Raw genomic sequence first — 57671 nt, forward strand, 5'->3', positions numbered from 1 at the left:
CCGCGGCGCGGCGGCGGCGCGGCGGCTGGGCCGGTCGGCGGCGCGGGAAGCGGTGCGGGTCCCGGCAGTCGAGGCGGTCGCGCGCGGAGCGGTCTCGGTCCCGGGTCGGACACCTTCCGCCACCAGGCGCGGGGTCACCGCCACGAGCTGGGCGCGCAACTCGTCGCGGAACGAGTCCGACATGGCGGGGAGTCGGACGGTCGACCGCCCGGCGCCGACCGCTTCGAGTGCGGCGACGACCTTGCGTTCGACGGGGCCGTCGAGGCGGCGCGCGGGGAACATCACGAGCGCTCACCTACCTCGGCCGGGGGACGTGCGGTCACCCGTCCGGACGTGGCGGGCGACCACTCCAACGACCCCACCGGCCGAAGGGATGCGGTACCGGGGGTTCCAATTCTGGGGGAACCCACAACGACACCGCCGGTCGTCACAACGAGTCCCCGACGAGCGTCGCCAACTTGCGGACTGCGCGGTGCTGCAACGCCTTGATGGCGCCGTCGTTCTTGCCCATGATCGCCGCGGTCTCGGAGACCGAGAAGCCCTGCACGAACCGCAGCAGCACGCACTCCCGCTGTTCGAGGTTGAGGGCGTCGACCGCTTCCATGAGGGCCGCCGACGTCAACGAGTCGAGGACGAGCACCTCGGGGGTGGGCGGGCGGACCGTGCTGGACGCGTGGTCGCCGACCAGGCCGATCTCGTCGGTCGTGCTCTCCAGCCGCGACCGCGCCGACTTCACGTGGTCGAGGATGAGGTTGCGGGCGATGGTCACGAGCCACGCGCCGATGTCACGGCCCTGGTAGGTGAACGAGCCGATCCGCCGCAGGGCCCGCAGGAAGGTCTCGCTGGTGAGGTCCTCGGCGAGGCCGCGGTCGCCGACCCGGTAGAAGACGTACCGGTAGACGACGTCGGCGTAGCGGTCGTAGATCAGCCCGAACGCCTCGCCGTCGCCGTCGCGAGCCCGTTCGACCAGCTGCCAGACCTCGCGGTGGTCGTCCTCGACCTCGGGCTCCTCCGGTTCCACGGCCTTGCGGCCGGGAACTCCCACCGCCCGCAGGTGACGACCGCCGCGGCGCGGCTCGTCCGGCTCGAGGGCGTGGGCCGAGCTCTCGGCGTCGAGGACGCCGCGCACGGCGTCGCGCAACGCCGCCAGCGCCGTGACGGAGGGTGGGAGCAGCGCCCACACGGAGGGGACCGGGTCCGCTCGCCGTGGGTGGCCGTACGCGCTGCTCGCGTCGGACAACGCCCGTCCTCTCCGCCTGACGTCACGCCGACCTCAGGTGAAACGAGAATCTACAAGCCGCATCGGACATCCGGCCACCGGAAAGAGGTCGCGTGCCCGGAATGTCCACCCCGCTCCCGCTCTCTCGCAGACGAGAATCTGTCGCGTCAGACAGTTCGGTCCGTGTCCGGCTGGAGCGGCCCTCCCGACGCCAGTAGCGTGCGGCTCCATGGACGTCGCGGTCGCCTGCCCCGGCGACCTGCTGCGCCGTGCGGCAGCGGACCACGGCGACCGGGTCGCGTTCGTCGCCGACGACGCCACGGTCACCTGGGCCGAGCTCGAGGCCCGGGTCAGTGCGGCGGCTGCCGCGCTCGTCGCCGCGGGCCTGACCCCGGGTGACCGGGTCGTCCTCGTCCGGCCGACCTCGGTGGCCCTGGTCGTCGAACACCTCGCCGCCCTGCGGGCCGGCCTGGTGTCCTGCCCGGTCAACCCCGCGCTCACCGCACCCGAGCTGACCCACGTGCTCACCGACTCCGGCGCCCGCGCCGTCGTCGGCCCGACGACGCCCGCGGGACTGCCCGAGGGGGTCGAGGTCCTCGACCTCACCGGGCCTCCCGCCGCGGACGACCCGCACCTGGACCGCACCGGCGAGGACCTGGCCGTCCTGCTCTACACGAGCGGGACCAGCGGCCGCCCGCGGGGCGCGATGCTCTCGGCCCGGGCGATGGTCGCCAACGTCGCGCAGGTCGCCGCCATCGAGCCCGCGCTCGTCACCCCTGACGACGTCGTCCTGCTGCCGTTGCCGCTGTTCCACGTCTTCGGGCTCGGCGCGGCGCTCGGGGTCGTGCTGTGGAACGCCACGACCACCGTGCTCGCGGCCCACTTCGACCCGGTGGCGTGTGCCGCGGCCGTCGCCGCACACGGTGTCACCGTCGTGGTCGGGGCACCGCCGATGTACGCGGCGTGGTCGGCCCGGGTCCCGGTCCGCGAGGCGTTCGCCGGGGTGCGGTTGGCGCTCTCGGGGGCGTCGGCCCTGCCCGCCGCGCTCGTGCGCGAGTACGCGTCAGACGGGGTCGCGTTGTTCGAGGGCTACGGCATGACCGAGACGGCACCGGTCCTCACCTGTAACGCCATCGGCGCGCGGCCCGGCGTCCGCGCCGACCCGACGCCCGGCTCGATCGGCCGGCCCCTGCCGGGGATCGAGGTCCGCCTGCTCGACGTCGGCGGTGACGAGGTCGACGACGGCGACCCGGGGCAGCTGACCGTCCGTGGCGACAACCTGTTCTCCGGGTACTGGCCGGACGGCCGCGACGGCCCGGTCGACGGGTGGTTCGCCACCGGCGACATCGCCGTGCGTGACGACGACGGCAACCTCTGGCTGGTCGGTCGCACCACCGACCTCGTCATCGTCAACGGCTTCAACGTCTACCCGGCCGAGGTCGAGTCGGTGATCGGCCAGCTGCCCGGCGTCGCCGAGGTCGCGGTGGTCGGGGTGCCCGACGACCGCACCGGTGAGGCCGTCGTCGCCTACGTGGTCGGGTTGCCCGACGCGACACCGGACGCCGAGGCGGTGCGCGAGGCCGCGCGCTCCTCGCTGGCCCGCTACAAGGTCCCCGCACGGGTGGAGATCGTCGGGTCGCTGCCCCACACCGTCACGGGCAAGGTGCAGAAGTGGCGGCTCGCGGACGCGGCCGTCCCCGCGTCGTGAGCCGCTGGCTCCCGCGTCGCCGCCAACCGGTCGCGCCGCCCGCCGAGCACGAGGTGACCGTGGTGACCCGTGAGGGGTGCCACCTCTGCGAGACCGCCGAGGCCGACGTCCGTGTTCTCGCCGCCGAGCTCGGGTTCCGCGTCGCGGTGCGTGACCTCGACGCCGACGTCGCCGCGGACGACCGCGCGCGGTGGGCCGACCTGGTGCCGGTGCTGCTCGTCGACGGCGTCGAACACGGCTACTGGCGGGTCGAACCGGACCGGTTGCGGGCGGCCGTCGGGGCCCGCTGAGCGCGGCTTGACTTCACCGGCTCCAGACCCCTGCAGGCCAGGGTTCATCGGGGGTGGTGACCCGGTTCACGGATTTGTGAACGCGTTCACAAGCGCGTAACCTCGCCGGAGTGCCGCTCGCCCTACCACACCTGGTGACGCGCGCCGCAGCCTCCTCCGCCCGGGTCCACGCGTGAGCCCCGACGCCCCGGCCGACGGCGCCACCACGCCCGTCGCCACGCCGGACCGCGCCGTCCCGGAAGCCACGGTCGCCCGGTTGTCGGTGTACCTGCGCGCGCTCTCGGCCCTCGCCGACGGCGGGACCGCGACCGTCTCCTCCGACGCCCTGGCCACCCTCGCCGGCGTCAACGCCGGTCTGCTCCGCAAGGACCTGTCCTACCTCGGCTCGTACGGGGTGCGCGGCGTCGGCTACCACGTCGACACCCTCGCCGAGCAGGTCTCGCGGGTGCTCGGGCTGACCGAGGACCGCGTCGTCGCGTTGATCGGCGTCGGCAACCTCGGCCAGGCGCTCGCGGGCTACGGCGGCTTCGGCAGCCGCGGGTTCCGCATCGCCGCGCTGCTCGACGTCGAGCCGGGCCGGGTCGGCACGGTCGTGCACGGCCTCACGGTCCAGCACCTGGACCACCTCGCCGAACTGGTCGAGCGCGAGCACATCTCGATCGGCGTCCTCGCCACCCCCGCCGCGGCGGCCCAGGAGGTCTGCGACCGGCTGGTGGCCTGCGGCGTGCGCTCGATCCTCAACTTCGCACCGGTCGTGTTGTCGGTGCCCGCCGACGTCGACGTCCGCAAGGTCGACCTCGCGGGCGAGCTGCAGATCCTGTCGTTCCACGAGCGTCGCAAGGCGGCCGCCCCCGCGGGCGTCGCCCACCTCGCGCGAGGTGGTCACGCATGAGCGTGCTGGTCATCGGGCTGTCGCACCTGACCGCCCCGCTGGACGTCCTGGAGTCGGTGACGCTCTCGGGCGACGACGTCGCCAAGACCCTCGACGAGCTCACCGGGGCCCCGTGCATCGACGAGGCGCTGGTCCTCGCGACCTGCAACCGGGTCGAGGTCTACGCCGACGTCACGATGTTCCACCCGGCCGTCGCCGAGATCAGTTCGGTGCTGGCCCGCCGCGCCGGCACCTCGGTCGCCGAACTCGGTCGCCACCTCTACGTCCACTACGCCGCCCCGGCCGTGCAGCACATCTTCCGGGTGTCGGCGGGGTTGGACTCCATGGTCGTCGGGGAGTCGCAGATCCTCGGTCAGGTGCGCGACGCCTACGCCGCCGCGGTCGCGAACGGCGCCGTCGGCACCGTCCTGCACGACCTCGCCCAGCGGTCGCTGCACGTCGGCAAGCGGGTGCACTCCGAGACCGCCATCGACCACGCCGGTGCCTCGGTCGTCTCCGTCGCGCTCGACCGCGCCGGATCGTTGCAGCAGTCATCGGTCGCCGTCGTGGGTGCCGGGGCGATGGGCGCCCTCGCCGCGACCACCGCCATGCGTCGCGGTGCGGGCTCGATCACGGTGGCCAACCGGGGCGCCGCTCGCGCCGAGCGACTCGCCGCCGCCGTCGGCGGACTCCCCGCCGGCCTCGAGGACCTCGCGGCCGTCGTCGCCGACGCCGACGTGCTCGTGAGCTCGACCGGAGCGGTCGGCACCGTGATCGACGCCGACCTCGTCGGCGACCGCTCCGCGCGGCCCCTGTTGGTCCTCGACCTCGCCGTGCCCCGCGACATCGACCCGGCCGTCGGCGCGCTCCCGGGCGTCACCCTGCTCGACCTGGCGTCGCTGCGGGTCATCGACGGCGCGGTCGTCGACGACTCCGACGTCGCCGCGGCCGACGCCATCGTCACCGGCGAGCTGGACCACTACCTGGCCGCGCAGCGGCAGCACGCCGTCACCCCGACCGTCACCGCGTTGCGGCAGCGGGCGGGCGAGGTCGTGGCCGCCGAGGTGGCCCGGCTCGAGGGTCGACTGCCCGGCATGGACGACCGCACCCGGACCGAGGTCGAGTCAGCCGTGCGCCGCGCGGTCGAGAAACTGTTGCACGTACCAACGGTGCGGGTGAAGGAACTGGCCGCGGCTCCCGACGGCGCCGACTACACGGCCGCGTTGCGTGCCCTGTTCGACCTCGACCCGGCCTCGGCCGAGTCGGTCGCGGCGGTCCGTGACGACACCACCGGGTCGCGCGCGGTCGGCGGCGCGTCCGCGACCCGGCCGACCGTGCCGGAGTGGTCGTCGTGACCGCCGTCCGCACGCTGCGGGTCGGGACCCGCAACAGCGCGCTCGCCCGCACCCAGACCGACCTGGTGGTGCGATCGTTGCAGGCCGCAACGGATGAGCCGATCGCGGTCGAGATCGTCCCCATCGTCACCGAGGGTGACGTGTCGAAGGCCGCCTTGGCGCAGATCGGCGGCACGGGGGTGTTCGTGACCTCGTTGCGGACCGCCCTGCTCGAGCACCGCATCGACCTCGCGATCCACAGCTACAAGGACCTGCCGACCGCACCCGCACCCGGTCTCGCGATCGGTGCCGTGCCGGTCCGGGAGGACCCGCGCGACGTCCTCGTCGCCCGTGACCGTCTGACCCTCGGCGAACTGCCCGAGGGCTCGGTCCTCGGAACCGGCTCGCCGCGCCGCGCGGCCCAGTTGCTCGCGCTCGGACTCGGTTTGGTCGTGGAGCCGATCCGTGGGAACGTCGACACCCGGTTGGCCGCGGTGACGTCCGGTCGGGTCGACGGTGTCGTCCTCGCGGCGGCCGGGTTGCGCCGGCTCGGTCGTCAGGACGAGGTGACCGAGGTGCTCGACCCGACCCAGCTGCTGCCGGCTCCGGCCCAGGGCGCGCTCGCGGTCGAGGTCCGCGCGGACGACGACGTCGTCGCCGCGTGGGTCGCAGTGCTCGACGATCCGGCCACGCGGGCCGCGGTCGTCGCCGAACGTGCCGTCCTCGAAGCACTCGAGGCGGGGTGCAGTGCGCCGGTCGGGGCGCTCGCCGACATCGCCCTCGGGGACCCCGGGGACGACGGCGAACCCGACGAGTTGTACCTGCGGGCGTCGGTCACGGCGGTCGACGGCAGCGATGCCGTCCGGCTGTCCGCGACCGGTCCGCTCACCGATGCCGAGGGAATCGGCCGGCGGCTCGCCGCCGAGCTGATCGATCTCGGTGCTGACACCATGATGGGGAGTTCCACATGACCCGAGTGCGCAAGCCGACGGGCCGCATCTCGTTCCTCGGAGCCGGGGCGGGTGACGTCGACCTGCTCAGTGCGCGGGCGGGCGCCGCCCTCGCCGAGTCCCAACTGGTCCTCTGCGACCCCGGTGTGCCGGAGACCCTGCGCGACGCCGCCGGGACCGCCTCCGGCGCGGAGGTGCGGGTGGTCGACGCCGCCGGCGCCGACACCTCGAAGGTCGCGCTGACCGAGGCGCGCGGCGGGGCCACCGTGGTCCGCCTGGTCGCGGGTGACGTCATGGCCAACGACGCCGTGGTCAAGGAGATCGCGGCCGTCGCCAAGACCGTCGTGCCCTACGAGGTCATCCCCGGTGTCGACACCGCCCGCGGTGCCGCCGCGTACGCCGGTATCGCCACGGGCGCGGTCACCACGTCGGTCACCTTGTTGCCTGGTGCAACGATCGACTGGGACACCGTCGCCGCCGTCGCGGGCACCGTGCAGGTCACCACCGACGCCGCCGAGCTCGAGCGGGTCACCCGCGAGCTGGTCTCCGCCGGCAAGAAGCCCGACACCCCGGCCGCGGTCACCGCCGACGCCACCGGCTCCGGCGAGCACACCGTCGTCGGCACCCTGGGCGAGCTCGAACTGCTCGGCGCGGGCGTGACCGGCACGGTCGTCGTCACCGTCGGCAAGGCCGTCGCCTCGGCCGAGAAGCTCGGCTGGTGGGAGAGCCGCCCGCTGTTCGGGTGGCGCGTCCTGGTGCCGCGCACCAAGGAGCAGGCGGGCACCATGAGCGCCCGGCTGCGCCAGTACGGCGCGGTGCCGGTCGAGGTCCCGACCATCGCCGTCGAGCCGCCGCGCACGCCCACGCAGATGGAGCGCGCGATCAAGGGTCTGGTGACCGGCCGCTTCGAGTGGATCGTGTTCACCTCGACCAACGCGGTCAAGGCCGTCCGCGAGAAGTTCGCGGAGTTCGGTCTGGACGCCCGCGCCTTCGCCGGCGTCAAGATCGCCTGTGTCGGCACGGCCACCGCCGACGCCGTCCGCGCCTTCGGCATCGAGCCGGAGCTGCTGCCCTCGGGCGAGCAGAGCTCGGAGGGTCTGCTCGCGGACTTCCCGGACTACGACGAGGTGCTCGACCCCATCAACCGGGTCCTGCTGCCCCGCGCCGACATCGCCACCGAGACCCTCGCCGCCGGCCTGCGCGAGCGCGGCTGGGAGATCGACGACGTCACCGCCTACCGGACCGTCCGCGCCGCGCCGCCGGCCGCGCCGATCCGCGACGCGATCAAGTCCGGCGGCTTCCAGGCCGTCTGCTTCACCTCGAGTTCCACGGTCCGGAACCTGGTCGGCATCGCCGGCAAGCCCCACGCCCGCACCGTGGTCGCGGCCATCGGCCCGCAGACGGCCGCCACCGCGACCGAGTTCGGTCTGCGCGTCGACGTGCAGCCGGACGAGGCCAACGTCGAGGCCCTGGTCGACGCCCTGGCCGAGTTCGCGGTCGCCCGCGCCGCCGAGCAGGGTGCCGCCGCCGCCACGGCGGCCGAGGCCCCGAAGCGGTCGCGCTCGCGTCGCTGAGTCGTCCCGGTCCGTCCCGCGAGCCCCGGTGGTCCACGTGACCGCCGGGGCTCGCGGCGTTCCACCAGGTCGGGCGGATACCGTTCCGAGGGTGCCGAGCCACTCGAGTCCCGACGACGACCTCACCGATCTCATCGCGACGCTCGAGGACCAGGAACGCGAGCTCGTGTTCACCCGGTTCGACCACGACGACGCGTGGGCGCTGGGGACCCGCCTGGTCGACCTGGCCCGTGAGCGGGGCCTCGGGGTGACGATCGACATCCGCCGCCACGGCCAGCAGCTGTTCCACGCCGCGCTGGCCGGCACCACGCCGGACAACGACGTGTGGGTCGAGCGCAAGGTGCGCACCGTCGACCGGTTCGGGGCGAGCTCGTTCCTGGTCGGACGGCGGATGGCCGCCGCGGGCAAGGTCTTCGACGCCGACTCCGGGCTCGACCCCGTGCGCTACGCCGCCCACGGCGGCTGCTTCCCGATCCGCATCGCCGGGGCGGGTCCGATCGGCACCGTCACGGTCTCCGGCCTGCCGCAGGCCGACGACCACGCCCTGGTCGTCGAGGCGCTCCGCGCCCACCTGGCCGCCGTACCCTCGGAGGCGTGAGTCCGCTTCCCGATCTGCCCGCGTTCCCCGCCTTCCGGCCGCGCCGGATGCGCGCCACCCCGGCCCTGCGTCGGCTCGCGGCCGACGTCGACGTCCGGCCGCAGAACCTGGTCCTCCCGGTGTTCGTCCGGGAGGGGATCGACGAGCCGGTGGCCATCACCTCGATGCCCGGGGCGGTGCAGCACACGCTCGACTCGCTCGTGAAGGCGGCGGTCGAGGCCACCCAGGCCGGGGTCGGCGGGATCATGGTCTACGGCGTTCCGTTGCACAAGGATGCGATCGGCTCGGGCGCCGACGACCCCGACGCCATCCTCAACGTCGCCATGCAGCGGCTGCGCGCGGAACTCGGCGACGACACCGTGCTCATGGCCGACCTCTGCCTCGACGAGTTCACCGACCACGGCCACTGCGGCGTCCTCGACGAGAACGGTGCAGTGGACAACGACGCCACCCTCGAGCGGTACGCCGCGATGGGCGTGGCGCAGGCCGCCGCCGGCAGCCACATGGTCGGCACCAGCGGGATGATGGACGGCCAGGTCGGCGTCGTCCGGGCCGCGCTCGACGCCGCCGGGCACCAGGACGTCGGGATCCTCGCCTACGCCGCCAAGTACGCCTCCGGCTTCTACGGCCCGTTCCGGGAGGCGGTCGGGTCGTCGTTGCGCGGCGACCGCAAGACCTACCAGCAGGACCACGCCCGAGGCGAGCGCGAGGCGTTGGCCGAGGCGTCGCTCGACGTCGCCGAGGGCGCCGACGCGATCATGGTCAAGCCGGCGCTGCCGTACCTCGACATCCTGCGCACCATCGCCGACGCCAGCCCGGTTCCCGTGGCGGCCTACCAGGTCAGCGGGGAGTACGCGATGGTCGAAGCCGCCGCGGCGAACGGGTGGCTCGACCGCGACCGTGTGATCCCCGAGACGCTCACGGCCATCCGCCGGGCGGGCGCGTCGATGATCCTCACCTACTGGGCGACCGAGTTCGCCCAGCGGTTCGCCTAGGCCGGGCGCGCGTGCGCCCCACGCCCGGGGTCGAGATCTACCGCGAGCACCCCCGGTCCTACCGCAGCACCGTCGCGCTGGGCGTGGCCATCGCCGCCGGCGCGATCGCCGACTACGTCCTGGGCGGCGGCGGGGCGCACTTCTGGGCGTGGCTCGCGGCCTTCGTGCTCATCTGCGGGTTCGACGCCCTCGCCGTGGCGGCTTCGCAGCGGCTGCGGTCCATCGCGATCACGAGGGACCAGCTCGTGGTCGGCGAACACTCCTTCGACCGCGCGCAGATCGACGGCGTCGACGTCCCCGCCGACGTCGGGGTCGCGGCCATCGCGCCGTCGCCGCGCGGGTCGACGTTGGTCGGCGTGCGGGTGAAGGGCGGTGGGGTCCTCGGCGTCCCGACCCGCAAGCCCGAGCAACTCGCGGGCGCGCTGGGCTTCCGGGCCACCCCGGTGCTGCTCGAGGTGCGACCGGCCGAGCCCGCCGATCTGGGCGGTCTGCCCGAGCTGGAAACCCGTTCCGACACGGTGTTCTCGGTCGCGGGCTTCCCGCCGTTGCCGCCGGCCGCGGACGTCGCGACGTACGCGGCGTCGGCGGCGTTGTTCGTCGCCGGCCGCCCGCCGGTCGGGTTGGCGCGGGTCGAACTGGTCGACGGCACCCCGCACCTCGAACAGCTCTCGGTGCTGCCGAGCCACATGCGGCGCGGGGTCGGCACGGCGCTGTTGGACCGGGTCGTCACCTGGGCGGCGGAGAACGGCCACTCCGCGGTGACGCTGTGCACCTTCGGCGACGTCGCCTGGAACGGCCCCTTCTACGCCCGCCACGGTTTCGTCGAGGTGCCGTCGGAGCAGTGGACCCCGGGTCTGGTCGCGTTGCGCGCCGAGGAGAACGAGCACGGGATGGACGTCATGGGGCGCCGGGTGGTCATGCGCCGCGCGCTCACGCCCTCGGAGTAGGGCGTCCGGCCTCGGTGTAGGGCGTCCGGCCTCGGTGTAGGGCGTCCGTCCTCGGCGAGTGGTCACGAAACCCCGTGAGTGGGCGGGAATCTGTGACCATTCACGGGAGGAAGTGACCACTCGCTTCACCGGGCGGAGGTCGCGGCGCCCGTCACGAGGTCGGGCGACGGGTGCGACGCGGCGCCGCCTGGACGGCGAGTTCGCCGAGAGGGACGGCGTGCCCCTCGTCGCAGGTGACGGTGAGGTGGATGTCGGCGCCGCAGCCGTCGTGCCGCATGCGCAGCGGGCCGCGGCCGTCGGCCGAGAGGTGACGCGAGCCCCACTCGAACAGGGCGAGCACGGCGGGGACGAGGTCGCGGCCGGACTCGGTCAGCACGTACTCGTACCGGGTGCGGGCGCCGTCCTCGCGGTACGGCACCTTCTCGAACAGACCCGCCGCGGTCAGCTCGCGCAGGCGTGCCGCGGCCACGGCGTCGGAGATGCGGACGCGCGCGGCGAAGTCGTCGAACCGGGTGGTGCCGTAGAAGGCCTCGCGCAGCAGCAGGATCGCCGACCGGGTGCCGACGATGTCGAGTGTGCCGCGGACCGGGCACTGCTCGTCGGTCCACGCGTCGCGGTCGGCCAGAGGGCCCTCGAGGACGGCGGTGTCATGAGCCACGGGAGGAGTCTAGCTTGTGTTCGTCATAGTCAGCTCGGTACCGTGCTGGCTGTGCCGAACCAGAGTCAGCGCCCTTCGCTCGTCCTCGCCGTGCTGTCGCTCGCGGCGTTCATGGCGAGCCTCGACGTCTTCATTGTCAACGTCGCCTTCGACGACATCGGCGCCGACTTCTCCGGCACGACGCTCTCGCAGTTGTCGTGGGTGCTCAACGCGTACGCGATCGTCTACGCCGCCCTGCTCGTACCGGCCGGCCGAATCGCCGACCGTTACGGCCGCAAGGGCGGTTTCCTCGTCGGGCTCGGCGTCTTCACCCTGGCGAGCGTCGCGTGCGCGGCGGCGGACGGCGTCTGGTGGCTCGTGGCGTTCCGCGCCGTGCAAGCCGTCGGCGCCGCGCTGCTGACCCCCGCGAGCCTCGGCCTGGTCGTGGCCTCGATGCCGCCGGAACGACGCGCGGGGGCCGTGCGGATCTGGGCCGCCACCGGTGCGCTCGCGGCCGCGCTCGGCCCGGCGGTCGGTGGGCTGCTGGTCGAGGCCTCGTGGCGCTGGGTGTTCCTGGTCAACCTGCCTATCGGGGTCGTCGCGCTGGTGGCCGCGGCGCGGCTCGTGCCGCGTTCGCGCGACGAGTCGGTCACCGCGCTGCCCGACGTCCGCGGCGCCGTCCTGCTGGCGGTCTCGATCGGCGCCCTGACCCTCGGCTTGGTCGAGGGCCCGGACTGGGGGTGGGCGAGCGGGCGCACCGTGGCGGCGTGGGTCGTCACCGTCGTCGCGTTCGGGGCCTTCACGCTGAGCTCCCGGCGCCACCCGGTTCCGGTCGTTGAACCGGCGCTGTTGCGGGTGCGGGCCTTCGCCTGGGCGAACGCGACCGCGCTCCTGTTCGCGGTGCCCTTCGCCGCGGCGCTGTTGACCAACATCCTCTGGATGCAGCAGGTCTGGGACTACTCGCCGATCAAGACGGGGTTCGCGATCGCGCCCGGACCGCTCATGGTCCCGATCTTCGCGGCCGTCGCGCACCGCCTGGCCCACCGCATCCCGGTGGGGTACCTGGTCGCCGTCGGCTGCGTGCTGGTCGGCGTGGGTGGCGTGCTCACCTCGCTGCTCGTCGGTCCGACACCCGACTACGCCGGCAGCGTGCTGCCCGGCTGGCTGATCGGGGGTGTCGGGGTCGGTCTGGCGCTGCCGTCGATCCTGTCGTCGGCCACGGCCGACCTGCCGCCGGCCCGCGCGGCCACCGGGAGCGCCGTCGTCAACATGAACCGGCAGATCGGCACCGCCCTCGGCGTGAGCCTGGTCGTCGCGGTGCTCGGGGTGCCGGTCGGGTACGCCGCCGCCCACGCCGCGTTCCAGCACACCTGGTGGGCGTTCGCCGCCGTGGCCGCGCTCGCCGCCCTCGCCGCGCCGGGGATGACCCCGCGCCGGGCACCGGCGGTCGCCGTCGAGCCGGTGTCCGAGCCGGTCTGAGCCCGTGATCAGTGATCGGTTCCTCGCGCCATGTCGCAAGGAACCGATCACTGATCCGCAGGTGATTCCAGCGGCGTCCGGCACGCGGCCGGATCTCCGTCAGGCGGTGAGCACCCGCCGGGCGACGACGACGCCGGGGCTGACGGTCTCGAGCGCGGTCTGCAGCGCGTCGGCGGCCGCGACCGTGCCGTCGACCCCGAGGGGGTCCAGGCCGTCGAGGACGAAGAACGCGCGGGTCGTGGCGGTCGTCAGCCGGGTGCGGGTGCACTGGCGCCAGTTCCAGCGTCGGCAGGTCACGCCGGTGTCGTCGCGCCAGACCACCTCGCCGGCCTCGGGGTGTTCGACGACGTCCGCGCCCTCCTTCGTCGTGTCGAAGTCCTCGGTGCCGTCGGCGCGGGTCAGGCGCGCGGGACCCACGTACGCGTCGAGGTCCTCGCCGCCGAGCGGGACGGCGTGGGAGATCGAGACGGCGTTGTACGCGTCGGTGATGCGGTCGATGCGGGGGAGTCCGTCGCCGACCCGGCGCAGCAGCGCGTCGACGCTGGGTCGGGTGCGTTGCGGCTTCGCGCCGAAGGCCCGGTAGGCCTCGCGCCAGGACTCGACGTGCGGCGGCGTGCCGTCGAACTCTCGGGTGCGCGCCTCGGCAGAGGTCAGCAACGCCTCGCTGGCGCTGTCGCTCGGACCGCCGGTGACGTTCTCGGCGACGAGGACGACGGCGACGTAGTCCGGGCGGAGCTCGTGGACGGCGGGGTCGATGGTCACGGCGGCCAGCCACGCCTGGGGATCGGTCACGGAACGTGACCCTGTCACACCGCACTCCCGCCGTTACGGTGGCCGCGTGTACCTCGAGAACATCGTGTTCGACGCCGTCGACCCGGGCCGGGTCGGCCGCTTCTGGGAGGCGGCGCTGGGCACCGAGCCACTGACCGACGAGCCCGCCGGGTACGAGACCCGCCTCGACGCCGGTGGCGGTTGCGTGCTCGACCTCTGCTTCCAGACCGTCGACCGCGCCCCGACCTCGCTGCTGCGGCTGCACCTCGACCTGCTCGGGGGCGCCGAGCAGAGCGCCGTGGTCGAGCGGCTGCTCGCGCTCGGCGCGACCCACCTCGACATCGGCCAGGGCGACGTGCCGTGGGTCGTGCTCGCCGACCCGGCCGGCAACCCCTTCTGCGTCATGGAGGAACGTTCCGCCTACACCGACACCGGCCCGTTGGCCGCGCTGCCGCTCGACGTCGCCGATCCCGACCGCGACGCGGCCTTCTGGTCGTGGCTCACCGGCTGGACCCACGTCGACGGGGTCGCGCCGCGGTCGCTGCGCCACCCGTCGCGTCGCGGTCCGCTGCTCGAGCTGTGCCCGGAACCCGCCGCGAAGGGCGACGGCAAGAACCGCGTCCACCTCGACATCCGGCTGGAAGCGGGCGACGACGACGCCGACGCCGTGACCGCGGCGATCGTCGAGCGGGGCGGCGTCCGGCTCGACCACGGGTGGGGCGACCTGCCGTGGCGCGTGTACACCGACCCGTCCGGCAACGAGTTCTGCGTCCTGCCCGCCCGGGCCGAGTGAGGTGGTCGAACACACCGACGACGGCCGCTACATCGTGGTCGACGGACGCCGGTGGCGCGCGACCGATCCGGACATCCCAGAGGACCGTGCCGCCGAACTGCGCTCGGTCCTGATGGCCTGGCGCCGCGCGGTGAAGACCGCCCGCGGCACCGACGACGAACCCCGCGTCCGCGCCGGGGTCCAGGCCGCCAAGGTGGCGCTCGGTGAACGCGGCACGCCGTGGTGGGAGCAGACCGACGCCGAGCGCCGCGCCCGCTGGGAAGCCGACGTCCCCCGCCCATCCTGACGCCGATGTGCCCGTCAGCGGGCACATCGGGCGGCGATGTGCCCGCTACCAGGCACATCGCCCGAGGAGGTGGGTGGCATTGCCCACCAACGGGCTCGGGGAGGGTGCTGACGCCCGCCTTCGCAGTCCTACGTCCAGGGCAGGCCAGGGTCAGAGTCGTTGGATGGCATCGACGACACGCCGAGAGGCGCGTTCACGTGAACGCGGTCGCGGCGTTCGCGGCGGCGCCGCCGGGTCGCGGCGGAGCGCGGAGGCGGCCCAGACCGACAGGGTCAGTGCGGCCGGAGCGAGCAGGACCGGCAACCACACGCCCGGACCGGGGGCGTCCCAGCCGGTGGCGTCGACGTTGCGCCAGGCCGGGACGAGGTCGGGGACGAAGACCGGCACGGTGACGGCCACCGACACCGCGAAGAGCAGGCCGCCCAGCCACACGTTCGGCGCCCGGCGTCCGAGTCGGGCGAGCAGGACGGCCGCCGCGAACAGCACCGCGGTCACCACGAGGAGGATCGACACGGGCGTGACGCCGCCCGAACCGTACGGGAAGTCGGCCTCCTGGACCCGGAACGGCCGCGAGGGCGAGCGCCACCGGTACGCCTCGGCGAGCGCCGTGCCGGCGCAGACCAGCGGCACGGACATCGTCGCGGCCGACAACAGATGGGCCCGCAGGCTTGCGGCCCTCGACCACGAGGCAGCCCGCCACGTCACGTAGACCGCGCCGGCCACGAGCACCGGACCGAGGGCGGTGTAGACGCCGTCGTTCGCCTGGCCGGCCGGCAGGGTCGGGGCCAGGAAGAACAGGAACGCGACCGGGGTGAGCAGGCTCCAGGTCACGGTCTTCCAGGTCGTCAGCCGGACCTCACCGTTGTTCCACCAGCGGCGGCCGGCCGTCAGCACTCCGAGCGCGGCGACCACCAGGCCGACGACGCCGAGGCGGCGGATGAAGTGCGCGCGGTCGTCGCGCCAGAGCGAGCAGCTGCCCCGGAGTTCGGGGCGCACGGTGTCGACGGCGGCGAGTGACGGGCAGCTCTGGATGTCGTCGGGCATGCCGCCGGTGCCGTACAGGCTGACCGCCGCGGCGATCATGAGGAACCCGGCCAACACGACCGCGACGGCGGTGTCGTTGTCGGCCCACGGTCGGCGGCCAGGGCGCAGCACCGGCCTCTCGGGCGCGTGGGACGGCCCCAACACGTACGGGCCTGTGCTCATCACGCCTCCTCGGCGGGCAACCTAGCGCCACAATGCTGAGATGGCCCGGCTGATCCTGCTCAACGGCGCACCGGGGGTCGGGAAGTCGACGGTGGCGCGGGAGCTCGCCGACGCCCGGTCGTTGTCCCTGATGCTCGACCTCGACGTCGTGCGGTCGCTCCTCGGCGACACCGACGGCGACGTGACGGCCTCGTACCTCGCCACCCGTCGCCTCGCGCTGGCCATGGCCGAGCGGCACCTGCGCGACGGGCACGACGTCGTCGTGCCGCAGTACCTCGGCCGGGTCGACTTCATCGAACAGCTGGGATCGTTGTGCACTGCAACGGATTCGGAATTCGTCGAGGTCGCGCTGGTCACCGACGCGGCGGTGGGGCAGGAGCGGTTCACCGCTCGCGGTGACGTGCCGCAGCTGGTCGGGGCGGACGAGAGTTGGCCGGCGATGCACGCCCGGTTCACCGACCTGCTGGCCGGACGACGCCACGTCCACCTCGTCGACGCCAGCGCCGACGTCGGCGTCACCGTCGAGCGGGTCGAGCAGGCGTTGCGTGCCGGAGCCGACGGATCGGGGTAGGTAGGGGGCGTGCCGAAGACTGCCACCGCCGACCGCGTCGACCGCGACGCGTTGCTCGAGTTCATCCGCCCGCGCCACCACGGGATCGTCGTCACCACCCGCCGCGACGGCCGGCCGCAGCTGTCGCCGGTCGCCTGCGGCATCGACCCCGAGGGCCGCATCCTGATCTCGACGTACCCCGAACGCGCCAAGACGGCCAACGTCCGGCGCGACCCGCGGGTGTCGATGCTGTTCCTGTCCGACGACTTCGACGACGCCTGGGTGCAGGTCGACGGCAGTGGCGAGGTGCTGGACATGCCCGAGGCAGTCGAGGACTTCGTGACCTACTTCCGCTCCATCAGCGGCGAGCACCCCGACTGGGACGAGTACCGCGAGGCCATGCAGCGGCAGGGCAAGAGCCTGCTGCGCATCACGATCGAGCGGTGGGGCCCGATCGCCACCGGCGGCTTCCCGGCCCGGCTCACCCAGACCGGCTGAGTTTCCGGGCGCCTGATCCCCAGGGCGGCTGATCCCCTGGGTGGTTAGGCAGCCCTCAGGCGGCTGGAGCAGCCTTCAGCGGCGCACCCACGACGCCACGCCGTCGTCGAGGCGCAGCTCGGCGTCGCAGGCGGCGGCGCCGTCGGGATCGTGGGTGGCGAACACGACGGCCGCGCCACGCTCGGCCTCGGCCCGCAACAGGGCCACGACCCGTTCGCGGTTGCCGGCGTCGAGCTCGCTGGTGGGTTCGTCGGCCAGCACGACCTTCCCGCGCTGGGCCAGGCCGCGGGCCACGGCGAGGCGTTGCTGCTGACCACCCGACAACTCCTCGACCAGTTGCCCCGCCGCGCCGTCGAGACCCACTGCGGCCAACGCGGCCGCCACGACGTCGTCCACGTCGTCCCGACGTCCGAGCACCGCGACGGCCACGTTCTCGGCCGCGGTGAGCACCCGCACCAGACCGTTGCCCTGGGGAACGATCACCACGCCGTGCTCGACGGCGTCGTCGTGGTCGCGCAGTGGTGCACCACCCACGTGCACCTCACCCGCGGCCGGCGGCCGCAACCCGGCCAGCGCCGCCAGCAGGGACGACTTGCCGGCGCCGGACGGCCCGGTCACCGCGACCACTTGCCCGGCCTCGACCGCGAGGTCGACCCCCGCCACGGCGGTGACCTCGCCGTAGCGGACCACCACCCCACTGGCGGCGATCGCAGGCGTGGTCACGACGGTTCCTCCGATGGGGTGTCGACGGTCGACTCCAGCACGATCTCGCCGCCGGGCAGCCGTCGGACCCGCAGCAGCGATCCCGGCGGGAACTCGGAGGCGATGTCCGGCGGGAGCTGCACGGTGCCGTCGCCGCCGACCACGGCGAGCTCGGCGGCACCCAGGCCCTCGGCCCCGATGCGGCCGTCGCGGATCGTCACCTGGCGCGGGAGCCGGTTGGCCACCTCGAGGTCGTGGGTCACGAGCAGGACCGTGGTCCCGACCGCCTCGTTGACGGCCTTGATCGCAGCGAGCACGTCGTCGCGGTGGGCGTGGTCGAGTTGGCTGGTCGGTTCGTCGGCGAGCAGCAGGCCGGGCAGCGCCGAGGTCGCGACCGCCACGGCCACGACCTGCACCAGGCCCGGGGGCAGCGTCGCGAGCCGGGCGTCGGCGAGATCAGCCACCCCGACCAGGTCGAGCATCTCGTGCGGTGACGGCAGCGACCGGCCCAGGCGGCGCGCGACCGCCTGGGCGCGCTCGACGTTCTGCACCGGTGTTGCATAGGGCAACAGATTGCGGCCGGCGCCCTGCAGCAGCACCCCGACCTCGGTGGCCCGCAACCGGTCACGCGCGGCTTCGTCCGCCCGGGCGAGGTCGACGTCGCCGACCACCAGCGCGCCAGCACTCGGTCGGTGCAGACCCGCGAGCAGCGTCAGCAACGTCGACTTGCCCGAACCCGACGGCCCCAGCAGGGCCACCACCTGACCGGGTGCGACCTCCAGGTCGACGCTGGTGAGCGCGACGACGTCGTTGCCCTCGACCCGGTAGATGTGCACGAGGCGGCGCGCCGACACCGCCAGGCCACGGGCCCGGACCGGGGACGGGTCGACCGCAGCGTGCGTCACCGGTCGTCCCCCGACACGCGCGCGGGGCGAGCGCCCGCGACCAACCTGCGGGTCAGCACCACCACGGTCGGCACCAGCAGGACGACGCCGAGGGCGACCGCGCCGACCAGCCAGCCCCACTGCAACGGGTGCACCACCGGGATCGGCACCGGCGGGTCCGCGACGAAGATCGGCACCGACGGCAGCGCCACCCGGACCCCGATCAGCCCCGCGACCACCCCGCCCACCATGCCGACCGCGACCAGCACACCGAGCTCCCACAACGACGACCGTTGCAGGGTGCGACGGTCGATGCCGACGAGCCGGAGGCCGGCGAGATCCCGCTGCCGGACGGCGCGTCCGGTCAACACGACCAGCGCCACCAGCAGCACCGCGAGCAGTTCCGCGATCGCGCCGGCGACGAGTGCCAGTTGGTTGGACCAACCGGGCGCGGTCTGCGCGTAGCCCGTCACCGCCGCCGCGGTCGTCGACCTGGACACCACGTCCACGTCGTGGTCGCGGAGTGTCGCGGTCAGCGCCGCCTCCCGTGCTGGGTCGTCGACCGCGAGCCAGACCGCGGGACTGGCCGTGACGTCGAACTCCGGTGCGGTCGCGCTCGCGAGATCGATGTCCTCGAGCAGGGCGGGGCTCCCGATCTGCGGGATGAACGGCAGCGACCCCACGATCCGCACGCGTCCGGTCCCTCCGGCGAACGTCGCGGCCGTGACTGCTCCGGTGTCGTCCGTGGCGGTGGGGGGCGGGCCGGCCGCGAGGACCGGCAGCGCCAGCGGCACGTCGAGGTGCTGGGCGATCGCGTTGCCGCCCACGTCGACCGCCTGGACCCGGATCCCCGGCGACGGGACGGGCAGGTCGGTGACCTCGATCGACGCCGCGGTGGTCGTACCCGGGACGGGGGTGTCGGGCGTGAGCGACGCCCAGGCCGATCCCGGACCGATGTCGACGGCCGCACCGTCGCCCGTGGTCAGCGACGCGAGGCCGAGGTCGAGGGTGAGCGGGGTGTCGTCGAGGACCGGGCGGGTGATGCCCATCGACGCCAGACGGCAGCCGTCGGTGCACGACACCGCGGCCCGCAGCTCCACCCCGGACGAGGACGTCCGGGCCGGCAACGGTCCGAACGACGCGGTCGTGGACCGCCCGTCGCCGTGCTGGAACGTCAGGGTCAACGACGGGCTGGGGGCGACGACCGGACCCGGGTCCTCGATCGCCCCGGCCAGGCGCGACCACGTGGACGACACGCGCAGGGTGAGCGCGGAGGTGGTCACCGTGACCGGCCGGACCGTCGTCGTCGGTGTGAGCGACACCAGCGTCCGCGCCGAGGGTTCCAGCTCCGGGCGGCCCCAGGTCGCGACCGTCCCGAACCCCGACGGGTCGACCGCGACCACCGGTTCGCTGCCGACCCCCGGCGGCCGGACCACGACGACCGGGGTGGCGAAGCGCCCGTCCGGATCGGCGGCCCGCACCGCCTGCCGGAGGGCCGGGGCGTTCGCGGCGCTCACCTGCAGCACGACCGGCGCACCGACGACCGCCGCCGCCCGCTCGGCCCTCGCGGCGGACGCGACACCGTCCTGCTGGGCGGCGAACACCACCAGGGCGGTCGCGACGGTGAGGATCACGACGGTGAGCCGGGCCCCGGTGCGCCGCGCGATGGCCAGCAGCCCGAGCCCCCGGGCCAGGGCGGCCCGGGCCAACTGGCGGCCGCCGGACCGCCGGGCGACGAACTCCACGAGCCGGCTGAGGACGATCCCGACCAGGACGGCCACGCACGTCGGGGTGAGCAGCGCCAACGGCGAGCCCGTGCCGTCGCCGGTGCCACCGACTCCCACCGACGCGGTGACCAGACCCGCGACGGCCACGACCGCGACCGCCACCTCGCCGAGCCCGATCCCCCGCCGACCGGTGTCGCCGACCTGGCGCAGCAGCGCGGAGATCGGGGCGCGCACGGTCCGCCAGGCGGTGGCGAACACGATGACCAGGCCCGCGACGGCGGCGACCACCGCGGCGAGCACGACCGGCAGCCGAGCTTCGGGGTGGACCCCGTGGCCGAGCCAGGTCGCGGCCGCGGCGAACGTGACCAGCCAGGCGACCGCGACGCCGGGGACCACGGCGAGCGCGACCAGCAGACCGAGTTCGCGGGTGAGGGCGAGCGCGGTCCGGGAACGTCCGAGCCCGCGGAGCCGGAGCAGCGCGAGTTCGGGGCGGCGCTGGTCGGCGGCGGCCGCGACGACGACCCCGAGGGCGATCGCCGCCAGGGCGGCGAGCTGCACCGCGAGCACGAGGACGACGGTGCGAGCATCGTTGCGCTGTGCATCGATGGCGTCGAGGTCGTCGGACAGTCCGGTCACGACCGACACCCGCGGCGTCCTGGTGCTCGACACCAGCCCGGCGATGACGCCCCGCAGGACCCCGACGTCGTCCACGCTGACGTCATCCGCCCGCAGCGCGAGGTCGACGGTCCGGCGCGGGAGGGTGCCGGGCAGGTCGGTCTGCAGTTGGTCCGCGAGTGCCGTCACCTGGCCCTCGGTGCCGAAGAAGGCGTCGGCGTGCAGGCCGTCGTCGGACTCGGTCAACCCGGTCGACGAGCTGTAGGGATGACCGAACCAGTAGGCGTCGTCGGAGGAGAACGGCTGGTACAGCCCGACCACCCGGATCCGGACCTCGGTCGAGGTGTCACCGGTCAGGGTCGGGACCCGCACCGCCAGGGTCGAACCGACCTGCAGCCCCAGCGCGGTCGCGGTCGACGTGCTGGTGACGACCTCACCCTCGGCGGTCGGGCACCGCCCGGTGGTGAACGTCAGCTCCTCGCACTGTCGGTCGCGGTGCGTGAGGGTCGTCTGCAGGCGCGGGTACCTGCCCGTGCGGAACTGCGCGGGGACGTCGGTGCCCACCACCGGCGGGTCGAACAGCTCACGGGCCCGCCCGGTCGGCTGGACGCTCGCCGCATCGCCCGCGGCGTCGACGCTGACCTCGAGACCCCGGCTGACGACCCCCTGCCCGTCGAGCACGGCGCGCACCGCGGCCTGCTCGACCGCCCGTTCGTAGAGGGGGCCCGTGGCCGCGGCGGCCACGAGCAGGGCCGCGAGCACCAGCAGCAGCGCGGCCTCGCCGCGGCGGTGGGCGAGGCGGGCCCGCACCAGCCGGGGGACCCGACGGCGGACCGGCGACGGCTCACCGTGCCGCTCTGCTCCCCTGGGCACCCACCGGACGTTAATGCACGAATCGCCCGCTCAGCCGTGACCCCCGGCGAAGTGGAACTCCCGCAGCGGCTCCCACGGGCCGCCGACGTAGCGCCAGGCGGCGAGGCCGAGCGCCGTCACCTCGTACGGCGCGAAACCGGCCCGCAACCGTTGCACCGTGCTCCGTGCCTGTTCGGGCGTCACCTTGTTCTGGACGGTCACGTGCGCCCGGAGGCCCTGCTGGTCCTGCTTGGTGAGCGTGTCCCGCCACGACCGTTGCAGGGTGCGGTGCACCGCCTCCAGTTCGGACGACTCGAGGCAGAACGCCGCGCCCCGCCCGAGCGGGACCACCTCGGAGACGCGCAGTGGGAAGGGCCCGCGGCGGGCGCACCGCTCGAGATCCGCCTCGACGGTCGGCCACTGCTCGCCCGGTACCGCGTGGAAGAGGGTGAGGTGGGCGCCGACTGCCGTCCGTCCGGCCGGGAACAGCTCCGAGCGAAGCTCGTCGAACCGCGCGGTCGCGTCGGGGTCGAGCACGAGGGTCACGACGAGCGGGTCCACGACCAGACGTTACCCGCGAGTAACCCCTGGCGTCCGCGGTCGTTGATCAGACATCCGTACCGCCCGCCACGGCCGTCCAGGAGGTGCATCGACACCCTCTCGGGGCGTTCACGCGCGTCGCGCTCGCCGCGAACCGGCTGCCCGATCACCCTCGACGATCCCGGACCTGACGGGGTCGCGGGCAGCCGGCTCGACCGGCGTCGACCTGACGCCTCCCCGCCCGGGAGGCGCTGGGACACTGGAGGCGTGACGTCTGACGCCCGCTCGGCCGCCCTGTTCGCCCGCGCGCAGGAACTGGTCCCCGGCGGCGTCAACTCGCCGGTCCGGGCGTTCCGGGCCGTGGGTGGCACCCCGCGGTTCATGGCGTCCGGGCGCGGCGCGTACCTCACCGACGTCGACGGCAACGAGTACGTCGACTGCGTCGCCTCGTGGGGGCCGATGATCCTGGGCCACGCCCACCCGGCCGTCGTCGAGGCCGTCACCGCCGCGGTCGCGCGCGGGACGTCGTTCGGCACGCCCACCGAGGGTGAGGTCGCGCTCGCCGAGGCCATCACCGGCAAGCTCGACGCCGCGGCCGACCTCCACGGCGTCACCTCCCCGGTCGAGCAGGTGCGGCTGGTCAACTCCGGCACCGAGGCCACCATGTCGGCGATCCGGCTCGCGCGGGGGGTCACCGGCCGACGCAAGGTCGTGAAGTTCGCCGGCTGCTACCACGGTCACGTCGACGCTCTCCTGGCCGCGGGCGGATCGGGCCTGGTCACGCTCGCGCTGCCGGACACCCCCGGTGTCACCGGCGCCGAGGTCGCCGAGACCATCGTTGCTCCGTACAACGATCTCGTTGCGGTCGAGCAGGCGTTCGACGAGTACGGCGACGACATCGCCTGCATCATCACCGAGGCGGCGGCGGGCAACATGGGCGCGGTACCGCCCCAGCCGGGCTTCAACGCCGGCCTCCGCGAGATCGCCACCCGGTACGGCGCGTTGCTCATCAGCGACGAGGTCATGACGGGCTTCCGGGTCTCGCCCGCCGGCTGGTACGGCCTCGATCCCGTCCCCGCCGACATCACCACGTTCGGCAAGGTCATGGGCGGCGGCCTGCCGGCCGCCGCGTTCGGCGGTCCGCGGGAGATCATGAGCCGGCTGGCGCCGAGCGGGCCGGTCTACCAGGCCGGGACGCTCTCGGGGAACCCGGTCGCGGTGGCTGCGGGCCTCACGACCCTGCGCCACTGCACCGACGAGGTGTACGCGAAGCTCGGGGCCGCGGCCGAGGTCGTGGGGCGCCTCACCGGGGAGGCGTTGACCGCTGCCGGGGTCGAGCACGTCGTGCAGTTCGCCGGGAACATGTTCTCGGTCTTCTTCGGCCCGGACCCGGTGCACGACTTCGCCGGTGCGCAGGCGGCCCAGGGTCCGAACCTCGATCGTTACAAGGGTTTCTTCCACGCCATGCTCGACCAGGGCGTGTACCTGCCACCGAGCGCGTACGAGTCCTGGTTCCTCACCGCCGCCCACGACGACGCCGCGATCGACCGCATCGCGGCCGCGTTGCCGCTCGCGGCGAAGGCCGCGGCCGAGGCGGTCGCGTGACCACCGTCCACCTGCTGCGGCACGGTGAGGTCTTCAACCCGGACAAGATCCTCTACGGACGCCTGCCCGACTTCCACCTGTCCGAACGCGGTCGCGGCCAGGCCGTCGTCGCCGCCGACTCGTTGACCGAGCACGTCGGCGAACGGATCGTGCACCTGCGCTGCTCACCGTTGGAGCGCGCCCGCGAGACCATCGCACCGCTCGCCGAGCGCACCGGTGTCGACGTCGTGGTCGACGACCGCCTCATCGAGGCGGGCAACAAGCTGGAGGGTCAGCAGGTCCTCGGCCCGCGCGACCTGGCCAAGGTGGCGATCCGGCCGCGCAACCTGCCGTTGTTCCTCAACCCGGCCCGGCCCTCGTGGGGCGAGCCGTACCGGCAGATCGCTGAACGCGTGTACGCGGCGCTGCTCTCGGCCCGCGCCGTGGCGGCCGAGCACGGCGGTGACGCCGTCTGCGTCTCGCACCAGTTGCCCATCTACGTGACCCGGCTGTTCCTCTCGGGTCGGCCGTTGCCGCACAGCCCGCGCAGCCGCGAGTGCGCCCTCGCGAGCGTCACCTCGTTCACCGTCACCGGGCCGGCCGCGAGCCCGGTCGTGACCGCCGTGAGCTACGCCGAACCGGTCGGCGCCGACGCCCCGGGTGAGGTCCCCGGCGCTTGAGCTGGCGCGCCTGAGAGATGTCTCAGGAACCTGGCACTCGATGGTTGAGAGTGCCAGTTCGGCGGGGTAGAACCGTGTGCGTCGGTGCCCGTCAGGGTGCCGGGCACCTCGAACCGAGAGGTGGTTGCCATGCTGCGTTTCGACCCGTTCCGTGACATCGACCGCCTGGCCGAGCAGCTGGTCGCCCAGCCCGGCCAGAACCGTGTCCCGCGGTTCATGCCGATGGACCTGTTCAAGGCCGACGGCCACCACGTCCTGCACGCGGACCTGCCGGGTGTCGACCCGGGGTCGATCAGCGTCGACGTGGAGAACGACGTCCTCACCGTGACCGCCCAGCGCAGCGCCAGCGGTGGCGACGACGCGGTGCAGTGGCTGGCGAACGAGCGGTTCGCCGGCACCTACCAGCGCCGCATCTCCCTGGGCGACGGCGTCGACACCGCCGCGATCACCGCGACCTACGACAACGGCGTGCTCACGCTGACCATCCCGGTTGCCGAGCGGGCCAAGCCCCGCCGCATCGCGGTGCAGACCTCCACCGAGGGCCCGCGCACGATCGAGTCCGTGCCGACCGCGAGCTGACCTGCGCCGTCCCATCAGGGGTTGCGCGTCGAGACCCCCGGTGCCAGGGTCACTGGTACCGGGGGTAACGCACAAGTTCCTGGCCCGCCTCCGGTTCCCGACGGAGGTCGACGATGACCCGGTTCCGCACGATCACCGCCGCGCTCGCCGCGGCCGCGCTCGCGTCCGTGACGGCGGTGGCCCTCGCGCCCGCCGCGTCCGCCGAGGTCTCCGGCGGGGTGACCATCCCCGCGTTCTACGACCCGCCCACCCGGCTGCCGAGCGCCGACGGCGCGATCATCCGCAGCCGACCGACCACCCTCGCGGTGTCGCTGCAACTGCCGGGCATGTCCGGTCCGCTGCCGGCCCGGGCCACGCTGCTGATGTACAAGTCGACCGACTCGACGGGCCACGCGGTGGCCGTCACGGGCACGTACCTCGAGCCGACCGTGCCGTGGGCCGCGGGCGGCGCCCGGCCGCTGGTCAGCGTCGCCGAGGGCACGCAGGGCCAGGGGGACCAGTGCTCGCCCTCGTACGGCCTCACCCACCCGGTCACGATCACGCCGAGCACCGTGCAGGTCAGCTACGAGATCCCCTCGATCTACGCGCTGCTCAGCCGCGGGGTGGCCGTCGTCGTCACCGACTACGTGGGCCTCGGCACCACCGACCGGCTCCACACCTACGTCAACCGGGTCGACGAGGGTCGCGCGGTCCTCGACGCCGCCCGGGCCGCACGGAACCTCCCCGGGACGTCGCTCACCGCGGCGAGCAAGGTCGCCACGTACGGCTACTCCCAGGGCGGCGGTGCGTCGGCCGCGGCCGCCGAACTGCAGCGCTCGTACGCGCCCGAACTCCCGCTGGTCGGCAGCTACGCCGGCGCCCCGCCCGCGGACTTGTCCGTCGTGCTGAAGGGCATCGACGGGACGGCGCTGGTCGGCGCCATCGGCTGGGCCGTCAACGGGTTCGCCCAGGCGTACCCGCGGCTGCGCCCGGTCCTCGCCGCCAACGTGTCGGCCGCCGGCCGAGCCGTGCTCACCGACCTGCAGCAGGCGTGCACGCCCGACGCGATCCTGCGGTACGCCTTCCACTCGACCTCGGAGTGGACGACCTCGGGGCAGTCGCTCTCCCAGGTCATCGCGGCCAACCCGGTGGCGAAGGCCGTGGTCGACGCCCAGCGCATCGGACGCATCGCCCCGGCCGTCCCGGTCCGGGTGTCGACCGGGACGCTCGACGACTTCGTGTCGCACGCGCAGGGCAAGCAGTTGGCCGCCGACTGGTGCTCGCGCGGCGCCGACGTCACGTACGCGCCGATCCGGCAGTACGTCCCGACGTTCGGTACCGGCGTGAACCACCTCGCGCCGGCGCTGAGCGACGCGCCGGCCGCGCAGCAGTGGGTGGTGGACCGCCTGCTCGGCCGGCCCATCACGTCGAACTGCGCGGCGGTGCCGAGCCTGCCCTGACACCCCGCGCATCACGTCGCGCCGGGCCGCTGCCCAGCGCCCGCACAGCAGCACGGGCGGGGGGTGCGTGGCCCACGCCACGGTGCACACTGGACGGGATGAACACGTTCGGAACCCGGGCGCGCGCCGGTCTCGCCGCGGCGCTGGGCGCGGTGCTGCTCGTGGGCACCGGCTGCTCCGCGAGCAAGGACGCGGTCGACCCGATCCCGAACACCGAGTACCGCTTCAACAACGCCACCTCCAAGGGTGAGGTGATCCCGGAGTCGGACCGCAAGAAGCCCGGTGCGGTCACCGGCGAACTGCTCGACGGGAAGGGCACCTACTCGCTCGCGAACGACGCCGGCAAGGTCGTGGTCGTGAACCTCTGGGGTTCGTGGTGCGGGCCGTGCAAGGTCGAGACGCCCCAGTACCAGCAGGTCTACCTCGACTCCAAGGCGCAGGGCGTGCAGTTCGTCGGGTTCGACGTGAAGGACAACCGCTCGGACGCCCAGGCGTTCGTCGAGGACAACCAGATCACCTACCCGAACGTGTACGACCAGGCGGCCAAGGTCGCGCTGCAGCTGGGCGGACTACGGGTGGCGGGCCTGCCCAACACCGTCCTCATCGACAAGCAGGGCCGGGTCGCGGCGGCCTACGTCGGCATCGTCCAGCCCTCGCAGCTCAAGCCCGCGATCGCCACCCTGGTCGCCGAGAGCTGATCGTGACCTCCGCGGCCGCTGACTTCGGTGGTGTCGTCCAGGACGGCCCCCTGCTGCTGGCCGTCGGGGTCAGCGTCCTCGTGGGGATCGTCGGGTTCCTGTCGCCGTGTGTGCTGCCGCTCGTCCCGGGCTACCTGTCCTACGTCACGTCGTTGTCCGGGGAGAACCGCCCGCAGACCACGACGACCTCGGGTGGCACGGCCGTGCTCACCGAGACGCGGGTGCCGCTGCGGCGGATGGCCGCCGGGGCCGGGCTGTTCGTGCTGGGGTTCACGGTCGTCTTCGTCGCCCTGGGGGCGTTGTTCGGTCAGCTCGGCAGCCTGATCCTCGAGCACCAGCTGATGCTGCAGCGCATCGCGGGCGTCATCACGATCGTGCTGGGCCTGGTCTTCCTCGGTGCGTTCCGACCGTTGCAGCGTGAACTGAAGATCCACCGCCTTCCGCGGGCGGGACTGCTCGGCGCACCGTTGCTGGGTGCAACGTTCGGGTTGGGGTGGACGCCGTGCCTGACCCCGACCCTCACCGTCGTCGTCAGCCTGTCGGTCAGTGAGTCGAGCGCCGGTCGTGGGGCGATCCTCGCCGCGGCGTACTGCATCGGTCTCGGCGTGCCGTTCCTGCTCATCGCCCTCGGCGTCGGGTGGGCGGCCGGCGCCGTCGCGTTCCTGCGCCGCCACGTCGGGGTCGTGTCGCGGATCGGCGGTGGGCTGCTCGTGGTGATCGGCGTCCTGCTCGTCACCGGCGCGTGGGACTCGATGGTGCGCTGGCTGCAGGGCGAGTTCGGTACCGACGGGATCGCCCTGTGAACATCCCGTACCCGGTCCGGCGGCTCACCTTCTGGACCCGCAAGGGCTGGCGCAAGCTGATCAGCATGCGCACCGCCCTGGTGCTGCTGTTCCTGCTCGCCATCGCCTCGGTCCCGGGCTCGCTGCTGCCGCAGCGCCCGCTGAACCCGGGCAACGTCGACAGCTACCTCGCCAGCCACGGTGGTTGGGGCCGGTTCCTCGACACCCTCGGTTTCTTCGACGTCTTCGGGTCGGTCTGGTTCGCCGCGATCTACCTGCTGCTGTTCGTCTCGCTCATCGGCTGCCTCGTCCCGCGCATCCGGGTGCACGTCAAGGCCCTGCGCACCAAGCCCTTGCCCGCGCCCAAGCACCTCGGCCGGCTGCCGGAGCACGCGTCGTTCCCCGCCGCGGGCACCGACACCACCGCGGTCGCCGCGCTGGCCCGCAAGTCGCTCGGCCGCCGGTGGCGCGCGGTCGTACGCGAGGAGAAGGGCGGCGTCGTCGCGGTCAGTGCGGAGAAGGGCTACAGCCGCGAGTCGGGCAACATCGTCTTCCACGTCGCGTTGCTCGTGGCGTTGGTGCTCATCGCGGTCGGTCGGCTGTTCCACTACGAGGGGTCGATCCTGGTCACCGAGGGCGACTCCTTCTGCAACAGCGCCACCGTGTTCGACAACTGGCGCCCCGGTCGGATCGCCGCGGACGGCGGGATCGCGCCGGCGCCGTTCTGCGTGCAGGTCGACGACTTCACGGCCAAGTACCTCGACACCGGCGAGCCCACCGACTTCGCCTCGAGGATCACCTACAACTCGGTCGAGGCCGACGGCTCCGACGGGCCGTCGCGCCAGGACACCCTGCGGGTCAACCACCCGTTGCGGCTCGGCGGTGACCGGCTCTACCTGATCTCGCACGGCTACACCCCGGTGGTCACCGTGACCCTGCCGAGCGGGCGCACGTACCAGGACCAGCCGTCGCCGTTCATCCCGCAGGACAACGCGACCTACCTGTCCGAGGGGGTGTTCGCGCTCGCCGACAAGCACGACATCGGCAGCAGCGCCCCGCGCACGGACATCGGCATCCAGGGGCTGTTCGCACCGACGCCGGTGGAGAGCTCGCCCGGCGTCTACACCTCGGTGGCGCCGCAGGCGCAGGACCCGGTACTCGGCATCTTCGTGTTCCAGGGCGACCTCGGCGGCCGCGACGGTCAGGCCCGGTCGGTGTACTCGATCGACACGACGGACATGAAGAAGATCGGCGCGGCCAACCTGCGCGTCGGGCAGACGTCGTCGTTGCCGAACGGCGTGACCGTGCGCTTCGACGGCTACAAGCAGTGGGTCGCCCTGCAGGTCTCCCACGACCCGACCCAGGGCTGGCTGCTGGTCGCGGCCGTCGCCATGGTCGTCGGGCTCATCGGGTCGCTCGCGGTGCGGCGACGCCGGGTCTGGGTGCGTGTGGCGCCGAGCGCGGACGGACCTACCCTGGTGACCGTGGGCGGTCTCGCCCGCAGCGACTCGGGCAACTTCGGCGAGGAGTTCCAGCACCTCGTCGAGACGCTCCGGACCGACCTCGGTCCCCCCGGAGACGACGCTGGCCCCGAACGCGACGACGATCTCGTCGACGCCACGAGCGGTAGGAGTTGAGCACCCGATGGCGGTGAGCGAGACCCTCGCGCACGTCTCCGACGACCTGTTCAAGGCGACGACGGCGACCTACGCACTGACGATGGTGGCCTTCACGGCCGAGTACGCCTTCGGGCGTCGCGGTCGGGTCGCCCGGACGGCCGTCACCGCGCCCGCCGTGGCCAAGGTGCCGGTGGCGGTCGGAGCGGGCGGCACGACCGGTGGGTCCACCCCGTCGGTCCCCGCGGCCCGGGTCGTCGACACGTCGTCCGAACGGCGCGCGAACGGCGACCGGATCGGACGCATCGGCGTCATCCTGCTGACGGTCGGCGCGCTGATCCACCTCGCGTCGGTCGTCACCCGCGGCTGGTCGGTCGACCGGGTGCCGTGGGGCAACATGTACGAGTTCTCGTCGGTGGTCGCGCTGCTCGCGGTGGCGGCGTTCCTCGGGACGCTGATCAAGGCGCCGCAGATCCGTTACCTGGGCGCGTTCGTCATGTTCCCGGTGCTGATCGTCATGTTCCTGGCGGGCACCGTCCTCTACGCCCGCGCCCAGACGCTCGTGCCGGCGCTGCAGTCGTACTGGCTGGCCATCCACGTGTCGTCCGTGGCCTGCGCCGAGGGTCTGCTGATGACCTCGGCCGTCGTCACGGTCCTCTACCTGCTGCGGCAGCGCTCGGACCGCAAGGTCGCCGCCACCGAGCAGACGGACGGCCCGGTGAAGTTCGGTGCCGTGTCCCGGTTCGGCGCGAAGCTGCCCCCGGCGGCCACGCTGGACAAGGTCGCCTACCGGATCGTCGCGTTCGCCTTCCCGCTCTACACGTTCGGCGTCATCGCCGGCGCGATCTGGGCCGAGGCCGCGTGGGGCCGGTACTGGGGCTGGGACCCGAAGGAGACCTGGGCGTTCATCGCGTGGGTCGTCTACGCCGCCTACCTGCACGCCCGCGCCACCGCTGGCTGGCGTGGCCGCACCGCCGCCTGGATCAACCTGCTCGGCTTCGGCGCCATGACGTTCAACTTCTTCGTCGTGAACATCGTGATCGCCGGGCTGCACAGCTACGCCGGCCTCAACTGACGGGCATCACCGGGCTGCGATCTCGCCCCTGCCGCTGAGGACGAGAACCGGCGCGCGCCGGCGTCCTTGATGTGTGCCGACACCTCCGTCGACGGGGTGGGCTGTGCGGACCGCTGACGAACGACTCCCACAGGAGCAGCGGCGCTTCGTCCGACCATGACGACGGCCCACGGCCGAGGTGTACGCGCCGGCCACGACCCCCCACGGTCGGCCCGCGTGCGAGAGGACGCCCTCTGCCGCGTTCACGTGAACGTGGTTCAGGCATTTCCGCGGGATGCGTCCTGCGACTGCTGATCCCGCACGGAGTGGTCGAAGGTTGCAGCTCCAGCTGCAGCCGGCTCCATGAGAGGGGGTCAGGGACGGGGGTTCGGGGCGCCGTACTTCAGGCCGTCGAGCAGCAGGCCGATGATGCGCTGGGTGCGGTCCTGCCAGCCGTCGTCGTCGGTGGCCATGCAGACCCCGCCGACGGCGCGCATGAGGTCGATGTGGTCGACCCCCGGCCGGATGCGGCCGCTGGCGGAGGCGGCGTCGACGAGCGTGCCGAGCGAGGCCCGGATGCGGGCCTGCAGGTCGGCGAAGACGTGGTCGTCGGCGGCGTCGGCCCGCGCGCGCAGGGCGTGCAGCGTGCTCGCGAGCCCACGCTTGGTGGCGACGTAGGCGACGAAGCGCTGCATCCACTGCTCGAGCGCGACGTCCGGATCGGCCGGGTGGGCGGCGATCAGCTGGGGGGCGGCGTCACAGAGGTCCGAGACCTCGCGCTCGTAGACGGCGAGCACCAGGTCGTCGCGGGTGGGGAAGTGGCGGTACAGCGTGCCGATGCCCACGCCGGCGCGCTTGGCGATCTGCTCCAGGGCGGCCGACTCGACACCGGCCTCGGCGAACGTGGCGGTCGCGGCCTCGAGCAGGGCGTCGTAGTTGCGCCGGGCGTCGGCGCGCATCGGACGGGCCGACGGCGGTGACTGCAGTGTCTGCCCGCTCACATCCCACTCCCAGGTCGAGGAACTCGGTTGCGCAACCGGAGGCTGCCTCCGTATTGTTCCGGAGGCAAGCTCCGGTTCCACCACTATCCACCTTGGAGAGCACCAGTGCCACACGCCTCCGTCACAGCCGCCGGGCCCGCCGGCTCGCGGCTCGCGCGCCTCCGTCCCACCGGCCCCACCGCCGCGCTCTGGACCATCCTCATCGCCCAGCTCATGGTCGTGCTCGACGTCAGCATCGTGAACATCGCGCTGCCCGACATGCAGCGCGAGCTGGACTTCACCTCGACCTCGTTGTCCTGGGTCGTCAACGCCTACGGCCTGACCTTCGGCGGCCTGCTGCTGCTCGGCGCCCGCGCCGGTGACCTGTTCGGCCGCCGCCGCGTCTTCCTCGCGGGCCTGGCGCTGTTCACGGTCGCCTCGGCCGCCGGTGGCCTCGCCCAGGACGGCGCTCTGCTGCTCGCCGCCCGCGCCATCCAGGGCATCGGCGCCGCGTTCGCCGCCCCGTCGGCCCTGGCGCTGCTCACCGTGACCTTCCCCGGCCCGGCCGAGCGCACCCGCGCCCTCGGGCTCTACACCGCGGCCTCCATCGGCGGTGCGGGCCTCGGCCTCATCGCGGGCGGCGTGCTCGTCGAGTGGCTGTCCTGGCGCTGGGTCTTCTTCGTCAACGTGCCGATCGGCCTGGTCCTGCTGGTGCTCGCCACCTCGGCGCTGCCCGAGACCGTTCGCGCCCGCGGCCACGTCGACATCCCCGGGGCGATCACCTCGACGCTCGGCATGTCCGCCGTGGTCTACGGATTCGTCCACGCCGCCTCGGACGGCTGGAGCGACCCGCTGACGATCGTCTCGTTCGTCGTCGGAGTCGTGATGATCGGGGCGTTCGTCGCCCAGGAGCGCCGGGTCGCCGTTCCGATCACGCCGCTGCGGCTGTTCGCCGACCGCACGCGGGTCAGCGCCTACGTCGCCCGCATGCTGCTGGTCGCCGCGATGATGGGGATCTTCTTCTTCCTCACGCAGTTCCTGCAGGACGTGCTGGGTTACAGCCCGCTCATGGCGGGGCTCGCCTTCCTGCCGCTGACCGCGATGGTCTTCATCGCCTCGCAGTTGTCGGCCCGGGTCTGGACCCCGCGGTTCGGCACGCGGTGGCCGATGGTCATCGGGGTCTCGTTCTCCACGCTCGGCGTGCTGGGCCTGACCCAGTTGCACCCCGACAGCGGCTACATCTCGCTGCTGGTCCCGTTGATCCTGTTCGGCTTCGGCAACGGCACCGCGTTCGTGCCGCTGACCGGCGCGGCCCTCGCCGGCGTCAAGCCGGAGGACGCCGGTGCGGCGTCCGGGCTGGTCAACGTCACCCAGCAGGTCGGAGGCGCGCTCGGTCTCGCCGTGCTCGTCACGGTCTTCGGTGCGGCGGCCAACGGCGGCAGCCCGAGCCAGGCGTTCGCCTCCGGCGCCGACACCGCGTTCTGGGTGGCGGCCGGTCTGCTCGCGCTCTGCGTGCTCATCGCCGTCACCATGCGGACCCCGAAGCAGGCGCCCGCTCCGGCGCCGGTGACCAAGGACCCGCAGACCCCCGCCGAGGCGGTCCAGGAACTGGAGTCCGCCGGCCTCTGACCGGGTGACGTCACGGCCCCGGCCGGACGGTGTGGATCAGATCTGGAACCACACCGTCTTGCCGGGGCCGCCGTCGTCCGCGGGGTCCACGCCCCAGTCGGTCGACAACGCCGCGACGAGGAACAGCCCACGCCCCGACGTCGGGACGACGCTGGGCACCACGGTCGTGTCGTGGCGGAACGGCGCCCCGGCGTCGTAGACCTCGACGCGCAGTCCCCCCTCGAGCCGGCTCAGCGTGAGCGTGACCGGCGCGGCCCCGTGACGCACGGCGTTCCCGACGACCTCGGACATCATCACGAGGGCGTCGTCGAGGGTCTCGGTCGACAGGTCGGCCGCCTGCTCGAGCAGGTACTGCCGGGCGAGCGACGCCGCCTCGGGGGTCATCGGCAGGCTCACCCCGGTCGCCTCGCGGCTGCGTGAGTCCGCCCGGTGCCACCGCACCCCGAGCAGCAGGGTGTCGTCACGCATGGTCGCGCCCTGCAGGCATGCCGCCACCACGGTGTCGAGCAGCTGCGGCAACGCCATCGCCCCGGCCTTGACCGCGGCCGTCTCGAGCGTCGACATCCCCTCGACGATGTCGTGCCGGGCCTCGACCAGGCCGTCGGTGTAGAGCAGCACGCCGTCGCCGGCGGCGAGCTGGACCACCGTGGTCTCGACGCTGCCGGCCTCCGGGTAGCCCAACGGTCGTCCACGGGCCTCCAGGTAGCGCACCGAGCCGTCGGCGGTCAGCAGCAGCACCGGCGGGTGGCCCGCCCCGGCCACCTCGAGCCGCCCGCCCGGATCGAGCCGGACCACGACCGATGTCGCGTGCAACGGATGCCCGGGCAGCTGCAGGAGTTCGTCGGCACGGTGCAGCAGCGTGTCGAGCGCGTACCCCTCCTGCACCAACGTGCGCAGCGTGTGGGTCACCCGCAGGGCGTCGCGGGTGCTCTCGACCCCGTGCCCCATGACGTCCACGACCGCGACGTGCACCGAACCGTCGGGCAGCACGTACCAGTCGTAGAGGTCGCCGCCGGTGGGGGAGTTGACCTGCGCCGGCAGGTAGCGCACGTCGAGCGCGATGCCCGGCACCAGCAACGGCAGCGGCCGCAACGCCCGTTCCAACTCGACGAACACCCCGCGCTGCGCGGTCCGGATCTCCGCCGCCCGCTGCTCCAACTCGGCGTACAGCGCGACCACCCCACGGTTGGTCTGCTCCAGCTCGCCGTTGACCCGCACGAGTTCGGCCTCGCGGTCGCGCAGTCGAGCCAGCACCTGCAGCAGTTCCGCGTTCTGGCTCTGCAGCACCGCCCCGAGATCGCCCGGGCGGTGGCGCAGCAGCCGGTGACGCAACGCGGTCAGCTCGAGGGTGTCGAACCGGCGCGCGGCCCGCTTGGTCACCACCACGCCGTCGTCGTCGGCGTGCAAGGTGTCGAGCAGCCGGGTGACGGCCGACAACGTCCGCTCGACCCCCGGCCGCTCCCGCCACCCGGGGTCGTCGAAGCCGACGGTGATCTGCAGGACGGTCGTGCCGTCCGCGTCGAGGGTCGCGACGGTGACGGTGGTGACGGCGTGGTCACCGAACCGCCCGATCTCCGAGACGGCCGTGGCGACCCGGGTCGCGTCGGCGTCACCGAGTTCGAGGCCCAGCGCGGCGTCGCGGGCGTGGTGCCGCAGCACCGTGGCGTCGTCGGTCTGCGCCAGGGTGAGCTGGAGGAGCACGAACGGCTCGGGCGCCGTCACGCGCCCGCTCCGGCGCGGACGACGACCACGCAGCTGTCGTCCGTCCCGCGCCCGAAGTCCCGCCACAGCACGGCCGCCACCACCGCCGCGTCGTGCCGCAGCACGGGCGCGCGGCCGAGGAGGTCCCACCGGGTGGTGAGCCCGTCGGTGTGCAGGACCAGGGTGCCGCCGGGTGGGAACGCGGTCGCCCCTGACCGGGCCGCGGGTGCCGAGCGTCCGACCGTCCCGGGGACGGAGATGCCCCGGTGCGTGCTGCCGTCCGGTGCCACGACCACCAGCGCCACGTTGCCCAGTCCCGCGCTCTCCACCGCGCCTCCCTCGAGGACGTCGACCGTCGTCAGGGTCGCGACCGTCGCGGCCGCGCCCCGGGTGTGGGCGGCGGCCTCCGCCAGTCCCGCGAACATCTCCGCGGGCGGCCGGTCGGCGACGCTCGGCACGGCGTCGACCACGGCCGCGCCCGCTGCCGCGGCGTCCGGTCCGTGACCCAGCCCGTCCGCCACCACGACGATGAGCCGTGCGCCGCGGTGCAGGGCCGACCACTGGTCGCCGTTCGGCAGTCCGTCGTCGAGGGCGAAGCCCACCCCGGCGACGTCGAACACCCGGGACGGCCCCTCGCCCACATCTCCCGACGAAGCGGACCGCCCGCCGGCGCCGGTGCGGAAGCTCGCCGCCACCACCGTGCCCCGGCCGGGTTCGCTGACGGCGTCGACGCGGTCGGCGAGGCGTCGGACGGTGCCGAGCCCGACGCCCATCGTGCCGACGGTCGAGTAGCCGTCGGTGAAGCACCGCTCGAAGCCGTCGACGCCCGGGCCCCGGTCGACCGCGACCACGACCAGTGCGTTGTCGGCAGCCACCGGCGGCAGCACGAGCAGTTCGCCGCCGACCGCGTGGCGGTGCAGGTTCTCGGCCAGTTCCTTCACGACCAACGTGATGCGGTCGACGGCCGCGGGTCCGAACCCGGCGTCGCGGGCGGCCGCGGTGGCGTCGTCGACGGCCGCGCGGACCTGCGACGCGTCCTCGACGGGGTGACGGCTCGGAGCGCGCACGGACGGGTTCACCGCGACCGCCGCCAGACCGCGATCCGGACCCGCGTGCCGCGTCCCGGGGTGGACTCGATCGTGAAGTCGTGCACCAGCCGCTGCGACCCGGGCAGACCCAGCCCCAACCCCGTGCCGCTGCTCCACCCGCCGGTCATCGCCTGGTCCAGGTCGGTGATGCCGGGGCCGTCGTCGGCGACGACGACCACGATCCCGGTGCGCCGCGGTACCGCGTCCGTGTTCACGACCTCGACCGACACCGTTCCGCCACCGCCGTGGATGACGGCGTTCCGCGCCAGTTCGCTGACCGCGGTGACCAGCTTGGTCTGGGTGACCAGGTCGAACCCGGTCCCGGTCGCGAGTTCCCGCACGAGGTGGCGGGCCCGCACGACGTCATCGGCGCGGTGGACCTCGACTCGCGTCCCGCCGGCGTCGACGCGTGCCGGCGCGTCCGGGGTCATCGCGCGCGGTGTGTCGGTGGCGCCGTCACGGCCCGCAGACCGTGCTCGAGGTCGCGCGCGGTCGTGACACCCGCCAGGGGCAGGCCGAGTTCGACGAGGGTGATGGCGACCGCCGGTCGCATGCCGACCAGGGCCACGCGGGCGCCGAGGATCGACACGATCGTGGCGGTGTCACCGAGTACGCGGCAGATGAACGAGTCGACGACCTCGAGGGAGGAGATGTCGAGGAGCACGCCCGTCGCCCGGTCGGCGACCACCCGGTGTCCGATGTCGTCCTGGAAGGCCAGGGCGGCGGAGTCGTCGAGCTCGTCGCCGAGGGTCGCGACGAGCACCCGGCCGATCTGGACCATCGGCACACCGGACACGTCAGGCTCCCGGGAGCGTCACGGTCTCGTGCGCCGGGCTCAGTCGCGAGATCGCGGTGGCGAGGGCGTCGGCGAGGGTCGCACGGGTGGTGATGTCCTGGAGCTGGATGCCCAGCTGGACGATGGTCTGGGCGGTCTGCGGGCCGATGCCGCTGATGATGCAGTCGGCGCCCATGAGCCGGGTTGCGGTGACGGTCTTGAGCAGGTGCTGGGCGACCTGGGTGTCGACGGTCGGCACACCGGTGATGTCGAGGATGGCGACCTCCGCCCGCTCCCGGACGATCGCCTCCAAGAGCGTCTCCATGACGACCTGGGCGCGGGCCGAGTCGAGGGTGCCGACCAGCGGGACGGCGAGCACGCCGTCCCAGAGCTGGACGACCGGCGTGGACAGGTCGAGCAACTCGTGACTCTGCCGGGCGATGACCTCCTCGCGGGCCCGCACGTAGAACTCGAACGTCAGCAGCGCGAGGGAGTCGACGACGCGTCCGGAGATGGTCGCGGCGACCGTGAGGGTGACCGACTCGTCCTCGTGCTCGGTCTGCAGCACCGAGAACAGGGCCTCGCGGAGGGCGAGCACGCCGTGGGCCACCTCGGTGGGGGACAGCCCGTCACGAGCGCCTTGGACCGCCCGTTGCTCGACGATGCGGCGCAGCGTCTCGAACTCCGGCCCGCTGGGTTCGTCGATCCGGCCGGACGTCTGGACCGCCGAGCGCAGTGCGCTCAGGACGGCCTCGCTGCGCGACCCGAGCTCCCGGGTGTCGCCGACGGAGCCGCGGGTGGCCGACCCTTCCACCTGCAGCCGGTTCCACGCGGCGAGGACCTCGTCACCGCGGCGGTCCAGGAGACCGACGAACCAACGGGCGCGATCACCCTCGCTCACCATGTCACCGGCAGTGGTCATGAGTGGCCTCTCGGGGGTGGGAACGGGCGGGGGGCAGCGTATCCGTACCCGGATGAGCGGCGGTTCCCACGCAGACCGGCGCCGGACCCGCTCCGTGTGAGACGCTGTGCCCGTGGAGGTGGTCGAGGAGGTCGACGGCGCGACGTTGGTCCTGCGCCTGCGCGGCGAGCTCGACATGGCCACGGTCCCTCCCTTCCGCGACATCCTCTCGTCGCGTTTCGCCTCAGGCGAGTTCAGCACGGTCGTGATCGACCTCGGCGGGCTCACCTTCACCGACTCGGCGGGCCTCACCATCCTGGTCGAGGCGAGCGAGCAGGCCACCGAGGCCGGCGTGGAGTTGGCGCTGACGGGCGTGAGCCGGCAGGTGCGCAAGCTCATGGAGATCACGTCGCTCGTCGACCTGTTCCAGATCCGCTGATCCTCACCGGCCCGTGAGCGGGCCGACCTCCGTCACGCGCAGCACCAGCCCGCCCTCCTCGTCGGTCGCCGCGATGTCCACCTCGGCGGCGATCCCCCAGTCGTGGTCGCCCTCGGGGTCGTCGAACACCTGCCGGACCAGCCACCGGTCGGGCTCGACGGCGATGTGGAGCAGCGCCGGGCCGCGGGCGTCGGGGCCGGTGCCGATGACGTCGTACTCGTCGTAGTAGTCGTCGAGCGCGTGCTGCCAGTCGATGCCCGGGTCGAGCAACTCCAGGTCGACGACGCGGCGCAGCGCGGCGAACTCCACCCGGCGGAACAGCGCGTTGCGGACCATCGTGCGCAACACCCGCGGGTTGGCCGACAACGCCCGCGTGGGGGTGACGGCCGGGCGCGCCGACACCGGGGCGTCGTCGTCGGGATCGGTCAGCGCCTCCCACTCCTCGAGCAGGCTGGAGTCGACCTGGTGGACCAGTTCACCGAGCCAGTCGACGATCTCCTCGACCGCCTCGGTGCGGGCCGAGGCGGGGATGCCGCCGCGCAGCGCCCGGTAGGCGTCGGACAGGTAGCGCAGCACGGCGCCCTCGGAACGGACCAGACCGTAGAAACTCACGTACTCGCCGAACGACATGGCGCGTTCCCACATGTCCCGCACCACCGACTTCGGGGCGAGCGGGTGGTCGAGCAGCCACGGATGTCCCTTGGCGTAGGCGGAGTACGCGCCCTCGAGCAGTTCGGCGAGCGGCTGCGGGTAGGTGACGTCGGTCAGCAGCTCCATCCGTTCCTCGTACTCGATGCCGTCGGCCTTCATCGCGGCGACCGCCTCGCCGCGCGCCATCTTGAGCTGCGCCTGCAGGACCTGGCGGGGATCGTCGAGGGTGGCCTCGACGACACTCACGACGTCGAGGGCGAACGTCTCGGACTCCGGGTCGAGGATCTCCACGGCGGCCAAGGCGAACGTCGACAGGGGCCGGTTCAGCGCGAAGTGCAACGGCAGGTCGACGGTCAGGCGGACCGTGCGCCCTCGCTCGTCGGGGGTCTCCAGCCGTTCCAGGACGTCGGCCGCGAGCAGCGAGCGGTAGATCTGGATGGCCTCGTGGACGTGGCGGCGGCGGGCCGCCGGCGGTTCGTGGTTGTCGGTGAGCAGGTCGCGCATGGCCGCGCACGGGTCGCCGGGGCGGGCGACGACGTTGAGCACCATCCCGTGCGTCACGGCGAACCGCGAGGTCAGCGCCTCGGGAGCGCTGCGTTCGAGCCGCTCAGCGGAAGCCTTGCCCCAGTTGACGAAACCCTCCGGTGCCTTCTTGCGGACGATGCGTTTCTTCTTCTTCTCGTCGTCCCCGGCTCGCTTCAACAGGCGTTCGTTCTCCACCTCGTGCTCCGGCGCCTGCACCACGACCGTGCCGGCGGTGTCGAACCCGGCCCGGCCGGCGCGGCCCGCGATCTGGTGGAACTCGCGGACCTGCAGCTGGCGCTGACGGGTGCCGTCGTACTTCGACAGCGCCGCGAAGACCACCGTGCGGATGGGGACGTTGATGCCGACGCCGAGGGTGTCGGTGCCGCAGATGACCTTCAGCAGCCCCTGCTGCGCCAGCTGCTCGACCAGGCGTCGGTAGCGGGGGAGCATCCCGGCGTGGTGGATGCCGATGCCGTGCCGGACCACCCGCGAGAGCACCTTCCCGAACCCGCTGTTGAACCGGAATCCGCCGATGGCGTCGGCGATCCGGTCGCGTTCCTCGCGGGTGGCGACCTTCAGGCTGGTGAGGGCCTGCGCCTGTTCGAGCGCCGCGGCCTGCGTGAAGTGCACGATGTAGATCGGCGCCTCGCGGGTCTCCAACAGCTCGGAGACGGTCTCGTGCAACGGGGTGGTGGCGTACCGGAAGTGCAGGGGCACCGGGCGTTCCACGCTCGTCACCACCGCGGTCTCGCGGCCGGTGCGGCGGGTGAGGTCGTCGGCGAAGAAGTCGACGTCGCCGAGCGTCGCGGACATCAGTAGGAACTGGGCCTTCGGCAGCTGCAGCAGCGGCACCTGCCAGGCCCAGCCGCGGTCGGGGTCGGCGTAGAAGTGGAACTCGTCCATGACCACCACGCGGGCGTCGCTGTCCGCGCCCTGTCGCAGCGCGAGGTTGGCGAGGATCTCCGCGGTGCAGCAGATGATCGGCGCGCTGCCGTTGACCGTGGCGTCGCCGGTCATCATCCCGACGTTCTCGGCGCCGAAGACCTCGATCAGCGCGAAGAACTTCTCGCTCACCAGCGCCTTGATCGGTGCGGTGTAGAAGCTGCGCAGACCGTTGCTCAGTGCAGCGAAGTGCGCGGCGGTGGCCACGAGCGACTTCCCCGATCCGGTGGGCGTCGCCAGGATGACGTTGTTCCCGGAGACCCACTCGAGGACCGCTTCCTCCTGCGCCGGGTAGAGCGTCAGTCCACGGCCGTCGGCCCAGGCGGCGAACGCGTCGTAGACGGCGTCGGCGTCGGCTCCGGGGATCGGGGCGAGCGTGGCGGTCGTGGTCATCGCAGCAACCGGGCCATCCGGACCTCGCGGTCACCCTCGGGGCCGTGGCGGTGGGTCTCGACGAAACCCCTCGCCGTGTAGAACGCGTGGGCCCGGTCGTTGCCCTCCGCGTGGTCGAGTTGCACGGCCGCGGCGTCGTCCGGGAGGTCGGCGATCACCGCGTCCAGGAGCGCCCGCCCGGCACCCGTGCGCTGCGCGGTCGGCACGACGTAGAGCTTCCAGACGAACGGGTTGCCGTCGCGCTCACCCACCACGGCGCACGCGACCACCGTGCCCGTCGCGTCCTCGGCGACGTAGGTGGTGGTCGCCCCGCCCTCGATGCCCCGACGGACGGCCTCGGCCGACCACCACCGCTCCAGTCCGTCGCGCACGTACTGCTCACCGCGGATCGGCCCGTACGTCGAGGGCCAGGTCGCGTGCCCCACCGCGCGCACGGCGTCGACGTCGTCCGCCGTCGCCCGCCTCACCGTCACCACCCGGCCAGTGTGCCGGGCGCTCGCGGCGGCACTCGCCACGGCGCTCGCGAAGGCACTCCCGCACGCACTCAGAGCGGCGCGACGTACCACCACCGGCCGTCCTCCCGGACGAACCGGCTGCGCTCGTGGAGGGAGTCCGCGGGCCCGGTGCGACCCTTCGCGCCGACGCGGCGGAAGTGGGCGCGGAAGGTGACCGTGCCCTCGGGGTCGAACATGCCGCCCGCGGTGCTGTCGAGGACCTCCAGCCCGGTCCAGAGCGTGGTGGGGTCGTCCTTGAGGGCGATCGGGCGCGTCGAGCGGTGCCAGGTGCGCTGCACGTGGTCGAGGTCGCCGAGCGCGAACGCGGAGTAGCGCGACCGCATCAACCGTTCGGCGGTGGGCGCGGCGACGCCCTCGCGGCCGAGGTAGCGGCCGCAGCACTGCTCGAGGGGAGCGTCGAGACCGCAGGGACACCGCACGGCGGACCACGGTACGAGTGGTGTTGATCAGGGCCGCGAAGCGGGTAAAGAGTCGTTCTCCTGCCCTCACCGTCGAGAGGCCGTCCCGTGCGCCGTCGTCACGTTCTCCCCCTGTTCCTCGCGGCGGCGCTGGGGGTGCCGGTGCTGGCCGCCGTCGTGCCCGCCACGGCCGCGCCCGCCGCCGCGATCGACGCCGCGCTCGCGCGCAGCCCCGAACTCAGCACCAGCACTCGCCTCGCCGACCGCCGCTCGTTCACCATCGGCACCCGGTTCTGGGCCGTCGGCGCCGAGGACGGCACCTACCCCGCCACCGGGTTCCACACCCGCGGCGAGATGGGCGGCTTCTGGTCGATGCCGATCAAGTTGCTCGACGGCATGTGGTTCAGCGTCAACGGCACGTGGCTGAAGGGCACGAGGTTCACGCAGGGCTGGGGCTACACCCGCACGGACCTGGGGACGACGGCCGGTGTGCGGATCAGCCGCACCGACGTCGCGCCCGACGGTCTGCGGGCGGGGCTCGTCGGCCTCACCCTGACCTCGACGACGGCCCGCACGGTCGACCTCGCCGTCGACGCCCACTCCGAGCTCATGAGCGCCTACCCGTGGGGCGAGACCTCGCCGAACCAGGTGGCGGCCAACCTGCAGGACACCGGTCGGGTCAGCGGCGACAACCTGGTCTTCACCGACCGCGGCACGCCGCCGGTGCCGAACTCGACCCGGCACACGTGGTCCGCCGTCGTCGGTTCGACGTTGACGCCCACCGGGTCGTCCCTCGGTCCGGACCACCGCGGCCCGCAGGACCCGGCCGTCATCTGCCCGGCGTCCGGGCCCGACACCCCGACCCCGCCCACGACGTGCGACGACACCGCCTACGGCAAGGGCACCGGCGGGCAGCTGCGGTACCGCGTGGCGGTGCCGGCGGGCACCAGGACCGTGTGGTTCAGCGTCGCGGGGTCGGACAAGTCCCTCGACGAAGCCCTCGCCCAGCAGCGTCTCGCGCTGGCGACCCCGGCGCGGCTGCTGAACGCGAAGGTCGCCGAGCGGCGGGCCATGGGAAAGCAAACGGTCGTGGACCTCCCGGGCGACCGGCAGCTGCAGGACTCGGTCGCCTGGAGCAAGCAGAACCTGCTCGACTCGCGCCAGGTGGCGAAGGACCTCCAGCTGCGCGTCACCAACGCCGGCACCCGCTACCCCGCTCCGGTCGGCACGCTCGCGAGCGCCGACTGGACGGGCGCCGGCTGGCCGGACTACCCGTGGATCTTCGGGACCGACGGCGAGTACACGGCCTATGCGTTGGTGGCGTCCGGGCAGTTCGACGCCATCGAGGCGCACCTGCGGACCCTGCGTGACGTCAGCGAGGTCGTGAACCGCGGCAGCGGCAAGGTCGTGCACGAGGTCGTCCCCGACGGCAGCGTCTACTACGGCGCGAACTCCGATCCGGGCAACACCGACGAGACGGTGAAGTTCCCGAGCACGGTGGCCCTGGTCTGGCGCTGGACCGGCGACAACGCCTTCCGCGACGAGATGTACGACTTCACCAGGCGCAACCTGCGGTACGCGCTCACCACGCTCGACGCCGACGGTGACGGCTGGCCCGAGGGCGCCGGCAACGTCGAGTTGCAGGGCATGGGCGAGGAGAAGCTCGACGTCGCCGCGTACACGATCCGCGGTCTGCGCGACCTCGCCGACATGGCGGCGAGCAAGAACGACGTCGCGACCGTCACCTGGGCGACCTCGAATGCCGACGACCTGCAGCGCCGCTTCGAGAAGACGTGGTGGGTGGGCGGTTCCGCCCGCAGCTACGCCGACTCGTTGGAGAACCCGGACAACACCCAGGTGTTCCAGCGGCACTGGATCGGGCTCGTGCCGCTGGAGGCGGAACTGCCCGCCACGGCGACTCAGCCCGCCCGCCCGGTCGCGGACCCGTCGCACGCCGCCACCACGGCGACCCAGCACGAAGGTCCCTGCTACACCGGCCGCAACGGCCTGTTCCACACCGGAACCGGGGCCACCACGGTCGCGGCCGGCAACCCGGGCCCGACCTGTGACGGCGTGACCTCCACCCTCGGCAGCATCCGGCAGGTCTTCACCCTGACCACCTCGATCGCCGCGGTGGCCGAGGGGGCGTTCGGCCGGATGGGTGAGGACCAGATGCAGCGCTACACCGACGACATCGCGCGGGTGCAGCTCGACCCGTCGGTGTGGGAGGCGCCCGGCCTGATGCCGGAGATCGCGCCGTCGCCGGACTTCACCGCCAACATCGACCAGCCGTACTACTCGCGCTCGATGGGCCTGCAGGCGTGGGGTACGTACGGCATCCTGTGGCCGGTCGTGCACTTCGAGCTCGGGGTCGCGCCGGACCTGGGCCGCCGCACGGTGACCGTCGTCCCGCAGGTGCCGGACGGCCAGAACGTGGTGTCGGGCTCGAACGTCGTCGTGGGCTCGGGGTCGCTCGACGTGACCGCGCGGCGCGGGGGTGGCGCCCTGAGCACGACCGTCACCCGGCACGGCACCACCGGTGCCCTCACCCTCGGGGTGGTGCTGCCCACCGGCGCGAAGGCCACGGGCGCGACGCTCGACGGTCGGTCCGTGGCCACGACCACCGTGCGCACCGCGCGTGGCGTCGAGGTGCGGGTGGCCGTCACCGGGTCGGGCGCGACCCGCGCCCTGGTCGTGCGGTACGCCTGATCGTCCACACGGCGCACCCGGGTGCGCGCCGATAACCTCCTCGCGTGACCGCGCCCGCTCCGTCCGCCGCGCGACCACGGATGCGACCGGCCCGCAAGCAGGCCGTGTTCCTGCTCGTGGCCGGGCTGATCGTCGTGAGCTACGCGGTGTTCGGCCCGCTGGTCTACGCCAACAAGGGGTGGAGCGAGGGCGGGCCACTCGCCTACGGGCAACCGCAGGCCACGCAACCGCTCGACCCGACCTACCCGCTCAGCGAGGTCGAGCAGGACTGCCGCGAGGTGGGCGGGTACAGCGAGGGCTCGCAGTACCGCTCGCAGCTGGTCGCGGGAACGGTCGACGGCCGTGGCTACTACGGCTGCTACCAGGTCAAGGCGCGCGACGGCGCGGTCTGGCACGCCGCGGTGGTCGACGCGCGGGGCCGGGTGGCGTCCGACGCGGTGGCCAAGGCGGGCGGCGCCTGGCGGTGGATCGGGCTGGTGAAGACGCCGCTCGAGCTGGGCCTCGGCGGCGCGGCCGTGGTGGTCGTGCTGGTCCTGTACTTCCTCTACTACCGCCGCCCCCGGCCCGGAGCGCCGCAGCCGGCGCGCTGGTGGCAGACACCGGCGGTGAACGGCGTGCTCGGTGTCCTGCAGGTCCTGCCGTTCACGCTGCCGTTCCGGCGGGGTGAGAGTGGCGCCCGGCGACTGCGGCTGCTGTTCGAGTTCGGCTTCGGGTGGTTCGCCTTCTGGGCGTCGTACTTCGCCATCCGGGGCACCGGTGACCGGCTGAGCGCCGTGGTCGGCTGGTACTACGCGGCTGCGGTGCTGTTCGGCTTCCTCGGCGGGCTGATCCTGCTCAGGCCGCCGGGCTTCGGCACGCCCGACCGTCGCGGTCCGGTTCCCGCCGCACCCGGGTACCCCGTCGCGGCCGGGGCGTACGCGGGCTACCCCGCGGCTCCGCCCGGTTACCCGACGCCGTACGCGGCCGGCCCCGCGACGCCGTATCCCGCCGGCCCCGCGACGCCGTATCCCGCCGGACCCGCGACGCCGTACCCCACCGCCCCCGCGACCGGGGCCGGACCGACGCCCGCGGTCACCCAGGCACCCGCAGGTGGCGCGAAGCGTGCGCCCGAGCGGTTCCGGGTGACGCCCGCCGGGCGCCTGCCCGACTTCACGGCCGTCGGCGGCATGGACGCGCTGAAGGAGGAACTGGGCGACACCTTCGGCCGCCTCCTGGCGTTCACCGACGAGGCCGACGCCTACCGGATCCGGTTCAACGGCATGCTGCTGCACGGGCCGGCGGGCGTCGGAAAGACGTTCGTCGCCAAGGCGACGGCGGGCGAGTTCGGCCTGAACTTCCTGCAGGTCTCCACCTCGGACCTGGTCAGCAAGTACGTCGGGGAGTCGGCGGCGAACATCGAAGCGGTCTTCGCCGCGGCCGCGCGCAACGTCCCGTGCCTGGTGTTCTTCGACGAGTTCGACGCCGTCGCCGAACGCCGCGACGAAGGCATCAGCGAGGAGAGCAAGCGGGTCGTCAACCAACTGCTGCAGTCGCTGGAGAAGTGGCGCGGCGTGCGCGAGCTGGTGATCGTCGCGGCGACCAACCTGCTCGACCGGCTCGACCCCGCCGTGGTCCGGCCCGGCCGCTTCGACCGGCACATCCGTGTCGACCTGCCCGACCGCCCCGCGCGGCGGGCCATCCTCGCGGCGCAGTTGGACGGACGTCCCGTCGCCCCCGACGTCGACCTCGACGCCCTCGCCGACCGCACCGAGGGTCGCACGCCCGCGACCATCGGTCGGATCGTGGAATCCGCCTCGCTCATGGCGTTCCGTCGCGCCACCGACACCGGCCGGACCGTGCCGATCGAGCAGACCGACCTGCGGGCCGCACTCGACGGTCTCGGTGGCCGCGACCGCCCGACGGTCGAGGACTGGACCTGGGACCGGCTCGTCCTGGCCGACAGGACCAAGGCCGAACTGCGGCAGGTGCAGGCGCTGGTCGCCGACCCGGATCTGCCGCGCGCCTACGGCATCTCGGCGCCGAGCGGGCTGCTGCTCACCGGGCCGCCCGGCACCGGCAAGACCACCATCGCGCGGGTCTTCGCCGCTCAGGCCGGGTGTTCCTTCTACCCGATGTCGGCAGCGGACCTGGTCAGCAAGTGGGTGGGGGAGTCCGAGGGCAACGTGCAACGGTTGTTCGCGCGGGCGCGCGACAACGCTCCGTCCATCGTGTTCCTCGACGAGGTCGACGCCATCGCCGCCGTCCGCGGCGACGCCGGGGGGACCTTCAGCGACCGACTGCTCAACCAGTTGCTCACCGAGATCGACGGCGTGAGCGAGGCCCGGGGCGTGTTCGTGCTCGCCGCGACGAACCGACCGGACATCATCGACCCGGCGTTGCGACGCGGTGGTCGGCTGTCACGCACCATCGAGATCCCGCTGCCGGACGTCGAACAGCGTCTGGCGATGCTGGAGCTGTTCTGCGCGCGGATGCCGTTGCAGGACGTCGATCTCGCGGCCGTGGCCGACACCGCCGACGGCCTCGCCGGTGCCGACCTCGAGGCGTTGTGTCAGCAGGCCGCCGTGCACGCCATGCTCGGAGCCCAGGAGGGAACGCCCGGCGCCCCGGCCGTGCGCCCGGCCGACTTCGCGGCCGCGTTCGCCGACCGGCCCGTCACCGCGGCGGACGACGAGCGGGCGCCCGACGAGCGTGACCTCCCGCCCGCCCAGACCGGCCAGTACCTCTAGCAGACGGAGTCGCCCCGTGCCGTGCATCTTCTGCCTGGCGGTGTTCGCGATGCTCGCGGGCGCCGTCACCACCCTCGTGCTGGACCAGATGGAGGAGCGGCTCTCGCGCGTCACCGTCGGACCGCCGGAACGGGTCGTCGACTCCGCGTCGGTCGCCCGGTTCGACGCGCAGGTGGCGTGCCCGCCGGTCGCCGGGGGCGGGCAGCCCGGCCGACCGATCGCCGTGTCGGTGACGGTCTACAAGAAGTACAAGCGGGTGCGGATCCAGGTCATGACCCACGACCTCACCCGCGCCGAGGCCGAGGCCGTGGAGGACCTGGTCGCCAAGGCGCTCGACCTCGACATCGTCGACCGTTCCGACGCCCACGACGAGGAACTGGTCCGCGAGGCGTTCGGCGACGACGCGGTCGAGGCCGACCGCGAGGCCGAGAAGACCGAGCGCACCGACGGTGAGAAGGAGCGGGAGCGAGCCGAGGCCCAGGAACCACCCCGGCAGCGGTAGCTCGTCAGAGCTGGGCGGTGAGCTCCAGGTGCACGCCGTCGGGGTCGCTGAACGAGAGGATGGCGAGCCCCGAGTCGGTGAGATCGATGATCTCGCCGTGGGGGATCCCCTTGGCCTCGAACGCGTCGCGCGCGGCGGCGAGGTCGTCCCGGGACGCGACCGAGAAGCTGACGTGGTCCAGCCCCGTGTGCTCGGAGTCGAAACGCTGGCCGCTCGGTGCGACGGGTCGCAACCCGAACAACGTCCCCGTCGGCGTCTGGTAGACGCAGCCACCGAAGAACTCGCTCGGCGACTCCTTCACGCCGGGCTGGTCGACGTTCGCGGAGTTGTCGACCGCTGTCGGCCACCCGAACACGTCGTCGTAGAAGGCCTTGCTCCTGCCGATGTCGGTGACGGTGATGCGGACGTGGGCGTAGCCCGTGCTGTCGATGATTGGCATACCGAGGAGGTACCCCGCGCCGGAGCGCCCTGACACCGTCGGGAGGGTCACCCGTCGTCGAGGGAACCGGTCGCGCCTCACGTTGATTTGACACGTTCGGTCCGGCGTGACGTACTGGTCCGGTTCGTGGCCGTGCGGGGGCAGACCACGTGGACGACCTCAGATGGCGGAGCCGTGCGACCACCCCCCGTTCCCGTCGGACGTGCCCTGCGGGCCACCCGCCTCCTGGCGCTCATGGTGCTGCTAGCGGCCGGCCTGGTCGCCGGTCCGGGTTCCAGGTCGGCCGCGGCGTGGCCCGCGGCCGACACCGGGAGCAGTGCTGCACAGCGCAACGGTTCATCGCTGAAGCTCGGGTTGCAGCTGTTCTCGATGTGGCGGGACTGGGACACCCACACCGCGCTCATGGACGCCGTCGTGGCCTCGGGGACGACCTGGCTGCGGGTCGACGTCGGGTGGTGCTCGCTCGAGGAGCAGGGGCCGGGTGTGACCTCGGCCTGGTACCTCGACCGGCTCGACACCACGGTGCGTGACGCCCGCGCGCGCGGCCTACGGCTGCTGCTCACCCTGACGTGCGGCCCGGCCTGGGCGACGCGCGACCACACCGCGGGCGGCTACCCGACCGATCCGGCCCAGTTCCGACGGATCGCCCGCACGCTCGCGACCCGGTACCGCGGGGCGGTGCAGGCGTGGGAGATCTGGAACGAGCCCGACTGCATCGGGGGTTGCCCGCACGGGGACCCGGACGCCTACCTGCCGGTCCTCCGCGCGGGTTCCCTCGGCGTGCGGGCCGGCGACCCGGCAGCGAAGGTCCTCAACGGCGGGTTGTCGGGCATCGACCTCACGTGGATCCGCGCGTTGTACGACCGCGGCGCGGCGCGGTGGGTGGACGCCCTGGCCGTGCACCCCTACCTGACCCCGGCGGCCGCGGCACCGTCCACGCCCGCGACGCCCGGGTGGACGAACCCCTACCGGATCACGAACGTGCCGGCCCTCGTCGCGTTCCTCGCGGAGCGCGGGCACGGCGGGACCCCGATCTGGTTCACCGAGTTCGGGTGGACGACCGGTCGGACGCCGGGGACGCCCTACGACGGCGTGACCCCGGCCGTCCAGGCGCAGTACCTGTTGCAGTCGGTGCGGATGATCGCGCGGCGCTACCCGCAGGTGACGCACGCGTTCTGGTTCACCACCCGCGACCGCGACGACAGCAGCGTCTACGAGAACGGGTTCGGCGTGCTGGACCTGAGCGGCCGGCCGAAGCCCGCGTACGGCGCGTTGCGCCAGGCGAACGCCGAACTGCGGGCCCGCTGACCGGTCGTCACCGGACCAGGAGGGCGTCGGCGCGGAGCGGCTCCGGTCCGGGCGGTGTCGGCGTCGGGGCCGCGCGTCGCAGCACGAGGACCAGGCGACCGAGCAGGAGCACGGCGAGCACCGCGGCACCCACCGCGGTGCCACCTGCGGCGGCGATCGGCGGCGGGCCGAAGCGGGACCAGAGCAGCGAGACCAGGATCGCGACCACCGCGCCGCTGCTCGACGCTCCCGCGAGCCACCGCTGTTGGCGCGCGGCGAGCAGCAGGAACCAGGCGACGTAACCCACGAACAGTGGCAACGCGGTCAGCGCGACCACCCGGACCACGGGCACGGCGGGTTCCCACCGGGAGCCGAACAACCCCGTCGTGAGTGGACCTGCGACCACGACGCCCGCCGCCCCCACCAGCGCGCCCAGGCCCGCTGTGAAGCGCAGGTAGCGGCGGGCGAGAGCGGCGAACCGGTCGTGGTCGGCCGTGACCGACGATGCACCCGGCAACAGTCCGAACCCGACGGTGTTGGCCACGGTGACGCCGGCGTCGAGGAAGCGGGAGGCCACCACGTACACGGCCAGGGTGGCGACGGTCCCCGTGGCTCCCACGAGGATCGTGCCCTGCCGCCACAGCACGATGAGCGCCGTGCCGGCCACCGCCACGTGGAGGCTGTGCCGGATCAGGGCCCGTGTGCGCAGCACCTCGGGCCGTCGCCGCGGCCGCAGGACGGCGGCGCCCACCGCGAGCACGACCAGCTCCTTGCCCGCGACGACCGCCAGCAGCGGGGTCGCGCCGCCGCCCCCTGCGACGACGGCCAGTCCACCGCCGACCATCAACACCGCCGACAGCATCTGCAGGCCGCCCTCGAACACCACCCGGCCGGTGCCGCGCAGCAGTTCGGCCCAGAGGTTGACCATGCCGTTGGCCGCGAGGAACGCGAGCGTGAGCAGCACCGGTGCGGGCGTCAGGGCCGACGGACCGGACACCGCGACCAGACCGAGCGTCACCAGGCACGCGAGCGCGACCGACACCACCTGGGCCGGCAACGCGGCGGCCAGGGCGACCGCGGCGGGGAACCGACCCGCGGCGACGTCGCGGCCGGCCACCGCGGCCACACCGAGGTCGGTGAGCGTGACCACAAGGGTCGCCGTGCCCAACAGGTACCCGTACACGGCGACGGTGTCGTCACCGGACGTGCGGGCGAGCACCACGACGAACCCGACCCCGACCAACCGGCCGAAGGTGCGTGACGCGACGGCCGCGACCACCCCGAGCCGGGCGAGCCGTTCGCCCACCGCGCCCGCGTCGGCCGGTGTCGGGGTGGCCGGCGTTGCGCTGGCTGGTGTCGTGGTGGCCGGTGTCGGGGTGGCCGGTGGAACGGCGCCGGTCGACGGTGCCGCGCCACGGCGGGGGAAACGGCCCCAGTCCGCGACCGGACGTCCGAAGCGCGCGGCCGGAGCCTCGTCCGCCGCGGCGAGCACCCCGAACACGAACAGCAGTAGGAATCCGCCCGGGAACGCGAACAGCGTCGTCCGGCCGATCCAGTCGACCACCCCCGCGGCCAGCACCGCGGCCGCACCGAGGCGCGCGGCGGGGTGGGGGACGCGGAGCGGTCCGCGCCGGCGCAGCAGCACCACGAAGCTCCCGACCAGCCAGAGCGCGAGAGCGAGCGATCCGAACAGCCCGAGGTCCGACTGCACCTGGGCGTACGCGGAATCCAGGAAGGCCCGGTTGCCGGCGAACACCGCGACCGGGTTGCCGGTCGGGTCGAACGTCGCGGCACTGCTGACCAGGCCGCTCGCGGCGCGGTCCGAGCCCGAACCGATCGTGGCCACGCCGTTGCCGGCGAGCAGGGAGAACGGCCCGTCGACCGCGAGCCGCCACGCCGTGAACCGTCCGTTCAGGCCGAACAGCAGCGGGGTTCCGGGCGCGCCGGGGTGGGCCGAGGTCGTCACCGTCAGCCCCACGAACAGGCCGATGGCCGCGACCGCGGCCAGCACCGACGCCGCCTCCCGGCGCCAGCCCCGGTGCAGCGCCCAGATCAGACCGACGACCGCGACCTGGACGAGCGCCGTCCGCACCGAGGTCGCGGCCACGGTGGCGCCGGCCGCCACGATCAGCACCGCGGCGGTCCAGCGCCGCGCCACGAACAGGCCGAGGCACAGTGCAACGATCCCGAGGGCGGCCAGCTGGAACGGGTCGGCGAAGGTGCCCGAGGTCCGCAAGCCGCCCGACGACGTGAGCCGGACCTGCGCTCCGAACTGGTATCCCCAGGAGTAGACGAGGGTGTCCTCGCCGACCGCCTGCTGCACCCAGGCCAGCACGGCCTCGCCGGCGGTGACCGTCGCGACCGCACCGACCAGGTGGCGCAGCGTGCGGGCGGGCACCGGCGTGAGCAGCGCGACCAGCAGCAGGGCGACCGTCTCGACCACCAGGCGGGTCGAGAACAACCAATCCGCGTCGTGGGGACCCGACGGGTCGACCGCGTACAGCGCGACCACGACTCCCATCGCGGCCAACGGGGCCCGCCACCGGCGCAACCGTTGCAGCAGGTCACGGTGCCGGTGGACCGTCACCGCCGTCGCGACGACGAGGACCGCGACCACGCCGTCCTTGACCACTCCTGCGCCCGCCGCGACCCGCAACTGCAGCTCGGCCGACGTCGCGAAGACCGGCACCGCGAGCCACGGCGCGAGCCACGGTCGCCGCACCAGCAGCAGCACGATCGAGCACGCCAGGACGGCTGCGACGCCCGCGAGGACGTACGTCGACGCGGAGGTGGGCAGGACGGGCGTCACCCGACGAGGACGACGGCGTCGACCGGGCGCCACCCCTCGAGCAGCGCCGCCGCCTGGGTGATGGTCTCGGTGGTCGCGCCGGCCGTGGTGACCAGGACGGCGGTCCCCACGCCCGCCGCCACCGGTCGTGACGCGGCCAGGCCCGCCACCGGCGACTCGATCCGCACCACGCCGTGACCGGGTACGCCCTCGCCGGCCGACGTCGTCGCCGGCCGCGAACCCTGCAGCCACGCCGCGAACTCGCCGGCGGCGACGCTGTCCTGGGGCCGCGCGGGCACCACGACGACCGATCCGCTGCCCGCGGCCCTGATCAGGTCGGCCGCGAGGCCGTCCTCGGTGACCGGGTCGTCGCGCTCGCTCCACACCAGTGACGGCAGACCGAGCGACGCTGCGACGTCGGCGGGGCGGCGCAGACGGGGTGCGCCGAACGCCGCGAGCACGACCAGCAACGCGCCGAGCGTGAGTCCGGCGATGGCACCCAGGGCGGCGGCCGTCGACGGTGTCGTGCCCTGCCGTTCCGGGTTGTCGCTGCGGTACACCTGCACCGGGTCGAGCGCGGCCACGGCCTGGGCGCGGATCTGGATGTCCGACTGCCCCTGCGTGGTCCCGCCCGCGGTCAGCGCCGCGATCTGGGAGGCACTCGCGAGCACCTTCTGCCGCACCACCGCCACGAACGCGTCCGCGACGGCCTGGGCCCGGCGGTCGGCCTCGGCGGCGTCGGGGCCGGTGGCCGTGATCTGCACGAAGTCGGAGGTGTCGGAGGCCGACGCCGTCACGTCCGCGGCCAGGCTGCGGGCCGTCACCCCTGTCTCGCCGAGGGCGGCGGCGGCGGCCGTGAGGACGTCGCTCGACGTCACGACCACGACCGCACCAGCGAGGTCGGTCGACCCGACCGGGGTGGTCTGCCCCGACAGCACGAGGGAGTCGATCGACCACACGCGGATCAGGGCCTGCCGGTCGCTCTGCCACCTGGTCGGGCGCGTGGCATCGACGAGGAAACCTGCGAGTCCTCCGAGGACGGCGAGGACGAGCAGCAGCGCCGTGACCCGGGCGGCGGTGAGGTGCGGAGCGGACGGGCGGGCAGGCATCAGGCGGTGGTCCTCACGAGGTGGTCACGCGTGGGTTCGGACGAACCCGCGCAGTGTTCGAGCAGGGCGGAGGTGGCCGCGCGCCACCGGTCGAAGGGGAAGACCCGCTGCAGCCGGGCGTGCGCCGCCGCACCGAGGTCGGCGGCCACCCCGGGGGTGGTGAGCGCGTGCAGCAGTGCACCCGCGAGCGCCTGCGGATCGTGGGGAGGGACCAGCAGGCCGGAGACGCCGTCGTCGACGAGTTCGGGCAGGCCACCGACGTTCGTCGACACGACACCGCGACCGATCGACATCGCCTCGAGCACGGCGTACGGGAAGCACTCGACGCTGGACGACGCGAGCAGTCCGACGTGGGCCCGCTGCAGGATCTCGACCGGTCCGGTCACCTCGCCGACGAACTCCACGTGGTGGTCGAGTCCGAGACGTCCGACGGTCTCGGCGATCTCGCCGCGCAACGGGCCGTCGCCGACGAGCAGGAGGCGGGCGGTCGGGGCGGCGTCGACCACCGTGCGCCAGGCGTGCAGTGCGGTGTCGTGGCCCTTGTCGGCCCGCATCGCGGCGACCATGACAGCGACCGGTGCCCCGGAGGGCATCGGTGCGGGATGCAACGGTTCGACCGTGTTGGCCACGACGGTGATCCGTCGCGGGTCCAACCCGAGTTCGTCGGTGAGGTAGCGCACCTGGGTGTGGCAGACGGCGGCGTACCGCGTCACGAGCCGCCCCGTGGTCCGCTCGACCAGGCGATCGCGGAACCCGCGGTGTCCCACGTGCCCGTAGGTGTGTTTCCACACCAGCAGCGACCGCGGGTCGGTGCGGACGACCGCACGGCAGGCGAGCTCACCCAGGACGTCGTGCACGCTGACGACCGCGGGTGAGACGCGGCCGACGGCCTCACGGACGGCCGCGGTCGCCGCCGGGAGGGAACCCAACCCGTGACCGGTGCCGGCGACGGTGACGTCGACACCCGCCGCCACCAGTTCGGTGTGCAACGGTCCGTCGGCCAGGGCGAGGACGTGGGGTGTCCAGCGCTCGGGGTCGAGGGTGGTCGCCATCGTCACCACGTGCCGTTCGGCACCGCCGCGCTGGAGGGTGGGCGTCACCAGCAGCACCGGCCGGGGAGTCACCGCCGCCGCCTGGACCGGGCGAAGCCCTGCAGCGCGCCGCTGAGCTTGGCGAGGTCCTTGGTGGCGAGCGCCAGGGGGAGCAACGGGTAGACCCGTGCCGCGACGCCGGCCCGGCGGGCCCGTCGCACCGGCAGGCTGAGGTAGGCGAGCGCCCCGACGGCGACCCCGGTCCGACCGTGGCCGCTGAGGGCCGCGACCGCGCCGACCAGGTACGCCAGGCCGCGGACGCCGTCACGCAGCAGCAGCCGGGCGTCACCGCCGTCGGTGCTGGCGCGGCCGTAGGACTGGTACATCCGCCAGGTGCCCCGCAGGTCGTCTCGTTGCGCCCAGCTGACGTCGGCGTCGGAGGTCCCGACGCACCGGTGGTGGCGGGCGACGGCGAGTCCGAACGAGACGTCCTCGCCGGTCGGCAGGTGTTCCGGGAAGCCGCCGGCGTCGGTCCACGCGTCGCGCGTGAACGCCACGCACCGGCCGACGGCGAACGCCGGCCGGAACGCGGTGCCGAGGACCCGGGTGTACAGCGCGACGAACAGGTCGGGCCGGGCGACCTCGTGCGGATCCGGGTAGCAGGACACGGCCTGGGCGGAGGTCATCGCCGAGTTCGCGACTGGTGTGTACGTGCCCGACACCAGCCCCGGACGGTCCGGTCCGGCGAAGGCCCGCCGCAGCGCGTCCAGCCAGCCCGGTGCGGGCTCGCAGCCGGCGTCGGTGCAGGCGATGACGTCGTGACGGGCCGCCCGCACCCCGAGGTTGCGGCCGACGGAGATGCCGGCACCGTTGCGCACCACCACCCGGATGCGGGGGTCGTCGCCGGTCGCGGCGGTGACGCGTTCGACGCTGCCGTCACCGCTCCCGCCGTCGACCAGCACCAGTTCGTCGTCCACGCGGAGCTGGGCCGCGACCGCGGTGACGATCCGGTCGAGGGCGTGGCCCTCGTCGAGGGCGGTGACCACGACCGACACCGGCGGACCGTCGTCCAGGCCGACGCCCGGCCGCCCGGCGAGCTCGGCCACACGGGCGAGACCCGCGGCGTCCGGCCACCGTGACGTGAGCGCCGGCGCGCCGACACCGGGAGGGCGGGATCCGAGGGCGTCGAGCCACCACACCGTGACACCGGCGGCACGCAGGGACACGGCCAGCCGTGCGTGGAGCCGTCCGCCCGCCTGCAGCACCACCACGTCGGCCGGCAGGCGCAGCGCGTCGCGCACGATCCGGTCCGGCCGCGAGACCACGACCGCCGACCGGGCGGTGACGACGGGTTCGGCACGCAGCCGGTCCGCGACGTCCTCGGTGGTGAGCAGTCGCAACGCCGTGGCGACCGGCGGGGCGACGGGCGTCGGGGTCGTCGTGCGGGTCGCGGTCACGCCGCACCCGCCAGCAGGTCGTCCCAGCGGGCGAGGGTGTGGGTCAGCGAGAGGTCGGCGACGGCGTGTTCCCTGGCCTGGCGTCCCTGCTCGGACGTGCCGGCCGGGTCCAGCAGCCGGTCGGACAGCGCGCGGGCGAGCGCGGTGATCGACGCGTCGTCGTCACCCGCGCCCACCACGGTGCCGAAGCCGGCCAGGGCGTCGCGCACGCCGGTGACGTCGACCGCGACCACGGACCGGCCGCTCGCCATGGCCTCCAACGGCACCAGGGCGCCGGCTTCCCACCGCGAGACCAGACACGCGAGGTCCGCGGCCTGCAGGTACAGGCGGGGATCCGCGGCACCGACGAAGGTCACGCCCTGAACCGGTGCAGCCTGCAACGATGCCCGGTCGGGACCGTCGCCGACGAGGACGAGGTGGGCGTCGGGGCACCGCTCGCGCACGGCCGGCCACGCGGCGAGCAGCCGGTCCTGACCCTTCTGCCGAGTCAACCGTCCGACGCAGACGACGGTGGGGACCTCGGGCAGGCCGAGGGTGGCGCGGGCGTCGTGCCGCGAGCCCGGCGTGAACCGGTCGGTGTCGACGCCGTTGGCGATCACCACGGCGTCGGACCCGACGCCGTGACGGGTGCCGCGCCGCTGTTCGGCGGCGCTGACGCACACGGTGGTCCGGGTCCAGCGCTGGGCCAGGCGTTCCCACGCGACCGTCAGCGTGGCGACCGGACCCGTGACGGCCTCGAACGACCAGGCGTGCGGGACGAACACGGTGGCGATGCGACCGCGCACAGCGAGTCGACCGGCGAGGCCGGCCTTGGCCGAGTGCAGCACGAGGACGTCCGCCCCGGTGCTGCGCACCAGCCGCCGCAGGGCCACCGCCTCGGTGAACGACGACGGACCGGGCGAGCGTGACGCCTGCCAGTCGACGAGACGCACCCGGCCGGACAGCTCCGCGAGAGGCCCACCGACGGACGCGCCACCCGGACAGATGACCGTGACGTCGTGACCCGCGCGGGCCTGGTGGTCGGCGAGCCCCGCGACCACGACGGCGACCCCCGCCTCGACCGGCTGGGTGACGTGGACGATCCTCATCGGCCCGATCCCTTCAGGACCTCACGCACGGTGAGCAGGACGATGCGCAGGTCGAGCCACAGCGACCAGTTCGCGATGTAGAAGTTGTCGAACCGCGCGCGCTGCGCGATGGACGTGTCACCCCGCAGGCCGTTGACCTGCGCCCAGCCCGTGAGGCCGACGGGCAGCCGGTGCCGCGCCCAGTAGCGCGAGTGCTCGGCGGTGAACTGCGCGACGAACGACGGACGCTCGGGTCGCGGCCCGACCAGGCTCATCTCGCCGCGCAGGATGTTCAGCAACTGCGGCAGTTCGTCGACCGACGTGCGGCGCAGCCACGCGCCGACCGGACCGACCCGCGGGTCACCCGCGATGTTCCACCGCGACTGCGACTCGGACTCGTCGGCCGGTCGCATCGACCGGAACTTCAGCAACTCGAACGGGACCCCGTCGACGCCGATGCGCCGCTGCCGGAACAGGATCGGACGCCCGCCCTCGACCAGGACGCCGATCGCGGCGGCGAGCAGCACCGGACTCAGCAGCACGATGGCCACGGCCGCGACCACGCAGTCGACGACGCGTTTGACCCGCCACGACGCGCGGTGCGTCACCCCGCTGGTGTGGCGGACCAGGGGGACGCCGTTGATCCAGTCGGTCCGGTCGTCGTCCGACGCCAGTTCGAACAGTCGGGGCACGACGAGGATGCGGGTGTCGAGACGGGTCGAGGTGAGCAGCACGTCGACGAGGTCCTCGTCGTCGGCGACGAACGCCGCCACGACCGTCGTCACGTCGTGCTCGACGATGAGGTCGCCCAGGTCGGCCGAGCGGGTTCCGAGGACCGGCAGCGGCAGGGTGCCGTCGTCGATGCCCGCGGCGGAGTCGACGAACCCGATGGGTTCCAGGCCGAACTCCGGCGCGGCCAGCAGGCCTTCGGCGACGTGGCGGCCGACCGGGCCGGCGCCGACGACCAGCGTGCGGCCACGGTGGGCGACCCGCCGGCGGTAGCGGCGCAGGACGGCGTAGACGACGGCGCGGACCGCCACCACCACCCCGAGGAACACCGCACCGAGCCACACGAGGGTGGCAACGAGATCGCTGGAGCCCTGCAGCATCAGCACGATCACGCCGATGCCGAGTGCGGTGGCGGTGGACGCCGCCTCGCGG

The 57671-nt window shown here is 73.4% G+C and carries 52 protein-coding genes and 1 pseudogene (1 of these 53 running past the window's edge); 28 read left to right on the forward strand and 25 right to left on the reverse strand.

Annotation, left to right across the window (positions count from 1 at the left end; all coding sequences use genetic code 11):
* Together ACXR2U_RS04915 and ACXR2U_RS04920 are read right to left on the reverse strand one after the other, a co-directional pair.
* Positions 1 to 285 (reverse strand): annotated as a pseudogene (locus ACXR2U_RS04915) (hypothetical protein); the annotation flags it as partial.
* 142 nt (positions 286 to 427) lie between these two features.
* The gene (locus tag ACXR2U_RS04920; RefSeq protein ID WP_458823939.1) at positions 428 to 1150 is read right to left on the reverse strand and encodes a sigma-70 family RNA polymerase sigma factor; all 723 of its coding nucleotides are present in this window, start codon (positions 1148 to 1150) and stop codon (positions 428 to 430) included.
* Between the two features lie 298 nt (positions 1151 to 1448).
* Between ACXR2U_RS04920 and ACXR2U_RS04925 the strand changes: the two genes are divergently transcribed.
* From ACXR2U_RS04925 to ACXR2U_RS04965, 9 genes are all read left to right on the forward strand, one after another.
* A complete protein-coding gene (locus ACXR2U_RS04925; protein ID WP_458823816.1) occupies positions 1449 to 2927 on the forward strand; it encodes an AMP-binding protein in 1479 nt (492 codons plus the stop codon).
* Positions 2924 to 3217 (forward strand): glutaredoxin family protein, encoded by a 294-nt coding sequence (locus ACXR2U_RS04930; RefSeq protein ID WP_458823817.1) that lies wholly within the window; start codon positions 2924 to 2926, stop codon positions 3215 to 3217. The genes ACXR2U_RS04925 and ACXR2U_RS04930 overlap by 4 nt, the downstream gene beginning before the upstream one ends.
* A 172-nt stretch (positions 3218 to 3389) precedes the next feature.
* Positions 3390 to 4109 carry a redox-sensing transcriptional repressor Rex gene (locus ACXR2U_RS04935; protein WP_458823818.1) on the forward strand — a complete coding sequence of 240 codons (720 nt, stop codon included), beginning with the start codon at positions 3390 to 3392 and terminating at the stop codon, positions 4107 to 4109.
* Positions 4106 to 5443, forward strand: a complete 1338-nt coding sequence (locus ACXR2U_RS04940) for a glutamyl-tRNA reductase (protein WP_458823819.1) — start codon at positions 4106 to 4108, stop codon at positions 5441 to 5443. Before ACXR2U_RS04935 ends, ACXR2U_RS04940 begins: the two co-directional genes overlap by 4 nt.
* Entirely contained in the window at positions 5440 to 6393 is a 954-nt protein-coding gene (gene hemC, locus ACXR2U_RS04945; protein ID WP_458823940.1) for a hydroxymethylbilane synthase, read from the forward strand. Before ACXR2U_RS04940 ends, hemC begins: the two co-directional genes overlap by 4 nt.
* Positions 6390 to 7946, forward strand: a complete 1557-nt coding sequence (locus ACXR2U_RS04950) for a bifunctional uroporphyrinogen-III C-methyltransferase/uroporphyrinogen-III synthase (protein WP_458823820.1) — start codon at positions 6390 to 6392, stop codon at positions 7944 to 7946. Before hemC ends, ACXR2U_RS04950 begins: the two co-directional genes overlap by 4 nt.
* A 91-nt stretch (positions 7947 to 8037) precedes the next feature.
* Entirely contained in the window at positions 8038 to 8544 is a 507-nt protein-coding gene (locus tag ACXR2U_RS04955) for a heme-degrading domain-containing protein (protein ID WP_458823821.1), read from the forward strand.
* Positions 8541 to 9539: a porphobilinogen synthase gene (hemB, locus tag ACXR2U_RS04960; RefSeq protein WP_458823822.1), complete on the forward strand. Its 999-nt coding sequence runs from the start codon at positions 8541 to 8543 to the stop codon at positions 9537 to 9539. Before ACXR2U_RS04955 ends, hemB begins: the two co-directional genes overlap by 4 nt.
* Positions 9540 to 9550: 11 nt before the next feature.
* The gene (locus ACXR2U_RS04965; protein ID WP_458823823.1) at positions 9551 to 10486 is read left to right on the forward strand and encodes a GNAT family N-acetyltransferase; all 936 of its coding nucleotides are present in this window, start codon (positions 9551 to 9553) and stop codon (positions 10484 to 10486) included.
* Between the two features lie 151 nt (positions 10487 to 10637).
* Here the strand turns inward: ACXR2U_RS04965 and ACXR2U_RS04970 are convergent, their stop codons facing one another.
* A complete protein-coding gene (locus ACXR2U_RS04970) occupies positions 10638 to 11144 on the reverse strand; it encodes a winged helix-turn-helix transcriptional regulator (RefSeq protein ID WP_458823824.1) in 507 nt (168 codons plus the stop codon).
* On the opposite strand from ACXR2U_RS04970, the gene ACXR2U_RS04975 reads away from it, so the two are divergent.
* Positions 11136 to 12602: an MFS transporter gene (locus ACXR2U_RS04975; protein WP_458823825.1), complete on the forward strand. Its 1467-nt coding sequence runs from the start codon at positions 11136 to 11138 to the stop codon at positions 12600 to 12602. The two genes, ACXR2U_RS04970 and ACXR2U_RS04975, sit on opposite strands and share 9 nt — an antisense overlap.
* Before the next feature lie 99 nt (positions 12603 to 12701).
* Here ACXR2U_RS04975 and ACXR2U_RS04980 read toward each other — a convergent pair whose 3' ends face one another.
* Entirely contained in the window at positions 12702 to 13394 is a 693-nt protein-coding gene (locus ACXR2U_RS04980; RefSeq protein ID WP_458823826.1) for a B3/B4 domain-containing protein, read from the reverse strand.
* A gap of 46 nt (positions 13395 to 13440) precedes the next feature.
* Between ACXR2U_RS04980 and ACXR2U_RS04985 the strand changes: the two genes are divergently transcribed.
* Entirely contained in the window at positions 13441 to 14166 is a 726-nt protein-coding gene (locus tag ACXR2U_RS04985; protein WP_458823827.1) for a VOC family protein, read from the forward strand.
* Between the two features lies 1 nt (position 14167).
* Positions 14168 to 14452 carry a hypothetical protein gene (locus ACXR2U_RS04990; protein ID WP_458823828.1) on the forward strand — a complete coding sequence of 95 codons (285 nt, stop codon included), beginning with the start codon at positions 14168 to 14170 and terminating at the stop codon, positions 14450 to 14452.
* A gap of 150 nt (positions 14453 to 14602) precedes the next feature.
* Here ACXR2U_RS04990 and ACXR2U_RS04995 read toward each other — a convergent pair whose 3' ends face one another.
* Positions 14603 to 15658, reverse strand: coding sequence for a hypothetical protein (locus ACXR2U_RS04995; RefSeq protein ID WP_458823829.1), 1056 nt, complete (start codon positions 15656 to 15658; stop codon positions 14603 to 14605).
* 40 nt (positions 15659 to 15698) lie between these two features.
* Here ACXR2U_RS04995 and ACXR2U_RS05000 point away from each other — a divergent pair, with 40 nt between their 5' ends.
* Complete coding sequence (locus ACXR2U_RS05000; protein ID WP_458823830.1) at positions 15699 to 16229, forward strand: AAA family ATPase; 531 nt, start codon at positions 15699 to 15701, stop codon at positions 16227 to 16229.
* Between the two features lie 9 nt (positions 16230 to 16238).
* Positions 16239 to 16706, forward strand: a complete 468-nt coding sequence (locus tag ACXR2U_RS05005) for a PPOX class F420-dependent oxidoreductase (RefSeq protein ID WP_458823831.1) — start codon at positions 16239 to 16241, stop codon at positions 16704 to 16706.
* A gap of 75 nt (positions 16707 to 16781) precedes the next feature.
* Here the strand turns inward: ACXR2U_RS05005 and ACXR2U_RS05010 are convergent, their stop codons facing one another.
* The 4 genes from ACXR2U_RS05010 to ACXR2U_RS05025 are packed head-to-tail and all read right to left on the reverse strand — an operon-like array spanning position 16782 to position 22047.
* Complete coding sequence (locus ACXR2U_RS05010) at positions 16782 to 17429, reverse strand: ABC transporter ATP-binding protein (RefSeq protein WP_458823832.1); 648 nt, start codon at positions 17427 to 17429, stop codon at positions 16782 to 16784.
* A complete protein-coding gene (locus ACXR2U_RS05015; protein WP_458823833.1) occupies positions 17426 to 18313 on the reverse strand; it encodes an ABC transporter ATP-binding protein in 888 nt (295 codons plus the stop codon). Before ACXR2U_RS05015 ends, ACXR2U_RS05010 begins: the two co-directional genes overlap by 4 nt.
* Positions 18310 to 21507: an FtsX-like permease family protein gene (locus tag ACXR2U_RS05020; RefSeq protein ID WP_458823834.1), complete on the reverse strand. Its 3198-nt coding sequence runs from the start codon at positions 21505 to 21507 to the stop codon at positions 18310 to 18312. The genes ACXR2U_RS05015 and ACXR2U_RS05020 overlap by 4 nt, the downstream gene beginning before the upstream one ends.
* Positions 21508 to 21537: 30 nt before the next feature.
* Complete coding sequence (locus ACXR2U_RS05025) at positions 21538 to 22047, reverse strand: 2'-5' RNA ligase family protein (RefSeq protein ID WP_458823835.1); 510 nt, start codon at positions 22045 to 22047, stop codon at positions 21538 to 21540.
* 246 nt (positions 22048 to 22293) lie between these two features.
* Between ACXR2U_RS05025 and hemL the strand changes: the two genes are divergently transcribed.
* The 8 genes from hemL (at position 22294) to ccsB (ending at position 30479) form a co-directional block, all read left to right on the forward strand.
* A complete protein-coding gene (gene hemL, locus ACXR2U_RS05030) occupies positions 22294 to 23631 on the forward strand; it encodes a glutamate-1-semialdehyde 2,1-aminomutase (protein ID WP_458823836.1) in 1338 nt (445 codons plus the stop codon).
* Complete coding sequence (locus ACXR2U_RS05035; RefSeq protein WP_458823837.1) at positions 23628 to 24290, forward strand: histidine phosphatase family protein; 663 nt, start codon at positions 23628 to 23630, stop codon at positions 24288 to 24290. The genes hemL and ACXR2U_RS05035 overlap by 4 nt, the downstream gene beginning before the upstream one ends.
* Before the next feature lie 129 nt (positions 24291 to 24419).
* The gene (locus tag ACXR2U_RS05040; protein ID WP_458823838.1) at positions 24420 to 24869 is read left to right on the forward strand and encodes an Hsp20/alpha crystallin family protein; all 450 of its coding nucleotides are present in this window, start codon (positions 24420 to 24422) and stop codon (positions 24867 to 24869) included.
* A 113-nt stretch (positions 24870 to 24982) separates the two neighbouring features.
* Positions 24983 to 26308 carry a lipase family protein gene (locus ACXR2U_RS05045; protein WP_458823839.1) on the forward strand — a complete coding sequence of 442 codons (1326 nt, stop codon included), beginning with the start codon at positions 24983 to 24985 and terminating at the stop codon, positions 26306 to 26308.
* Between the two features lie 98 nt (positions 26309 to 26406).
* Positions 26407 to 27006 (forward strand): TlpA family protein disulfide reductase, encoded by a 600-nt coding sequence (locus tag ACXR2U_RS05050; RefSeq protein WP_458823840.1) that lies wholly within the window; start codon positions 26407 to 26409, stop codon positions 27004 to 27006.
* 2 nt (positions 27007 to 27008) lie between these two features.
* Positions 27009 to 27809 carry a cytochrome c biogenesis CcdA family protein gene (locus ACXR2U_RS05055; RefSeq protein ID WP_458823841.1) on the forward strand — a complete coding sequence of 267 codons (801 nt, stop codon included), beginning with the start codon at positions 27009 to 27011 and terminating at the stop codon, positions 27807 to 27809.
* Positions 27806 to 29425, forward strand: coding sequence for a cytochrome c biogenesis protein ResB (gene resB, locus ACXR2U_RS05060; RefSeq protein WP_458823842.1), 1620 nt, complete (start codon positions 27806 to 27808; stop codon positions 29423 to 29425). The genes ACXR2U_RS05055 and resB overlap by 4 nt, the downstream gene beginning before the upstream one ends.
* 7 nt (positions 29426 to 29432) lie before the next feature.
* Positions 29433 to 30479: a c-type cytochrome biogenesis protein CcsB gene (gene ccsB, locus ACXR2U_RS05065; RefSeq protein ID WP_458823843.1), complete on the forward strand. Its 1047-nt coding sequence runs from the start codon at positions 29433 to 29435 to the stop codon at positions 30477 to 30479.
* A gap of 353 nt (positions 30480 to 30832) precedes the next feature.
* On the opposite strand, the gene ACXR2U_RS05070 is transcribed toward ccsB, so the two are convergent.
* A complete protein-coding gene (locus tag ACXR2U_RS05070; protein ID WP_458823844.1) occupies positions 30833 to 31459 on the reverse strand; it encodes a TetR/AcrR family transcriptional regulator in 627 nt (208 codons plus the stop codon).
* 105 nt (positions 31460 to 31564) lie between these two features.
* Between ACXR2U_RS05070 and ACXR2U_RS05075 the strand changes: the two genes are divergently transcribed.
* Positions 31565 to 33067 (forward strand): MFS transporter, encoded by a 1503-nt coding sequence (locus ACXR2U_RS05075; RefSeq protein ID WP_458823845.1) that lies wholly within the window; start codon positions 31565 to 31567, stop codon positions 33065 to 33067.
* A gap of 36 nt (positions 33068 to 33103) precedes the next feature.
* Here ACXR2U_RS05075 and ACXR2U_RS05080 read toward each other — a convergent pair whose 3' ends face one another.
* The 5 genes from ACXR2U_RS05080 to ACXR2U_RS05100 are packed head-to-tail and all read right to left on the reverse strand — an operon-like array spanning position 33104 to position 37553.
* A complete protein-coding gene (locus tag ACXR2U_RS05080; protein ID WP_458823846.1) occupies positions 33104 to 34789 on the reverse strand; it encodes an ATP-binding SpoIIE family protein phosphatase in 1686 nt (561 codons plus the stop codon).
* Positions 34786 to 35835 (reverse strand): SpoIIE family protein phosphatase, encoded by a 1050-nt coding sequence (locus ACXR2U_RS05085; protein WP_458823847.1) that lies wholly within the window; start codon positions 35833 to 35835, stop codon positions 34786 to 34788. The genes ACXR2U_RS05080 and ACXR2U_RS05085 overlap by 4 nt, the downstream gene beginning before the upstream one ends.
* 8 nt (positions 35836 to 35843) lie before the next feature.
* On the reverse strand, positions 35844 to 36287 hold the full coding sequence (locus ACXR2U_RS05090; RefSeq protein ID WP_458823848.1) for an ATP-binding protein: 444 nt from the start codon (positions 36285 to 36287) through the stop codon (positions 35844 to 35846).
* Positions 36284 to 36652 carry an STAS domain-containing protein gene (locus tag ACXR2U_RS05095; protein ID WP_458823849.1) on the reverse strand — a complete coding sequence of 123 codons (369 nt, stop codon included), beginning with the start codon at positions 36650 to 36652 and terminating at the stop codon, positions 36284 to 36286. Before ACXR2U_RS05095 ends, ACXR2U_RS05090 begins: the two co-directional genes overlap by 4 nt.
* Before the next feature lies 1 nt (position 36653).
* Positions 36654 to 37553 carry an STAS domain-containing protein gene (locus tag ACXR2U_RS05100; protein ID WP_458823850.1) on the reverse strand — a complete coding sequence of 300 codons (900 nt, stop codon included), beginning with the start codon at positions 37551 to 37553 and terminating at the stop codon, positions 36654 to 36656.
* A gap of 112 nt (positions 37554 to 37665) precedes the next feature.
* On the opposite strand from ACXR2U_RS05100, the gene ACXR2U_RS05105 reads away from it, so the two are divergent.
* Entirely contained in the window at positions 37666 to 37971 is a 306-nt protein-coding gene (locus tag ACXR2U_RS05105) for an STAS domain-containing protein (protein WP_458823851.1), read from the forward strand.
* Between the two features lie 3 nt (positions 37972 to 37974).
* Here the strand turns inward: ACXR2U_RS05105 and ACXR2U_RS05110 are convergent, their stop codons facing one another.
* The 3 genes from ACXR2U_RS05110 to ACXR2U_RS05120 form a co-directional block, all read right to left on the reverse strand.
* On the reverse strand, positions 37975 to 40482 hold the full coding sequence (locus tag ACXR2U_RS05110; RefSeq protein ID WP_458823852.1) for a DEAD/DEAH box helicase: 2508 nt from the start codon (positions 40480 to 40482) through the stop codon (positions 37975 to 37977).
* Positions 40479 to 40958, reverse strand: a complete 480-nt coding sequence (locus ACXR2U_RS05115) for a GNAT family N-acetyltransferase (RefSeq protein WP_458823853.1) — start codon at positions 40956 to 40958, stop codon at positions 40479 to 40481. The genes ACXR2U_RS05110 and ACXR2U_RS05115 overlap by 4 nt, the downstream gene beginning before the upstream one ends.
* Before the next feature lie 68 nt (positions 40959 to 41026).
* Entirely contained in the window at positions 41027 to 41416 is a 390-nt protein-coding gene (locus ACXR2U_RS05120; protein WP_458823854.1) for a YchJ family protein, read from the reverse strand.
* Between the two features lie 87 nt (positions 41417 to 41503).
* On the opposite strand from ACXR2U_RS05120, the gene ACXR2U_RS05125 reads away from it, so the two are divergent.
* From ACXR2U_RS05125 to ACXR2U_RS05135, 3 genes are read left to right on the forward strand one after another with little or no spacing between them, the layout of a single operon-like run.
* Complete coding sequence (locus ACXR2U_RS05125; protein WP_458823855.1) at positions 41504 to 44104, forward strand: glucosidase family protein; 2601 nt, start codon at positions 41504 to 41506, stop codon at positions 44102 to 44104.
* A gap of 44 nt (positions 44105 to 44148) precedes the next feature.
* Positions 44149 to 46830: an AAA family ATPase gene (locus ACXR2U_RS05130; protein WP_458823856.1), complete on the forward strand. Its 2682-nt coding sequence runs from the start codon at positions 44149 to 44151 to the stop codon at positions 46828 to 46830.
* A 16-nt stretch (positions 46831 to 46846) separates the two neighbouring features.
* Positions 46847 to 47332, forward strand: coding sequence for a hypothetical protein (locus tag ACXR2U_RS05135; RefSeq protein ID WP_458823857.1), 486 nt, complete (start codon positions 46847 to 46849; stop codon positions 47330 to 47332).
* Between the two features lie 4 nt (positions 47333 to 47336).
* Here the strand turns inward: ACXR2U_RS05135 and ACXR2U_RS05140 are convergent, their stop codons facing one another.
* Positions 47337 to 47771, reverse strand: coding sequence for a VOC family protein (locus ACXR2U_RS05140; RefSeq protein ID WP_458823858.1), 435 nt, complete (start codon positions 47769 to 47771; stop codon positions 47337 to 47339).
* Between the two features lie 234 nt (positions 47772 to 48005).
* Here ACXR2U_RS05140 and ACXR2U_RS05145 point away from each other — a divergent pair, with 234 nt between their 5' ends.
* On the forward strand, positions 48006 to 49079 hold the full coding sequence (locus ACXR2U_RS05145) for a cellulase family glycosylhydrolase (RefSeq protein WP_458823859.1): 1074 nt from the start codon (positions 48006 to 48008) through the stop codon (positions 49077 to 49079).
* A gap of 7 nt (positions 49080 to 49086) precedes the next feature.
* Here the strand turns inward: ACXR2U_RS05145 and ACXR2U_RS05150 are convergent, their stop codons facing one another.
* The 6 genes in view from ACXR2U_RS05150 to ACXR2U_RS05175 are tightly spaced (each overlapping or abutting the next) and all read right to left on the reverse strand, a layout consistent with a single transcriptional unit that may run on beyond the window.
* Positions 49087 to 51867 carry a lipopolysaccharide biosynthesis protein gene (locus tag ACXR2U_RS05150; protein WP_458823860.1) on the reverse strand — a complete coding sequence of 927 codons (2781 nt, stop codon included), beginning with the start codon at positions 51865 to 51867 and terminating at the stop codon, positions 49087 to 49089.
* Entirely contained in the window at positions 51864 to 52955 is a 1092-nt protein-coding gene (locus tag ACXR2U_RS05155; protein ID WP_458823861.1) for a hypothetical protein, read from the reverse strand. The genes ACXR2U_RS05150 and ACXR2U_RS05155 overlap by 4 nt, the downstream gene beginning before the upstream one ends.
* On the reverse strand, positions 52955 to 54079 hold the full coding sequence (locus tag ACXR2U_RS05160) for a glycosyltransferase (RefSeq protein ID WP_458823862.1): 1125 nt from the start codon (positions 54077 to 54079) through the stop codon (positions 52955 to 52957). The genes ACXR2U_RS05155 and ACXR2U_RS05160 overlap by 1 nt, the downstream gene beginning before the upstream one ends.
* Complete coding sequence (locus tag ACXR2U_RS05165; protein ID WP_458823863.1) at positions 54076 to 55443, reverse strand: glycosyltransferase; 1368 nt, start codon at positions 55441 to 55443, stop codon at positions 54076 to 54078. The genes ACXR2U_RS05160 and ACXR2U_RS05165 overlap by 4 nt, the downstream gene beginning before the upstream one ends.
* The gene (locus tag ACXR2U_RS05170; protein ID WP_458823864.1) at positions 55440 to 56531 is read right to left on the reverse strand and encodes a glycosyltransferase family 4 protein; all 1092 of its coding nucleotides are present in this window, start codon (positions 56529 to 56531) and stop codon (positions 55440 to 55442) included. The genes ACXR2U_RS05165 and ACXR2U_RS05170 overlap by 4 nt, the downstream gene beginning before the upstream one ends.
* Positions 56528 to 57671 carry the 3' portion of a sugar transferase gene (locus tag ACXR2U_RS05175; protein WP_458823865.1) on the reverse strand. It continues 362 nt past the right edge of the window, so only the last 1144 of its 1506 coding nucleotides appear in the window; its start codon lies beyond the right edge, outside the window — the gene reads right to left on this strand; the stop codon is at positions 56528 to 56530. Before ACXR2U_RS05175 ends, ACXR2U_RS05170 begins: the two co-directional genes overlap by 4 nt.

This window comes from Jatrophihabitans sp. YIM 134969 (genome assembly GCF_054456675.1).

Excerpts from the sequence above, each read along its gene's own strand:
- ACXR2U_RS04925 (WP_458823816.1), top strand. The coding sequence starts at position 1,449 with ATGGACGTCGCGGTCGCCTGCCCCGGCGACCTGCTGCGCCGTGCGGCA.
- ACXR2U_RS04940 (WP_458823819.1), top strand. The coding sequence starts at position 4,106 with ATGAGCGTGCTGGTCATCGGGCTGTCGCACCTGACCGCCCCGCTGGAC.
- ACXR2U_RS04950 (WP_458823820.1), top strand. The coding sequence starts at position 6,390 with ATGACCCGAGTGCGCAAGCCGACGGGCCGCATCTCGTTCCTCGGAGCC.
- ACXR2U_RS04975 (WP_458823825.1), top strand. The coding sequence starts at position 11,136 with ATGAGCCACGGGAGGAGTCTAGCTTGTGTTCGTCATAGTCAGCTCGGT.
- ACXR2U_RS04995 (WP_458823829.1), bottom strand. The coding sequence starts at position 15,658 with ATGAGCACAGGCCCGTACGTGTTGGGGCCGTCCCACGCGCCCGAGAGG.
- ACXR2U_RS05000 (WP_458823830.1), top strand. The coding sequence starts at position 15,699 with ATGGCCCGGCTGATCCTGCTCAACGGCGCACCGGGGGTCGGGAAGTCG.
- ACXR2U_RS05040 (WP_458823838.1), top strand. The coding sequence starts at position 24,420 with ATGCTGCGTTTCGACCCGTTCCGTGACATCGACCGCCTGGCCGAGCAG.
- ACXR2U_RS05045 (WP_458823839.1), top strand. The coding sequence starts at position 24,983 with ATGACCCGGTTCCGCACGATCACCGCCGCGCTCGCCGCGGCCGCGCTC.
- ACXR2U_RS05050 (WP_458823840.1), top strand. The coding sequence starts at position 26,407 with ATGAACACGTTCGGAACCCGGGCGCGCGCCGGTCTCGCCGCGGCGCTG.
- ccsB (WP_458823843.1), top strand. The coding sequence starts at position 29,433 with ATGGCGGTGAGCGAGACCCTCGCGCACGTCTCCGACGACCTGTTCAAG.
- ACXR2U_RS05090 (WP_458823848.1), bottom strand. The coding sequence starts at position 36,287 with ATGACCCCGGACGCGCCGGCACGCGTCGACGCCGGCGGGACGCGAGTC.
- ACXR2U_RS05100 (WP_458823850.1), bottom strand. The coding sequence starts at position 37,553 with ATGACCACTGCCGGTGACATGGTGAGCGAGGGTGATCGCGCCCGTTGG.
- ACXR2U_RS05110 (WP_458823852.1), bottom strand. The coding sequence starts at position 40,482 with ATGACCACGACCGCCACGCTCGCCCCGATCCCCGGAGCCGACGCCGAC.
- ACXR2U_RS05140 (WP_458823858.1), bottom strand. The coding sequence starts at position 47,771 with ATGCCAATCATCGACAGCACGGGCTACGCCCACGTCCGCATCACCGTC.
- ACXR2U_RS05145 (WP_458823859.1), top strand. The coding sequence starts at position 48,006 with ATGGTGCTGCTAGCGGCCGGCCTGGTCGCCGGTCCGGGTTCCAGGTCG.
- ACXR2U_RS05155 (WP_458823861.1), bottom strand. The coding sequence starts at position 52,955 with ATGCCTGCCCGCCCGTCCGCTCCGCACCTCACCGCCGCCCGGGTCACG.
- ACXR2U_RS05170 (WP_458823864.1), bottom strand. The coding sequence starts at position 56,531 with ATGAGGATCGTCCACGTCACCCAGCCGGTCGAGGCGGGGGTCGCCGTC.